61 protein-coding genes (2 of these 61 only partly in view) are annotated in these 54,645 nt (G+C 70.8%); 45 read left to right on the top strand and 16 right to left on the bottom strand.

Annotation, left to right across the window (positions count from 1 at the left end):
* The 21 genes from HCT63_RS07875 to HCT63_RS07775 all read left to right on the top strand — a co-directional run.
* On the top strand, positions 1–250 hold the final stretch of the coding sequence (locus HCT63_RS07875) for a metalloregulator ArsR/SmtB family transcription factor (protein WP_208322337.1). Its footprint begins 455 nt before the window's first position; only the last 250 of its 705 coding nucleotides appear in the window; its start codon lies beyond the left edge, outside the window; it ends in the stop codon at positions 248–250.
* Entirely contained in the window at positions 247–1,701 is a 1,455-nt protein-coding gene (gene sufB, locus HCT63_RS07870; RefSeq protein ID WP_167002964.1) for a Fe-S cluster assembly protein SufB, read from the top strand. Before HCT63_RS07875 ends, sufB begins: the two co-directional genes overlap by 4 nt.
* A gap of 71 nt (positions 1,702–1,772) precedes the next feature.
* Complete coding sequence (sufD, locus tag HCT63_RS07865; RefSeq protein WP_167004791.1) at positions 1,773–2,909, top strand: Fe-S cluster assembly protein SufD; 1,137 nt, start codon at positions 1,773–1,775, stop codon at positions 2,907–2,909.
* A gap of 3 nt (positions 2,910–2,912) precedes the next feature.
* On the top strand, positions 2,913–3,239 hold the full coding sequence (locus tag HCT63_RS07860) for a non-heme iron oxygenase ferredoxin subunit (protein ID WP_167002962.1): 327 nt from the start codon (positions 2,913–2,915) through the stop codon (positions 3,237–3,239).
* A 29-nt stretch (positions 3,240–3,268) separates the two neighbouring features.
* Positions 3,269–4,027, top strand: coding sequence for a Fe-S cluster assembly ATPase SufC (gene sufC, locus HCT63_RS07855; protein ID WP_167002960.1), 759 nt, complete (start codon positions 3,269–3,271; stop codon positions 4,025–4,027).
* Positions 4,027–5,286: a cysteine desulfurase gene (locus tag HCT63_RS07850; protein WP_167002958.1), complete on the top strand. Its 1,260-nt coding sequence runs from the start codon at positions 4,027–4,029 to the stop codon at positions 5,284–5,286. Before sufC ends, HCT63_RS07850 begins: the two co-directional genes overlap by 1 nt.
* A 5-nt stretch (positions 5,287–5,291) precedes the next feature.
* Entirely contained in the window at positions 5,292–5,747 is a 456-nt protein-coding gene (gene sufU, locus HCT63_RS07845; protein WP_167002956.1) for a Fe-S cluster assembly sulfur transfer protein SufU, read from the top strand.
* Entirely contained in the window at positions 5,744–6,121 is a 378-nt protein-coding gene (locus tag HCT63_RS07840) for a metal-sulfur cluster assembly factor (protein WP_167002954.1), read from the top strand. The genes sufU and HCT63_RS07840 overlap by 4 nt, the downstream gene beginning before the upstream one ends.
* Positions 6,122–6,156: 35 nt before the next feature.
* Complete coding sequence (locus HCT63_RS07835) at positions 6,157–6,732, top strand: acVLRF1 family peptidyl-tRNA hydrolase (RefSeq protein ID WP_167002952.1); 576 nt, start codon at positions 6,157–6,159, stop codon at positions 6,730–6,732.
* A gap of 79 nt (positions 6,733–6,811) precedes the next feature.
* Positions 6,812–7,348: a hypothetical protein gene (locus HCT63_RS07830; RefSeq protein ID WP_167002950.1), complete on the top strand. Its 537-nt coding sequence runs from the start codon at positions 6,812–6,814 to the stop codon at positions 7,346–7,348.
* The gene (locus HCT63_RS07825; protein ID WP_167002948.1) at positions 7,342–8,217 is read left to right on the top strand and encodes a hypothetical protein; all 876 of its coding nucleotides are present in this window, start codon (positions 7,342–7,344) and stop codon (positions 8,215–8,217) included. Before HCT63_RS07830 ends, HCT63_RS07825 begins: the two co-directional genes overlap by 7 nt.
* A 139-nt stretch (positions 8,218–8,356) precedes the next feature.
* Positions 8,357–9,118 (top strand): SAF domain-containing protein, encoded by a 762-nt coding sequence (locus tag HCT63_RS07820; RefSeq protein WP_167002946.1) that lies wholly within the window; start codon positions 8,357–8,359, stop codon positions 9,116–9,118.
* On the top strand, positions 9,115–9,900 hold the full coding sequence (locus HCT63_RS07815) for a hypothetical protein (protein ID WP_167002944.1): 786 nt from the start codon (positions 9,115–9,117) through the stop codon (positions 9,898–9,900). The genes HCT63_RS07820 and HCT63_RS07815 overlap by 4 nt, the downstream gene beginning before the upstream one ends.
* Positions 9,900–11,207 carry an ATPase, T2SS/T4P/T4SS family gene (locus tag HCT63_RS07810; RefSeq protein WP_167002942.1) on the top strand — a complete coding sequence of 436 codons (1,308 nt, stop codon included), beginning with the start codon at positions 9,900–9,902 and terminating at the stop codon, positions 11,205–11,207. Before HCT63_RS07815 ends, HCT63_RS07810 begins: the two co-directional genes overlap by 1 nt.
* Positions 11,207–12,073, top strand: a complete 867-nt coding sequence (locus HCT63_RS07805; protein WP_167002940.1) for a type II secretion system F family protein — start codon at positions 11,207–11,209, stop codon at positions 12,071–12,073. Before HCT63_RS07810 ends, HCT63_RS07805 begins: the two co-directional genes overlap by 1 nt.
* Entirely contained in the window at positions 12,070–12,984 is a 915-nt protein-coding gene (locus HCT63_RS07800; protein ID WP_167002938.1) for a type II secretion system F family protein, read from the top strand. Before HCT63_RS07805 ends, HCT63_RS07800 begins: the two co-directional genes overlap by 4 nt.
* 28 nt (positions 12,985–13,012) lie before the next feature.
* Positions 13,013–13,222 carry a hypothetical protein gene (locus HCT63_RS07795; RefSeq protein ID WP_167002936.1) on the top strand — a complete coding sequence of 70 codons (210 nt, stop codon included), beginning with the start codon at positions 13,013–13,015 and terminating at the stop codon, positions 13,220–13,222.
* Between the two features lie 7 nt (positions 13,223–13,229).
* On the top strand, positions 13,230–13,649 hold the full coding sequence (locus HCT63_RS07790; protein ID WP_167002934.1) for a TadE family protein: 420 nt from the start codon (positions 13,230–13,232) through the stop codon (positions 13,647–13,649).
* The gene (locus HCT63_RS07785) at positions 13,646–14,086 is read left to right on the top strand and encodes a TadE/TadG family type IV pilus assembly protein (RefSeq protein WP_243842941.1); all 441 of its coding nucleotides are present in this window, start codon (positions 13,646–13,648) and stop codon (positions 14,084–14,086) included. The genes HCT63_RS07790 and HCT63_RS07785 overlap by 4 nt, the downstream gene beginning before the upstream one ends.
* Positions 14,083–14,538 carry a pilus assembly protein TadG-related protein gene (locus HCT63_RS07780; RefSeq protein WP_167002932.1) on the top strand — a complete coding sequence of 152 codons (456 nt, stop codon included), beginning with the start codon at positions 14,083–14,085 and terminating at the stop codon, positions 14,536–14,538. Before HCT63_RS07785 ends, HCT63_RS07780 begins: the two co-directional genes overlap by 4 nt.
* A 45-nt stretch (positions 14,539–14,583) precedes the next feature.
* Positions 14,584–17,313 (top strand): hypothetical protein, encoded by a 2,730-nt coding sequence (locus HCT63_RS07775; protein ID WP_167002930.1) that lies wholly within the window; start codon positions 14,584–14,586, stop codon positions 17,311–17,313.
* 199 nt (positions 17,314–17,512) lie between these two features.
* Here HCT63_RS07775 and HCT63_RS07770 read toward each other — a convergent pair whose 3' ends face one another.
* Positions 17,513–22,000 carry an FtsK/SpoIIIE domain-containing protein gene (locus tag HCT63_RS07770; protein WP_167002928.1) on the bottom strand — a complete coding sequence of 1,496 codons (4,488 nt, stop codon included), beginning with the start codon at positions 21,998–22,000 and terminating at the stop codon, positions 17,513–17,515.
* 168 nt (positions 22,001–22,168) lie between these two features.
* Between HCT63_RS07770 and HCT63_RS07765 the strand changes: the two genes are divergently transcribed.
* From HCT63_RS07765 to HCT63_RS07745, 5 genes are all read left to right on the top strand, one after another.
* On the top strand, positions 22,169–22,465 hold the full coding sequence (locus tag HCT63_RS07765) for a WXG100 family type VII secretion target (RefSeq protein ID WP_167002926.1): 297 nt from the start codon (positions 22,169–22,171) through the stop codon (positions 22,463–22,465).
* 135 nt (positions 22,466–22,600) lie between these two features.
* The gene (locus tag HCT63_RS07760; protein WP_279587729.1) at positions 22,601–23,206 is read left to right on the top strand and encodes a peptidylprolyl isomerase; all 606 of its coding nucleotides are present in this window, start codon (positions 22,601–22,603) and stop codon (positions 23,204–23,206) included.
* Between the two features lie 97 nt (positions 23,207–23,303).
* Positions 23,304–24,905, top strand: a complete 1,602-nt coding sequence (locus HCT63_RS07755) for an ABC-F family ATP-binding cassette domain-containing protein (protein ID WP_167002924.1) — start codon at positions 23,304–23,306, stop codon at positions 24,903–24,905.
* Positions 24,906–24,940: 35 nt separating this feature from the next.
* The gene (locus tag HCT63_RS07750; protein WP_167002922.1) at positions 24,941–25,744 is read left to right on the top strand and encodes an enoyl-CoA hydratase/isomerase family protein; all 804 of its coding nucleotides are present in this window, start codon (positions 24,941–24,943) and stop codon (positions 25,742–25,744) included.
* Positions 25,741–26,499: an SDR family oxidoreductase gene (locus HCT63_RS07745; protein WP_167002920.1), complete on the top strand. Its 759-nt coding sequence runs from the start codon at positions 25,741–25,743 to the stop codon at positions 26,497–26,499. The genes HCT63_RS07750 and HCT63_RS07745 overlap by 4 nt, the downstream gene beginning before the upstream one ends.
* Here the strand turns inward: HCT63_RS07745 and HCT63_RS07740 are convergent.
* The gene (locus HCT63_RS07740) at positions 26,431–27,327 is read right to left on the bottom strand and encodes an SURF1 family protein (protein ID WP_167002918.1); all 897 of its coding nucleotides are present in this window, start codon (positions 27,325–27,327) and stop codon (positions 26,431–26,433) included. The two genes, HCT63_RS07745 and HCT63_RS07740, sit on opposite strands and share 69 nt — an antisense overlap.
* A 65-nt stretch (positions 27,328–27,392) precedes the next feature.
* Between HCT63_RS07740 and moaA the strand changes: the two genes are divergently transcribed.
* Positions 27,393–28,412, top strand: coding sequence for a GTP 3',8-cyclase MoaA (gene moaA, locus HCT63_RS07735; protein WP_167002916.1), 1,020 nt, complete (start codon positions 27,393–27,395; stop codon positions 28,410–28,412).
* A gap of 33 nt (positions 28,413–28,445) precedes the next feature.
* On the opposite strand, the gene HCT63_RS07730 is transcribed toward moaA, so the two are convergent.
* Both HCT63_RS07730 and HCT63_RS07725 read right to left on the bottom strand, forming a co-directional pair.
* Complete coding sequence (locus HCT63_RS07730; RefSeq protein ID WP_167002914.1) at positions 28,446–28,652, bottom strand: acetone carboxylase; 207 nt, start codon at positions 28,650–28,652, stop codon at positions 28,446–28,448.
* The gene (locus HCT63_RS07725; protein ID WP_167002912.1) at positions 28,649–28,990 is read right to left on the bottom strand and encodes a DUF3099 domain-containing protein; all 342 of its coding nucleotides are present in this window, start codon (positions 28,988–28,990) and stop codon (positions 28,649–28,651) included. The genes HCT63_RS07730 and HCT63_RS07725 overlap by 4 nt, the downstream gene beginning before the upstream one ends.
* Positions 28,991–29,032: 42 nt before the next feature.
* Here HCT63_RS07725 and HCT63_RS07720 point away from each other — a divergent pair, with 42 nt between their 5' ends.
* Both HCT63_RS07720 and HCT63_RS07715 read left to right on the top strand, forming a co-directional pair.
* Entirely contained in the window at positions 29,033–29,248 is a 216-nt protein-coding gene (locus HCT63_RS07720; RefSeq protein WP_167002910.1) for a dodecin, read from the top strand.
* 3 nt (positions 29,249–29,251) lie between these two features.
* Positions 29,252–29,761, top strand: a complete 510-nt coding sequence (locus tag HCT63_RS07715; protein WP_167002908.1) for a histidine phosphatase family protein — start codon at positions 29,252–29,254, stop codon at positions 29,759–29,761.
* Positions 29,762–29,831: 70 nt separating this feature from the next.
* Here HCT63_RS07715 and serB read toward each other — a convergent pair whose 3' ends face one another.
* Together serB and HCT63_RS07705 are read right to left on the bottom strand one after the other, a co-directional pair.
* Positions 29,832–31,043 carry a phosphoserine phosphatase SerB gene (gene serB / locus HCT63_RS07710; protein ID WP_167002906.1) on the bottom strand — a complete coding sequence of 404 codons (1,212 nt, stop codon included), beginning with the start codon at positions 31,041–31,043 and terminating at the stop codon, positions 29,832–29,834.
* Between the two features lie 10 nt (positions 31,044–31,053).
* The gene (locus tag HCT63_RS07705; protein ID WP_167002904.1) at positions 31,054–31,797 is read right to left on the bottom strand and encodes a hypothetical protein; all 744 of its coding nucleotides are present in this window, start codon (positions 31,795–31,797) and stop codon (positions 31,054–31,056) included.
* Positions 31,798–31,896: 99 nt separating this feature from the next.
* Between HCT63_RS07705 and HCT63_RS07700 the strand changes: the two genes are divergently transcribed.
* The 4 genes from HCT63_RS07700 (at position 31,897) to HCT63_RS07685 (ending at position 35,175) form a co-directional block, all read left to right on the top strand.
* On the top strand, positions 31,897–32,685 hold the full coding sequence (locus HCT63_RS07700) for an ABC transporter ATP-binding protein (protein ID WP_167002902.1): 789 nt from the start codon (positions 31,897–31,899) through the stop codon (positions 32,683–32,685).
* 36 nt (positions 32,686–32,721) lie between these two features.
* Positions 32,722–33,180, top strand: coding sequence for an NfeD family protein (locus HCT63_RS07695; protein WP_167002900.1), 459 nt, complete (start codon positions 32,722–32,724; stop codon positions 33,178–33,180).
* A gap of 75 nt (positions 33,181–33,255) precedes the next feature.
* On the top strand, positions 33,256–34,407 hold the full coding sequence (locus HCT63_RS07690; RefSeq protein WP_167002898.1) for an SPFH domain-containing protein: 1,152 nt from the start codon (positions 33,256–33,258) through the stop codon (positions 34,405–34,407).
* Positions 34,408–34,509: 102 nt separating this feature from the next.
* Complete coding sequence (locus HCT63_RS07685; RefSeq protein WP_167002896.1) at positions 34,510–35,175, top strand: hypothetical protein; 666 nt, start codon at positions 34,510–34,512, stop codon at positions 35,173–35,175.
* Here the strand turns inward: HCT63_RS07685 and HCT63_RS07680 are convergent.
* Entirely contained in the window at positions 35,129–35,653 is a 525-nt protein-coding gene (locus HCT63_RS07680) for a YbhB/YbcL family Raf kinase inhibitor-like protein (RefSeq protein WP_167002894.1), read from the bottom strand. The genes HCT63_RS07685 and HCT63_RS07680 overlap by 47 nt on opposite strands.
* Positions 35,654–35,723: 70 nt before the next feature.
* Between HCT63_RS07680 and HCT63_RS07675 the strand changes: the two genes are divergently transcribed.
* A complete protein-coding gene (locus HCT63_RS07675) occupies positions 35,724–36,206 on the top strand; it encodes a bifunctional precorrin-2 dehydrogenase/sirohydrochlorin ferrochelatase (RefSeq protein ID WP_167002892.1) in 483 nt (160 codons plus the stop codon).
* Complete coding sequence (locus HCT63_RS07670; RefSeq protein WP_167002890.1) at positions 36,199–37,014, top strand: RNA methyltransferase; 816 nt, start codon at positions 36,199–36,201, stop codon at positions 37,012–37,014. The genes HCT63_RS07675 and HCT63_RS07670 overlap by 8 nt, the downstream gene beginning before the upstream one ends.
* A 30-nt stretch (positions 37,015–37,044) precedes the next feature.
* Here the strand turns inward: HCT63_RS07670 and def are convergent, their stop codons facing one another.
* Positions 37,045–37,638 carry a peptide deformylase gene (def, locus tag HCT63_RS07665; RefSeq protein WP_167002888.1) on the bottom strand — a complete coding sequence of 198 codons (594 nt, stop codon included), beginning with the start codon at positions 37,636–37,638 and terminating at the stop codon, positions 37,045–37,047.
* Positions 37,639–37,862: 224 nt separating this feature from the next.
* Between def and HCT63_RS07660 the strand changes: the two genes are divergently transcribed.
* From HCT63_RS07660 to HCT63_RS07645, 4 genes are all read left to right on the top strand, one after another.
* The gene (locus HCT63_RS07660; protein WP_243842940.1) at positions 37,863–39,185 is read left to right on the top strand and encodes an acyl-CoA dehydrogenase family protein; all 1,323 of its coding nucleotides are present in this window, start codon (positions 37,863–37,865) and stop codon (positions 39,183–39,185) included.
* Between the two features lie 28 nt (positions 39,186–39,213).
* The gene (locus HCT63_RS07655; protein ID WP_167002886.1) at positions 39,214–40,422 is read left to right on the top strand and encodes an acyl-CoA dehydrogenase family protein; all 1,209 of its coding nucleotides are present in this window, start codon (positions 39,214–39,216) and stop codon (positions 40,420–40,422) included.
* A gap of 197 nt (positions 40,423–40,619) precedes the next feature.
* Positions 40,620–41,096, top strand: a complete 477-nt coding sequence (locus tag HCT63_RS07650) for a MarR family transcriptional regulator (RefSeq protein ID WP_167002884.1) — start codon at positions 40,620–40,622, stop codon at positions 41,094–41,096.
* 17 nt (positions 41,097–41,113) lie between these two features.
* Complete coding sequence (locus HCT63_RS07645; RefSeq protein ID WP_167002882.1) at positions 41,114–41,482, top strand: FKBP-type peptidyl-prolyl cis-trans isomerase; 369 nt, start codon at positions 41,114–41,116, stop codon at positions 41,480–41,482.
* 42 nt (positions 41,483–41,524) lie between these two features.
* On the opposite strand, the gene HCT63_RS20680 is transcribed toward HCT63_RS07645, so the two are convergent.
* Positions 41,525–41,776 (bottom strand): DUF427 domain-containing protein, encoded by a 252-nt coding sequence (locus HCT63_RS20680; protein ID WP_167004780.1) that lies wholly within the window; start codon positions 41,774–41,776, stop codon positions 41,525–41,527.
* On the bottom strand, positions 41,777–42,019 hold the full coding sequence (locus tag HCT63_RS07635) for a hypothetical protein (RefSeq protein ID WP_167250876.1): 243 nt from the start codon (positions 42,017–42,019) through the stop codon (positions 41,777–41,779).
* 81 nt (positions 42,020–42,100) lie between these two features.
* Here HCT63_RS07635 and HCT63_RS07630 point away from each other — a divergent pair, with 81 nt between their 5' ends.
* Both HCT63_RS07630 and HCT63_RS07625 read left to right on the top strand, forming a co-directional pair.
* Positions 42,101–42,577, top strand: coding sequence for a hypothetical protein (locus tag HCT63_RS07630; protein WP_167002877.1), 477 nt, complete (start codon positions 42,101–42,103; stop codon positions 42,575–42,577).
* A gap of 82 nt (positions 42,578–42,659) precedes the next feature.
* A complete protein-coding gene (locus tag HCT63_RS07625; protein WP_167002875.1) occupies positions 42,660–43,226 on the top strand; it encodes a dihydrofolate reductase family protein in 567 nt (188 codons plus the stop codon).
* Between the two features lie 15 nt (positions 43,227–43,241).
* On the opposite strand, the gene hrpA is transcribed toward HCT63_RS07625, so the two are convergent.
* Genes hrpA through HCT63_RS07600 form a run of 5 tightly spaced genes read right to left on the bottom strand, consistent with a single transcriptional unit; the run spans position 43,242 to position 49,830 of the window.
* Positions 43,242–47,111, bottom strand: coding sequence for an ATP-dependent RNA helicase HrpA (gene hrpA / locus HCT63_RS07620; RefSeq protein WP_167002873.1), 3,870 nt, complete (start codon positions 47,109–47,111; stop codon positions 43,242–43,244).
* Positions 47,112–47,123: 12 nt separating this feature from the next.
* The gene (locus HCT63_RS07615; protein ID WP_208322334.1) at positions 47,124–47,918 is read right to left on the bottom strand and encodes a CPBP family intramembrane glutamic endopeptidase; all 795 of its coding nucleotides are present in this window, start codon (positions 47,916–47,918) and stop codon (positions 47,124–47,126) included.
* A 5-nt stretch (positions 47,919–47,923) separates the two neighbouring features.
* Positions 47,924–48,826 (bottom strand): neutral zinc metallopeptidase, encoded by a 903-nt coding sequence (locus tag HCT63_RS07610; protein WP_167002871.1) that lies wholly within the window; start codon positions 48,824–48,826, stop codon positions 47,924–47,926.
* A 60-nt stretch (positions 48,827–48,886) separates the two neighbouring features.
* Positions 48,887–49,198: an AzlD domain-containing protein gene (locus HCT63_RS07605; protein ID WP_167002869.1), complete on the bottom strand. Its 312-nt coding sequence runs from the start codon at positions 49,196–49,198 to the stop codon at positions 48,887–48,889.
* On the bottom strand, positions 49,195–49,830 hold the full coding sequence (locus tag HCT63_RS07600; RefSeq protein ID WP_208322333.1) for an AzlC family ABC transporter permease: 636 nt from the start codon (positions 49,828–49,830) through the stop codon (positions 49,195–49,197). The genes HCT63_RS07605 and HCT63_RS07600 overlap by 4 nt, the downstream gene beginning before the upstream one ends.
* A gap of 54 nt (positions 49,831–49,884) precedes the next feature.
* Here HCT63_RS07600 and HCT63_RS07595 point away from each other — a divergent pair, with 54 nt between their 5' ends.
* The 4 genes from HCT63_RS07595 to HCT63_RS07580 all read left to right on the top strand — a co-directional run bounded on the left by HCT63_RS07595 (position 49,885) and on the right by HCT63_RS07580 (position 54,181).
* Positions 49,885–50,481: an XRE family transcriptional regulator gene (locus HCT63_RS07595; RefSeq protein ID WP_167002865.1), complete on the top strand. Its 597-nt coding sequence runs from the start codon at positions 49,885–49,887 to the stop codon at positions 50,479–50,481.
* 29 nt (positions 50,482–50,510) lie between these two features.
* The gene (locus HCT63_RS07590; RefSeq protein ID WP_243842939.1) at positions 50,511–51,785 is read left to right on the top strand and encodes a DUF445 domain-containing protein; all 1,275 of its coding nucleotides are present in this window, start codon (positions 50,511–50,513) and stop codon (positions 51,783–51,785) included.
* A gap of 99 nt (positions 51,786–51,884) precedes the next feature.
* Entirely contained in the window at positions 51,885–52,763 is an 879-nt protein-coding gene (locus HCT63_RS07585) for a MoxR family ATPase (RefSeq protein WP_167002863.1), read from the top strand.
* Positions 52,760–54,181, top strand: a complete 1,422-nt coding sequence (locus tag HCT63_RS07580) for a VWA domain-containing protein (protein ID WP_167002861.1) — start codon at positions 52,760–52,762, stop codon at positions 54,179–54,181. The genes HCT63_RS07585 and HCT63_RS07580 overlap by 4 nt, the downstream gene beginning before the upstream one ends.
* 1 nt (position 54,182) lies before the next feature.
* Here HCT63_RS07580 and HCT63_RS07575 read toward each other — a convergent pair whose 3' ends face one another.
* Positions 54,183–54,645, bottom strand: the 3' portion of a protein-coding gene (locus HCT63_RS07575; RefSeq protein WP_208322332.1) for a GrpB family protein. It continues 167 nt past the right edge of the window; the window shows 463 of its 630 coding nt (coding positions 168–630); its start codon lies beyond the right edge, outside the window — the gene reads right to left on this strand; it ends in the stop codon at positions 54,183–54,185.

The following is a 54,645-nucleotide window of genomic DNA, read 5'->3' as shown; positions in this document are numbered from 1 at the left end:
CGCCACCGTGCGGCAGGCACCCGGAGGCACCCAGGTGTGCCAGCACCACTGCCCGGTCGCCCACGTGGCGGCCGCGTTCCCCGAGCTCTGCGAAGCGGAAACGGAAGCGTTCGCCCGGATGTTGGGACATCACGTGCAGCGTCTCGCCACCATCGCCCACGGCGACGGTGTGTGCACCACGTACGTGCCCGACACTCCCGCCACGCTTTCGAGCACTGCCTTCATGACCGACGAGAGGACCACCCGATGACCACCACCCCGGACACCGGCGTCAGCGCCGTGCCCAACGCCATCGAGCAAGCCAATCCCGAGCTCGAGGGCCTCGGCCGGTACGACTTCGGCTGGGCCGATCCCGACATCGCGGGAGCGAGCGCCAAGCGGGGTCTCAACGAGGACGTCGTCCGCGACATCTCCTCGCGCAAGGACGAGCCCCAGTGGATGCTCGACCTGCGGATGAAGGGCCTCAAGCTCTTCGGCCGCAAGCCGATGCCGACGTGGGGCGCCGACCTGGGCGGCATCGACTTCGACAACATCAAGTACTTCGTCCGCTCCACCGAGAAGCAGGCGACCTCCTGGGAGGAGCTCCCGGAGGACATCAAGAACACGTATGACCGCCTCGGCATCCCCGAGGCCGAGAAGCAGCGCCTGGTCGCCGGTGTCGCCGCGCAGTACGAGTCCGAGGTTGTCTACCACCAGATCCGCGAGGACCTGGAGGAGCAGGGCGTCATCTTCCTCGACACCGACACGGCGCTCAAGCAGCACCCGGAGCTGTTCCAGGAGTACTTCGCGACCGTGATCCCGGTCGGCGACAACAAGTTCTCCGCGCTCAACTCGGCGGTCTGGTCGGGCGGCTCGTTCATCTACGTGCCCAAGGGGGTCCGCGTCGACATCCCGCTGCAGGCCTACTTCCGGATCAACACCGAGAACATGGGCCAGTTCGAGCGGACGCTGATCATCGTCGACGAGGACGCGTACGTCCACTACGTCGAGGGCTGCACCGCGCCGATCTACAAGACCGACTCGCTGCACTCCGCGGTCGTCGAGATCATCGTCAAGAAGGGCGGCCGCTGCCGCTACACGACGATCCAGAACTGGTCGAACAACGTCTACAACCTGGTCACCAAGCGCGCCACCTGCGAGGAGGGCGCCCAGATGGAGTGGGTCGACGGCAACATCGGCTCCAAGGTGACCATGAAGTACCCGGCGATCTACCTGATGGGCGAGCACGCCCGCGGCGAGACGCTGTCGCTGGCCTTCGCCGGCGAGGGCCAGCACCAGGACTCCGGCGCCAAGATGGTCCACGCCGCGCCGCACACGTCGAGCTCGATCATCTCCAAGTCGGTCGCGCGCGGCGGTGGCCGTGCGTCGTACCGTGGCCTGCTCCAGGTCCAGGAGGGCGCCGAGCACTCCGCCTCCACCGTCAAGTGCGACGCGCTGCTCGTCGACGACATCAGCCGCTCCGACACCTACCCGTACGTCGACGTCCGTGAGGACGACGTGTCGCTCGGCCACGAGGCCACGGTCTCCAAGGTCAGCGACGACCAGCTCTTCTACCTGATGAGCCGCGGGATGGAGGAGGACGAGGCGATGGCGATGATCGTGCGTGGCTTCGTCGAGCCCATCGCGCGCGAGCTCCCGATGGAGTACGCGCTCGAGCTCAACCGTCTGATCGAACTGCAAATGGAAGGTGCCGTCGGGTGACCGCCCCCACCACTACTACAACGTCTGCTGGCCCTCTCGCCGGCCCGGTCGAGACCAGGGTCGTCAGCCACCTGCACCCGGAGGGGTCGTTCGACCCTGCCGACCACGAGGTGCCCAGGGGGCTCGAGGAGATCTGGCGCTTCACCCCGCTGAAGCGCCTGCGTGACCTCCACAAGGACGCGCCGCTGGACGGCCACGACTACGAGGTCTCGATCGACGCCGCGCCCGAGGTGCGGGCTGAGTCGGTCGACATCGACGACCCCGTACGCGGCTCGTCGACGTACAAGCCCGTCGACCGGATCTCGGCGCGCGCCTGGGAGGCGTCGGACCGTCTGTTCAAGGTGACCGTCCCCGCCGAGGCCGTCGCGTCGCAGCCCACCTGGGTCACGTTCCGCGGTACGGGCTCGGAGAAGGCGGGCGCCGGCCACGTCGTCATCACGGCCGAGGCGTTCTCGAAGGCCACGGTCGTCATCGACTACGTCGGCTCGGCGACCTGGGCCGAGAACGTCGAGATCGTCCTCGGCGACGGCGCCCAGCTGACTGTCGTCGCAGTCCAGGACTGGGACGACGACGCCGTGCACGTGTCGCACCACCACGCGCACGTCGGCCGCGACGCGAGCCTCAAGCACGTGCTCGTCAGCTTCGGCGGCGACCTCGTGCGCATCAACGCGTCGGTCGAGTACGCCGGCACCGGCGGTGACGTCGAGATGCTCGGCCTCTACTTCGCCGACGCCGGTCAGCACCTCGAGCACCGCCTCTTCGTCGACCACAACAACCCCAAGGGGCGCAGCAAGGTCGAGTACAAGGGCGCGCTCCAGGGCAAGGACGCCCACACCGTGTGGATCGGCGACGTGCTGATCCGCAAGGAGGGCGTCGGCATCGACACGTACGAGAGCAACGACAACCTCGTCCTCACCGACGGGGCACGTGCCGACTCGGTGCCGAACCTGGAGATCGAGACCGGCGAGATCGAGGGCGCAGGTCACGCGTCGACGACCGGCCGGTTCGACGACCTGCACCTGTTCTACCTGCAGAGCCGCGGCATCCCGGAGGTTGAGGCGCGCCGCCTCGTCGTGCACGGCTTCTTCAACGACGTGATCCGCCGTACCGGCGTCCCGGAGATCCAGGACCGTCTGCTGCAGACCGTCGAGGCCGAGCTCGCCAAGCACGTCGGTGTCGCCGACGTGGTGGCGGCCACGGAGGCCTGAGCCATGAGCGGGTTCGCGTACGCGGCACAGTTCGCCGACGTCCCTGACGGGGGAGTGCTGGCGGTCGAGGTCGAGGGCCTCGACGTCGCGCTCGTCCGTTGCGGCGAGGAGGTCTTCGCCGTCCGTGACGAGTGCTCGCACGCGGCGGTGCCGCTGTCGGAGGGCGACGTGGAGGACTGCACCCTCGAGTGCTGGCTCCACGGCTCGCGCTTCGACGTCCGCACCGGCGAGGTCCTCAACCTGCCGGCGACCGAGCCAGTGCCGGTCTATCCCTGCAAGGTCACCGAGGACGCGACCGTCCTCGTCGACGTGACCAGCCCCAGCATCTGATCCTCAAGAAATTTACGGAGTCACCACACATGTCCACTCTCGAGATCCACGACCTGCACGTCTCGGTGGCCACCGAGGACGGCGCCAAGGAGATCCTCAAGGGCGTCGACCTGACCGTGAAGTCGGGCGAGACGCACGCGATCATGGGCCCGAACGGCTCGGGCAAGTCCACGCTCGCCTACTCCATCGCCGGCCACCCCAAGTACAAGATCACCTCCGGCTCGGTGGCCCTCGACGGCCTCGACATCCTCGACATGACCGTCGACGAGCGTGCCCGTGCGGGCCTGTTCCTCGCCATGCAGTACCCGGTCGAGATCCCGGGCGTCTCGGTCGCAAACTTCCTGCGCGCCGCCAAGACCGCCCTCGATGGCGAGGCGCCGTCGCTGCGCAGCTGGGTCAAGGACGTCAACGGTGTCCTGGAGCGCATGACGCTGGACAAGACCTTCAGCCAGCGCTCGGTCAACGAGGGCTTCTCCGGCGGCGAGAAGAAGCGCCACGAGATCGCCCAGCTCGAGCTGCTCAACCCGAAGTTCGCGATCCTCGACGAGACCGACTCCGGGCTCGACATCGACGCACTGCGCATCGTGTCCGAGGGCGTCAACCGCTTCTCGGCGCAGGGTGATCGCGGCGTGCTGCTGATCACGCACTACACGCGCATCCTCCGCTACATCAAGCCGGACTTCGTGCACGTGTTCGTCAACGGCAAGGTCGCCGAGAGCGGCGGTGCGGGGCTGGCCGAGGAGCTCGAGGCCAACGGCTACGACAAGTACACCAAGGCCGCAGCCTGATGAGTGCCGCCGGCGGTTACGACGTCGAGAAGGTTCGAGAGGACTTCCCGATCCTGAGCCGCACCATGGCCGGAGACCGCCCGCTGGTCTACCTCGACAGCGCGAACACGTCGCAGAAGCCGACCGCGGTCATCGAGACGATCGCCGAGCACTACCGCCGGCACAACGCCAACGTCGCGCGCGCCATGCACCAGCTCGGCGCCGAGGCCACCGAGGCGTTCGAGGGCGCGCGCGACAAGGTCGCCGCGTTCGTCCATGCTCCGTCGCGTGACGAGATCGTGTTCACCAAGAACGCGTCCGAGGCGCTCAACCTGGTCGCCAACGCCTATCGCAACGCCGTGGGCGACCTCGAGATCCGTCCGGGTGACGAGATCGTGACGACCGAGCTCGAGCACCACTCCAACATCGTCCCGTGGCAGCTGCTCGCGCAGCGTACGGGCGCGACGTTGCGGTGGTTCGGTCTGACCGACGAGGGCCGGCTCGACCTGTCGAACCTCGACGAGCTCGTCAATGAGCGCACGCGGATCGTCACGGTCGCGTGGGTGTCCAACATGCTGGGGTCGGTCAGCCCGCTCGACGCGATCATCGCGCGGGCGCACGCTGTCGGCGCGATCGTCGTGGTCGACGCCTCGCAGGCCGTGCCGCAGATGCCGGTGGACTTCTCTGCGCTCGGTGCCGATGTCGTGGTCTTCACCGGTCACAAGATGGTGGGCCCGACCGGGATCGGCGTGCTCTGGGGGCGCAAGGCGCTGCTCGAAGAGCTCCCGCCGTTCCTCGGGGGCGGCGAGATGATCGAGACCGTGACGATGGAGCGCTCGACGTACGCGCCGCCGCCGGCGAAGTTCGAGGCCGGCACGCCGCCGATCGTCCAGGCGATCGGGCTCGGCGCTGCCGCCGACTACCTCACGGCGCTCGGCATGGACAACGTCGCGGCTCACGAGCGGGAGATCACCGCGTACGCCCTCAAGCGGCTCGGTGAGGTCGACGGTCTCACCATCGTGGGGCCGAGCGAGGCAGTCGAGCGCGGGGGAGCGGTGAGCTTCACCCTCGACGGCGTCCACCCGCACGACGTGTCGCAGCTGCTCGACTCGTACGGCATCGCCGTGCGCGCCGGCCACCACTGCGCGAAGCCGGCGCACCAGCGCTTCGGGGTGCAGTCGACGACGCGCGCGTCGTTCTACCTCTACACGACGCCGGCGGAGATCGACGCGCTCGTCGAGGGAATCGAACGCACCCAAAAGTACTTCAAGGTGGTGTGACGAGCGTGGATGTCGACTCCCTGTATCAAGAGATCATCCTGGACCACTACAAGAAGCCTCACGGTGCGGGTCTGCGTGACCCGTACGAGGCCGAGGTCCACCACGTCAACCCGACGTGCGGCGACGAGATCACGCTGCGGGTGCACCTCGAGGGCGACAGGGTCGCCGACGTGTCGTACGACGCTGAGGGCTGCTCGATCAGCCAGGCGTCCGCGTCGGTGCTCAACGACCTCGTCGTCGGCAAGTCGGTGACCGAAGGCATGGCGCTGCTGGACGAGTTCCAGACCCTCATGCAGGGGCGCGGACAGGTCGAGCCCGACGAGGACGTGCTCGAGGACGGCATCGCGTTTGCCGGGGTGGCGCAGTTCCCCGCCCGGGTGAAGTGTGCGCTGCTGTCGTGGATGGCGTGGAAGGACGCGACGGCCCAGGCCGTCGCCAACGAGAGCGAGGAAGGCCGATGAGCGAGACTGCACCGGACCAGACCACGGACGACCTCCCCGAGGTTGACCTGAGGCCGGCGGGAAGCGTCACGACGGCTGAGGATGTCAACGAGGCGATGAAGGACGTCGTCGATCCCGAGCTCGGGATCAACGTCGTCGACCTGGGGCTCGTCTACGAGGTCGAGGTCGACCCCGCCAACAACGCGACGATCGACATGACGCTCACTTCGGCGGCGTGCCCGCTGACCGACGTCATCGAGGACCAGACGCGTCAGGCGCTCGAGGGCATCGTCAACGACTTCCGGATCAACTGGGTCTGGATGCCGCCGTGGGGTCCCGACAAGATCACCGACGACGGCCGCGAGATGCTGCGCGCCCTCGGGTTCAACGTCTGAGGTGGTCTCGACTGGCTCGACCGGCGGGGTGTCCGGTGGTTGAGCCTGTCGAAACCCGGACCGTCCTCGTCCCGCACGAGCGGCTCCCTGGCTGGGTGGAGCGCTTCTCCGCCCGGCACGGGGAGCCGTTGGTCGTGCGTGAGGGTTCCCGCGCGATCCTGCACGCACCCGACGGCGCCGAGGCCTCGTACGAGGACGTGGACCCGCCGGCCGACTTCGGGATCGTCCTCGTCCGCCGCGGCGGCTATGCGATCGGTCGCGTCGAGGGTGGTGTCCTCGTTGCCCACAAGACGGGCACCCGGTACGTCCAGGGGAAGACGAAGGCCGGCGGCTGGAGCCAGCAGCGCTACGCCCGCCGCAGGGCCAACCAGGCCGACGCGCTCGCCGACGCCGCCTCCGAGGTCGTGGCGCGTCTTCTTCCCGATGCCGGACAGGTGTTCGGCGGCGGCGACAAGGCGCTGGTCGCTCAGGTGCTGGCGGCGCGTGAGGCAGGCCGGGAGCTGACGCTCGAGCCGCGGTGGCTGGACGTGAAGGAGCCTCGGCTCGTGGCCCTGCAGGCCGCGGTCACCGGCGCGCGGGCGTACGAGGTTCGGCTGAACCCGCTGGCGTGACCGACGCCCCGCCAGCAGTCTCCTGCCGACGCGGTGAGGGGGAGTTCGGCGTGGACCGCGCTACCACTATCTTGTTGGCGTGACTTCCCCCGTACGCGTGGGCAGGCGCCTGTCCGCCGCCGCCTGCGTCGTCCTCCTCGCGCTCTCGGTCAGCGCGTGCTCCTCCGACGAGGCGCCGGCGAGCCCGTCCTCGGCAACACCGACGGCGACCGCGACCACGGCCGACGAGAGTGCCGCGGTGTCGGCGGCCGTCACCCGCTACTGGAACGCGTTCATCGTGTCCCAGACCGAGCCGTCGAACGATCCCGCGCTGTTCGAAGGGATCGCCAAGGGCGCGTTCGTGGAACGCAACCTGACGACCGCCGGCGACTACAAGGAACGCGGCTTCCGGCGGGTGGGGCGCCCGGTGATCGGCGAGCCCGAGGTCGCGATGAAGAAGAGCGGCGCGCGAGCGGTCGTCTGCTGGGACGAGAGCGGGTGGGGCGCGGAGCAGGACGGCGAGGCGGTCTCGCCGCCGCCCACGACGCCGGTCTCGATCGCGATGACGTTGAAGAGGGACACCGAGGGCTGGTACGTCGTCGGCGTCGAGCGAAGGGGTGAGCGGGGCGCATGCTGAGGCACGTGGTGAGGATGGGGGCGCGGCTTGCCGTGGCGACCGCGACGATCGGCGCCGTCCTGATGGCGGCTCCAGCGGCGCAGGCCGACCCGGAGTGCGACTGGGTGGCCGGAGACGACGGCGTCCTGGTTTGTGTCGACCCCGGGACCCCGGGCGGGCCCGGCGACGACGGGGGGAACGACGGGGGCGACGACATCGTCGAGCCTCAATGCGATCTCTCCGGTTCGCTCTACAACGACTACTGCGACGGCGACGCGCGCTGCTTCCGCAACGATCCGGCCGCGCTCCAGGAGCCCGAGGACAACGGGCTCGATCCGTCTGAGAAGCCCGACCCGGATGCTCACGCCATCTACTGGGAGTGCGAGCGTCCCGACGGCACGACGTACGAGCGCTACTTCTGGTCGGGCGCCGAGCCCACCCCTCCGCCGCTCGGCGAGCGCGCGCGGCGTGCGATCGCCCGGATCCCGCTCCCCGACTTCACCCCGACCTTCAACCCGCCTGGCCGGACGTTCGTCAGCCTCGACACGTGGTGGTGGGCAGCGGGGGCCACCCGCAGGGCGATCAGTGGCGAGGCCCTCGGCGTCGTCGCCGTCGCGCGGCCCGACCACATGGAGGTCGACCCGGGTGACAGCACCGGAGCGAAGCGGTGCCCCTTCAGGGTCAGGCGGTCGGATGCGTGCGTCCACGCGTACGCCAAGTCGTCCCTCGGCGGGACGTTCACCGCTCGGATGCGGTTGGTCTACACACTGGAGTTCCGTCTCGGGAACCAAGTGCGTGACATCCCAGGTGCGCCGTCACAGCTGGAGACCGAGTGGGCGAACCAGACGATCCCGGTACGGGAGTCGCAGGCAATCGTCGCGCCCCACTGACCCGTCCACGAGGCGACCAGAGATTTCTTGTGTGACCCGCGTTGCACCTAGACTGCTCTGGTCCACGTCAACGATCTCGGGACCGTCGTCGCTCCCGTACGCCTGACCCCGGCAGCCCATCACGAGGAGACACTGCGTCATGGCGGAGTCCACCCGAACTTCTGGCGTGTCCGTCCACGACCGGCAGCGAGAGCGTGCCGCGCGAGGCGTCCGCACCCGCCAGTCGCTCGCCGCGGCGAAGTCCGACCGTCCCGCCCCGCCGCGCCGCCGCCGTCCGGCCATGGCCGCGCTCGCTGTGCTGCTGATCGTCGGTGGGGCCGCACTGGCCGGACTTCTCGCGGTCAACCTCGACAGCCGCACCTCCGTGATCGTCGTCAAGCAGGACGTGCCGGCCGGCACGGAGATCACGACCGATCTCCTCAGCACGTCCATGGTCGCGAGCGAAGGCCTCAAGATCGTCCCCGAGGACCAGGTGTCCGAGGTGCTCGGCACGTACGCGCGAGTGCCGATCAGCGAGGGGCAGCTCCTCGACACCACGATGCTCACCACCGGTGAGGTGCTGGCCGACGACACCGCCCGGGTCGGCGTCCAGCTCGTGGGCGGGCGGGCCCCGACCGACCTGCGCTCGGGCGACGAGGTCCGTCTGATCCGCCTCGCCGAAGGCGCAGGTGGCGAGCCCACTCCGCTGGCGACGGCGATCGTGCTGCGCACGTCGACGGCCGAGTCCGGTGGCCTCGTCGACGGAGGTTCGGGTGGCGGCGGTGCGACCTTGATGGTGCCGTCCCGTGCGGCCGACGACGTCGTCGACGCCTCTGCCGGCGAGCGCCTCGGCATCGCACTGATCCGCCGCGGCGTTGCGGTCGACGAGGCCGACCTGTCGGTCCTCGGAGGACCACGATGACGCTCGTCGCCTTCGCCTCGGCCAAGGGATCGCCCGGGGTGACCCAGACGGTCACCGGCCTCGCGAGCGTGTGGCCCGCTGCGCCCGTCGTGGCCGAGCTCGACCCGGTCGGGGGTGACCTCGCCTTCCGGCAGCGCCGCGAGGACGGGGTGCCGCTCGACCGCGAGACCGGGCTCCTCTCGTATGCCGTCGCCGTACGCGGTGGGCGGGCGTCGGCCCTCGCCGATCACCTCCAGCCCACCGACGAGGGCATCGACGCCCTCGTTGGCGTGAGTGCTCCCGGGCAGGTCCAGGGCCTCGGTCTCGCCTGGCCGCACGTGGCTGCCGGTCTGCTGGCAGAGGCGCGCCCCGTGCTCGCCGACTGCGGCCGACTGACGCCCGGGTCCCCGATCGCGCCGGTCGTCGAGCAATCTTCTGCGCTCGTGCTCGTCGCGAGGTCCGACGTCTCCGCGCTCGCCCACCTGCGCGAGCGCCTGCTGTGGCTGCGCGAGCCTCTGCGGATCGGCGGCGTCGACGGCGTTCCGACGGGGGTGCTGCTCGTGGGCGACCCCCGCGACAAGCGCGCGCGTGACGACCTCGCCCGGCTGCTCGCCTCCGCCGGGGTTCCTGTGCCGGTGCTGGGCACCGTCGCGTACGACCCCAAGGTGGTCCAGAACCTGCGCACCTCCTCCGAGCGTGCTGTACGACGCACCCTGTGGCACCGCTCGCTCGTGGACGTCGTGCCCGAGGTCCACGCGCTCGTGGCGTCTCGTGTGCCGTTCTGGTCCGAGGAGGTCGTCTGATGGACCAGCTCGTGCTGAGGCGTCTGCGCGGCGAGGTCGCCGATGCGGTCTCGCGCCAGCGTCGCGAGGACGCCGACTCGGGCCTGCCGCCGATGACCAGCGAGGACGAGCGCCAGTACGCGCGCGCCGTCATCGCGCGGGTGCTCGAGACCCATGCGCGGTCCGAGATCTCCGCCGGCCGTACCCCGCCGGACACGACCGAGGAGGCCGAGCTCGCCGACGGCATCCACGCCGCTCTGTACGGCGTCGGGCGCCTCCAGCCGCTGCTCGACGACCCGGACGTCGAGAACATCGACATCAACGGCTACGACAGCGTCTTCGTGGGCTACGCCGACGGCGAGGAGCGGATGCTCCCGCCTGTCGCCGACTCGGACGACGAGCTGGTCGAGCTCGTCCAGGTGCTGGCTGCCCACTCCGGGCTGACGAGCCGCCCGTTCGACACCGCCAACCCCCAGCTCGACCTGCGGCTGCCCGACGGCAGCCGCCTGTCGGCCGTCATGGGGGTCACGCAGCGGCCGTCGCTGTCGATCCGCCGCGCGCGCCTGTCACGGGTGTCGCTGGACATGCTGGTCGAGAACGAGACGATGTCTCCCGACCTCGCGAGCTTCCTGTCCGCGGCGGTGGCCGCGCGCAAGAACATCATGATCGCGGGGGCGACCAACGCCGGCAAGACGACGCTGCTGCGCGCGCTGGCCAACGAGATCCCCGCCCACGAGCGGCTGATCACGGTGGAGCGCGCGCTCGAGCTCGGGCTCGACAAGTACCCCGACCTCCACCCCAACGTCGTCGCCTTCGAGGAGCGCCTGCCCAACTCCGAGGGCCGCGGCTACATCGGTATGGCCGACCTCGTACGCCGGTCGCTGCGCATGAACCCGAGCCGCGTCATCGTCGGCGAGGTGCTCGGTGACGAGATCGTCACGATGCTCAACGCGATGAGCCAGGGCAACGACGGCTCGCTCTCGACGATCCACGCCAACTCGTCGATCGAGGTCTTCAACCGCATCTGCACGTACGCGATCCAGTCGGCCGAGCGTCTGCCGGCCGAGGCGGCGATGATGCTCATCGCGGGCGCGATCGACTTCGTCGTGTTCGTGAAGCGACGCAACGACTACGCGACCGGTGGCGGGCTGCGCCGTGTCGTGACGTCGGTCCGCGAGGTCAACGGTGTCGACGGCCGCGTGCTGTCCAGCGAGGTCTTCGCCCTCGGGCGCGACGGGCACGCAGTGCCGGCGGCCGCGGTCAGCTGCATCGACGAGCTCGAGACGGCTGGCTACGTGCCGGGCGTCTACCAGTCTCAGGGGGTGTGATGGCCAGCCAGACGATCATGCTGGTGGTCCTGCTCGGGGCCGTCGTCGGCGCGGGCATCCTCCTGCTCGTCTGGTCACTCACCCCGCAGGAGCCGTCGGGGGTGGCGACCTCGTCGACCCTCCTCACACGCGTGAAGCGCTTCGGTGCCCGGCTGCCGATCGCGCTCGGCGTCGCCCTCGCGCTGCTGGTGCTCACCCGGTGGCCGGTGCTGGCGGCCGCGGGTGCGGCGCTCGTCGTCCTCGCGCCCTACCTCGTCGGGGGAGCGAGCAGCGAGAAGATCGCCATCGCCCGGCTCGACGGCCTGGCCGCGTGGACCGAGTCGTTGCGCGACACGATCGCCGGCGCGGTCGGCCTCGAGCAGGCGATCCCCGCGACCGCGTACGCAGCATCTCCCGCGATCTCGCCGCAGCTCATCGACCTCTCCGACCGGTTGCGCATGCGCACGCCGCTCCCGACGGCGCTCCAGCAGTTTGCGGACGACCTCGACGACAGCAGCGCGGACATGGTGATCGCCGCGCTGATGCTCAACTCGCGCCTGCGCGGACCTGGGCTTCGAGAGGTGCTCACCTCGCTGGCGGAGTCTGCGCGCGAGGAGCTGGAGATGCGTCGCCGGGTGGTCGCCGGCCGCGCCAGCACCCGACGGAGCGTCCAGATCGTCATCGGTATCACCGTCCTGTTCGTCGTCGGGCTCGCGGTGTTCAACCGCGAGTACGTCGCCCCGTACGGCAGCCCGGTCGGCCAGATGGTCCTGCTGATCGTGCTCGGTTTCTTCGCGCTCGGGTTCGTCTGGATGCGGCGTCTCTCCGTGTTCGAGATCCCCGAGCGCTTCTTGCTCACGTCGAGCTCGTCGGGGGATCGCCGATGATCCTCGTTCTGCTCGCAGGCGGCCTCGTCGGCGTCGGCATCCTCGCACTGGTCCGGATGTACGACACAGGCTCCGGCACCGCTGCCGCCGAGCTGGCGCACCTCGATGCGATGAGCCAGCGCTCGCGCGTCCGGACGTCGCTGACGGCCGACCGGCGCCACCAGGCGGAGTCCGCTCGCGTCCGCAAGCTCGGGTCGTCCGTGTCGACGTTCCTCGAGTCGCGCGGCTGGAGCGTCCCGATCAAGGTTCGCGCCGATCTGGCGGTGATGGGGCGCTCGGTCGAGACCCATCTCGGCATGACGGTGCTCGCTGCAGTCGCGGGCTTCTTCGCGCCGGTGATCATCATGATCCCTGCCTCGATGTTCTTCAGTGTCAGCTGGACGATCCCTGTCTGGCTCGCCGTCTTCGGCGCGGTCGGTGGCGCCGTCCTGACGAGCGCGCAGCTCGCGACCGAGGCCGCCGACCGTCGGCGCGACTTCCGCCACGTCGTCAGCGCCTACCTCGATCTCGTCTCGATGAATCTCGCGGGCGGACGCGGTGTCCCCGAGGCGCTGGCGACCGCCGCCGAGCTGAGCGACGGCTGGGCGATGGTCCGGATCCGCGACACGATCGAGTCCTCGCGCCTTCAGGGTGTCACCCCCTGGAACGCGCTCGGCGACCTCGGCACCGAGATGGCCATCGAGGAGCTGCGCGACCTGGCGGCGGCCCTCGCCCTCGTCGCCGAGGACGGTGCGCAGGTGCGCGAGTCGCTTTCGGCGCGTGCGGCGTCCATGCGCCAGCGCGAGCTCGCCGACGCCGAGAGCCGTGCGGCCGAGCGGTCGCAGTCCATGCTCGTCGCTCAACTGCTGCTGTGCGTAGGCTTCCTGCTCTTCCTCATCTATCCTGCCGTGGCCGAGCTCCTCGGCATGTGACCTGTCCCTTCAACCTTCTGGAGTTCCCATGATCAACCCGCTGAGCCCACTGGGGTATCTCCTCACCATCCTGGACGTGCGTTGGCGCAAGGCACGCTCCGAGGAGGGCGCCTCGGCCGTCGAGTGGGTGGTGATCGCGGCCGTCGTGGTCGGCATCTGTATCGCGGTCGGAGGGATCCTCAAGGGAGCCCTCGAGGGCCAGGCGGACAAAATCGGCGACCAGATCGAGAACCCGTAAGACCGTGATGACCGATCGCGTACGACGGTGGCGCAGGCGACTGCGCCACCGCGATGAGGAGGGCTACTCCAGCATCGAGCTGGTCATGTACATGCCCCTGCTCATGATCGCGATCATCCTCACGGTCCAGGCCGCCTTCATCTATCTGGGCAACCAGGCGGTCTCCGCTGCGGCGCGTGAAGCATCCCGTACGGCACGCATCACCGCCGACCCGGCCGCTGCGGAGGCTCGCGGCCGTGCGTACGCCGCCAACCTCGGCGGTGGCATGATCTCCGACGTCAATGTCGCGGTGACACCCGTCGGGGGCGACCAGATGCGTACGGTCGTCTCCGCCGATGCTGTCCGGCTGCTCCCGTTCATCGGCGCGGTCCGTGTCACCGAAGAGGTGCAGGGCCCCATCGAGCAGTTCGTGGAGGATGCGCCGTGAGAGCACTGCGGCGTCCGCGGAGGCGGCTCATGGGCCGCGGCTCGGGGGAGGAGCGGGGGTCGATGTCGGTCGAGGTCGTCTTCTTCGTGCCGATCCTCGTGATGTTCACCCTCCTTGTCGTGGCGGGAGGGCGTTACGTCGCGGTCAAGGGCGACATCGAGGCCGCGGCACGCGACGCCGCGCGGGCCGCGTCGTTCGCCCGTACCGCCGACGAGGCCCGTACCGCCGCAGCCACCGTCGCGACGGCGGCGCTCGGCAGCACCGGCAGCTGCCGGGTCTCCGGCATCGGCGGCAACTTCTCCGCCGGCGGCATCGTCGAGGTGGACATGCGCTGCGAGGTGTCGAACCGCGGCCTCGGCCTCATCGGCCTCGGCGGCACCCAGACCCTGACCGCGAGCGGAGCAGCGCCGATCGACACCTACCGGAGGTACGGATGACCCGCGCGCTCACAGCGTGGCGCGACCGGACTCTGCGCCGCGCGTCCGGCGACGAGCGCGGTGCGGCGGCCGTCTTCGTCCTCGGCATGTCGGTCGTCCTCCTGGTGTGTGCCGGACTCGCGATCGACGGCGGCCTCGCCATCAACGCGCGCATGCGGGCCGCAGACGACGCTGAGCAGGCGGCCCGGATCGCCGCCGACTCGATCAACATCGAGCAGCTGCGCGCCGACGGCACGCTCGTCATCGACCAGCAGCTCGCCGGGACGCGCGCCGCCGGCTACCTGGCACGTCGCGGCTACGGCGCAGGGCAGTTCACCGTACGGGTCAACGCCGGCTCGGTCGACGTCGACGTGCGCGACTCCACCGACACGGCGTTCCTCGGGCTGGTGGGCATCCGTCGGTTCGACGTCAACGCCACCGCCCGCGCCGTCCCCGAGACCGAACCACAGTGATGCGATCATGAGCGACGACCGACCGTGCTGCCAGCAGGGGGAGCGATGACGAGGACCACATCTCGTGCGAAGGACGACCGCGCCGGTGACCCGACCCGGTTCGCCGAGGCGCGGATGCCCCCACGGCAGAGCCGCCGGCCGCTAGAGGTTCTCGGAGCAGTCGCTGCCCTCGGCCTGCTGCTGGTCGGCCTTCCCGTCGCGCTCGTGCTGCTCTCCGGCCCTCCGCCGATCCCGACGAGCCTGCCATCGCTGACCGATGCGGCCCGTCAGCTCAGCATGGACGATCTCCTCACGGTGCTCGTGGCCGTCGTGTGGCTCGCCTGGGTGTGGTTCGTGGTGTGCGTCGTCGTCGAGGCCGTCGCAGCGCGCCGCGGTGGACTTGCCCGCACGGTGCCGCTCGCTGGCCCGCTCCAGCATCTCGCCCGCGTCCTCATCGGTGTGCTCCTGATGTCGGGCATCGTCGCGGGGCCCGCCCAGGCTGCGACCTCCGCCGCCGACCACGTGTCGCCGTCGACCCGCGTGGTCATGGTGGACTCCTCGCTCCAGCAGACCTCGGTGGTCGCTGGCGTCGATCAAGCCGGCGCTGCCAGCCAGGCCGACCGTGAGCACAGCCCGCTCGTCGGCAAGAAGGTCTACACCGTCAAGGCGCCGAAGGCCGGCTACCACGACAACCTGTGGGACATCGCCGAGCGCCATCTCGGCGACGGTCGTCGCTATCAGGAGATCTACCACCTCAACAAGGACCGCGAGCAGCCCGACGGCGGTCAGGTCGAGCTCGCGCGGCTGATCCATCCGGGCTGGGAGCTCGTGATGCCCGAGGACGCCGTCGGAGTCGAGCGCGTCGCCGCGCCGGCCCCCGCGCCCGTCGAGGCACCACCGATGCCGATGGACACCCCTGCCCCGGTCGACGACGCTGCGGAGACCGGTGGGGCAGAGGGCGGCGCGGACGGTGCCGGCGGCGCCGTCGAGACCGCTTCCGTCTTCAGCGACTCCGTGCGCTCGTACGGCGGCATCGGTCTGCTCGCTGCCGGAGTCCTCGGCGCTCTGGCGCTGCAGCGTCGGCGCCAGCGTGGCACCCGTGCGAGCGATGACGCGCGTGCCGTCGAGGCCCACCTGCGTGTCTCGGCCACGACCGACCGGGTCCGCCGCCTCGACCACGCGCTGCGCACGCTGACCGCGACATGCCGTACGGAGGGTGCCGTGCCACCCCCTGCCTATGCGGCGTTCGTCGACGACGAGTCGGTCGAGCTGATGCTGGCGCCCGCGCAGCCCAAGCCCTTCACGGGCTGGGAGGCGGTCGACGACGGCGCTCGCTGGCGCTCGACGGCCGATCCTCGGGGTTCGGTCCCCGCAGAGAGCGCCCCGTACCCGGGCCTGGTCGGGCTCGGAGTCGACGGCGAGGGACGGGACGTGCTCATCGACCTCGAGGCCGCCGGCGGTGTCGTCTCGCTCGTCGGCGACGTCGTGACCGCCGAGCAGGTCGCTGCGGCGATGGCGCTCCAGGCCGCGACCGCACCCTGGGCCGACGCCGTACGCGTCAGCATCTCCGACCTGCCGGACGAGATTGCGACGCTGGTCGAGGGCCGGGTCCGTGTGACAGACCTTGCTCAGGAGATCGGCGAGGTCGAGCAGTTCTACGCCGGGCGTACGGACGACGTCCTCACCGGCCGGATGCGTCGCCGTGGGCTCTTCTCGCACCTCGTGGTCGCGGGGCGCGTCCCTGACGCGTCGATCGCCGAGCGCCTCGGTGCACTGGTCGGCGGCGGGCGGCGGACGTTGTCGATCGTCGTGGTGGGGGAGCATCGTGACTCGCGCTGGCAGCTGCACGTCGACGAGAATGGGACCCTGAGCGCCCCACAGCTCGGGCTGACCGTGGACGCCAACCGAGTGACGGCGGCCCAGGTGTCGGCCGTCGCGGAGCTCTTCGAGGCGTCGCGGACCGCGGACCGGCCCGACGACGGTCTCCGCATCCGGGTCAGTGCACCTGAGGTCACCCACGACGACGCGGCCTGGGCGACGGCGCAGCGCCGCATCGGCGTGCTGGGGCGTCTTGCTGTCCAGGGCGCCGGTCAGATCGCGGCCGACCGTCGTCCGCTCGCCGAAGAGATGGTCGTCCACCTCGCGCTTCACCGCGAGGGCGTCCACCCGACCGTCCTCGCCGCCGCGCTGTGGCCGCGAGGCGTCACTGCCGACGTCCGCGACTCCGCCGTCGAGCGGGCCCGAGGCTGGCTGGGCTCGGACGTCGACGGCTCTCACCTGCTCCAGGAGACCGCCGACGGCCGACTGCGCCTCGCCGACTCAGTCGTCTGCGACTGGGATTGTGCACGCACCCTCTTCCTGCGGTCGCGGACGGTCTCGAGCGAGCGCGAAGAGGTCGAGATGCTGCGGCGCGGGCTCCAGCTCGTCCGGGGCGAGGCGTTCTCCGGGACGCCGCAGGGCCGGTTCGCCTGGGTGTCCGAGGATGACCTGCCACGCGAGATCGCACGGGTGGTCGTGGACGCGGCTGACCGGCTTGCGACGCTGCTCGGCGAGGACGACCCGAGCGGGGCGTCCGACGCAGCGGCGGCAGGTCTGCGGGCCTGGCCGACCGAGCAGCGGCTGTGGCGCGCGATGGTCCGCTCGCGTCACGCGATGAGCGGCGTCGCGGGCGTCATGCAGACGGTCGAGGCGATGATCGCGCGCATGGACGGCGTCCCGCTCGAGGCGGAGACAGAGGCGTTGCTCGACGAGCTCATGCCGACCGGCTCCGGCGGGACGCTGGCCGGCGCGAACTGACTCCGGCGCCCGTTCGGCAGTGCGCCAGCGTCCACGTCCGCACGGTGTCATGGCCCTCCTGCGGGACCTGGACCGTACGGAGGACGCCGTCCGCCGAGGGTGGCTGCTCGCCGTCGGTGAGTGGGCGTCCACGGCCAGCCCGCGTCGGCGGGTAGGCGCCCAAGGCCCGGCCCGCGTGCGTGCCCCGCGCCTGCGGGCTTCAGGGAGTTGCCTGCGGGACCTGGACCGTACGGAGGACGCCGTCGCCGAGGTTGGCCATGACGCGCCCGGGCGTCGTGGGTGCGCCCATCGAGCTGCGCGGGATCCGGACACCGATGAGCTCGCCGTCGGTGACGCTCGATGCGGCAAGGAGGAGTCCCTGGCGGCCCTTCATGTCGACCTGCCACCCGCTGAACCCGCTCGCAACCGCGTCCGAGTCACCGCCGAGCACGATCGCGCGCCCACGGTCACCGCCGGTCCGCAGGACGGACTTGAGGTAGTCCTTCGCGTCGACGTCCTTGAGCAGCTCGCCGTCATCGACGATCAGCACGACCGGTCCGTCGCCCTCGTCCATGAGCAGCTGGAGCTCGTCGGTCCGCAGGTCGGCGTCGGTGAGCACGGCGCGAACGCCCGCGCGTCCGGCCAGGTCGCGCAGCGGCGACGGCCGAGGAGCCGCGACGACAACCTCCGCGCCGCCGCGCAGCAGCGACTCGGCGACCGAGAGCAGCGCGGTGGAACGCCCGCTGCGTGCCGGACCGGCGATGATCGCCGCCGGGGTACGGGCGAGGTCCAGGCCGAGGGCGGTGAGCTCGTCGCCGCCCACGCCGATCAGGCCCCACGGCATCGGCGCGAACGGCTCGGCCCGCAGGTCCCACGCCTCGTCGAAGCCGATCCGGGTCGGGAGCACGTCGACGCGGAACGGACGTGCCGCACGGGGGACGTCCGACCAACGCTCACGCGACCACGCGCCGACCGCCCGCAGCGCGGCCGCCTGGGCTTGTCCGCCGGGCTCGCCGTCGAGCAATGCGAACTGGAGCTCGAGGCCGCTTTCGGAGCGGAAGCCGCGACCCTCGGGGATCTCCTCGGGCATCTTGCGCGGCTGCAGGCCGAGCAGCGAGTAGTCGGCGCGATCGGGCAGGCGCAGGCTGATCTTGTCTTCGAATAGCGAGCCGAGCCGGACGTTCACGAGCTGACGGTCGCCGGTCACGATGAGGTGGATGCCGACCGAGGCACCCTCGCGGAGGAACGTCTGCACCTGGTCGAGAGGCGTACCGCCGTCGAGCTCGGCGAGCGATCCGAGGAACCCCTCCCACCGGTCGAGCATGACGACGACGTGCGGCAGCCGCTCGTCCGGTGCGACCGACGACCGCTGCTCGGTGAGGTCGGCGAACCCGCCCTCGGCCAGCACCTCCTGGCGGCGCGCGAGCTCGGCGCGCAGCCGCGTGAACAGGCGCGTCGCACGATCGGTCTGGGTCCGCTGCACCACGGCCCCGCAGTGCGGGAGGTCGGCGAGCGGGAGGAGGGCACCGTTGCCGCAGTCGAGCCCGTACAGGTGGACGTCGGCGGGGCTCACCAGCGAGGCGATCGCGGCGGCCATGGTGCGCAGGGCCTGCGACCGCCCGCTGCGCGGGCCGCCGACGATCGCGAGGTGCGAGAACGAGGCGAAGTCGATGACGGCCGGACGCTGGTCCTGCTCGGCAGGGTGGTCCTCGCGGGCGTACGGGATGGGCGGCAGCGCGGGCGAGGTTGCTGCGCGGCTCGCGCCCAGGAGGTCGGACAACCGCACGTCGGTCGCTAGTGAGGGCAGCCACGGGCTGTGCTGGCGCTCCAGCCCCAGCTGGTCGTTGGCCGTACGGATGGCCTCGACGAGCACCGTGAGATCGGTGATCTCGGCGTCGTCGGTCACCGCGACCTTCGGTCGCAGCGGGATCGGCTGCGCGAGGTCTGCGAGCCCGAGAGAGCTGACCCACGGGACGCTCGCGGTGTTGACGGTGCCCGGACGCCGACCACCGACGCGACCGGACTGGAACGGCACGAGCGAGTTGGCGCCGAGCCTGACGTACGCGCGGCCGGGCGTGGCCTTGGAGATGCTCCCGGCCTCCGGGGCGTCGATGACGTCGCTGCTCTCGGAGCCGTCGGTGACGCGCAGCGCGATCCGCAGGTTCGTGTTGGCACGGATCTCGGGCGAGACGACGCCGGACGGTCGCTGCGTGGCGAGGATCAGGTGGATCCCGAGCGAGCGGCCACGCTGCGCGATGTTGACCAGGCCGGTGACGAAGTCGGGCAGCTCGCGGGCGAGCGAGGCGAACTCGTCGATGACGATGAGCAGTCGGGGCATCGCCGCCAGCTCGGGGCGCTTGACCTGGAGGTCGACGTAGTCCTCGATGTCCTTCGCACCGGCGGCGGCGAGGATGTGCTCGCGCCGGGTGAGCTCGGCACCGAGCGAGATGAGCGCCCGCTCGACGAGGTGCGTGTCGAGGTCGGTGACCATCCCGACCGTGTGGGGGAGGTCGACGCAGTCCTTGAAGGCGGCACCACCCTTGTAGTCGACCAGCACGAACGTCATGCCGTCGGGACGGTTCGCGACGGCGAGTGACGCGACGATCGTCTGGAGGAGCTCCGACTTGCCGGCACCGGTCGTACCGGCGACGAGACCGTGCGGCCCGTCCTTGCGCATGTCGATGGCGAACGGGCCGTCGAGGGACACCCCGACCACGGCCTCCGTCGAGCGTGGGCTGACCGCCCAGCGAGCACGGACGAGGTCCGGGGTCGGAGGCTCGATGGACATCACCTCCGTGAGGCGGCAGGCCGCGGGAAGGACGGAGTCGTCGTCGCCGCCGGAGATGTCGCGCAGCGGTGCGAGCGCCCGCGCGACGCGGTGCAGCCAGCGGTGGCCGACGACGTCGGGCATGATCGCGTCGACCATCGTCACCCGCTGCTGGCGGAGGGCGAGGCCGTGTGGAGCTTGGAGCACGACCGCGGTGGCCTCCTCCGGGAGGAGGCGCTCGTCGGCGTCGAGGCACAGCGCATAGATGCCGACCGACGGTCCTTGCTTGAGCAGGGCGACGACACCGGGCAGGCTGCGCAGGCGGCGTGCCCCGTCGATGACGACGACGATGTCGGGTGCGTCGAGCTTCTTGCCCGAGCCGCCCTTGCGCATCGCGGCCTGCCGGGCGGCGAGAGCCGCCGAGAGCTCGGCGATACGGCGTGCGCAGGTCTCCGTGTCGTTGCCGATCGTGACGACGGTGTCCTGGCCGAACTGCGGGCGCGCGTGGGGGAGCCAGCGGACCCACTCCCACGACGCTGCGCCCTGCGCGTCGGTGAGGACGTACACCTGGGTGTCGCGCGGGCTCTGAAGGACAGCGAGCTGCGCGACGGCCCAGCTCGCCACCTGGCGAGGGATGTCGTCGCGGCCGGCGATGCCGACGACGCCGCGTTCGCGCAGCGAGACGGCGATGGGGACGTCGTAGGCCGTACGGAACGTGGTGCGGCGGTGCTCGAGCTGTTCAGGATCCTCGACGGTCACCTCGGACGGCAGGTCGCCGACGCCCAGTCGTACGGTCAGGTAGTCGGGGTCGGTGGTCCGGCGCTCCCACAGCCGGGCTCGTGGGCCGTTGGCGACGAGCATCGTCAACGCCGGGTCGGGAGCCTCGAGGCGGCGGGCGAGCCGCTCGTCGACGACCGCCTGCTCGATGTCGGCCTCGGTGCTGGTCTTGCGCTCGCGGTACTCGGCGAGCTTGCGCCGGTATGACTGCTTGCCCTGCTTGCGGGACTGCACCCACGACGCGAGCATCATCAGCGGCGAGAAGATCGCCATCGTGAGCATGTACCAGCGCTGGGTCATCACGGCGAGGCCGACGCCGAGGAACACCGGTGCCAGCATGACCATCCAGGGCAGCCCCGGCTTCGCGTCCTCGCTCGGCGGGCTCGGGAGCCGGAACGTCGTCGGCCGCTCGGGTGGCAGCAGACGCGGCGGGCGGTTGTAGTCGAGCCAGCCGGCCTCTGCGCTGTCGTCGAGTGCGGCGTCGGGACCGGTGACCTCCTCGAGCTCGAGGATCACGCTGCCCAGGACCAGCTGGGCGCCGATCGCCCACGCTGTCGCCTCCGTAGTCACCGGCTCGCGTTCGAGCGTCAGGGCTTCACGGCCCGAGGCGACGGTCTCCGCGAGCACGTCCGAGGCGCCGTCGGCCGCCCGTACGGTCACTGCCCCGCTCATGTCGACGTCGAGGGTCACGCACAACGGCGGGATGCGGGGATCGGGCAGGCAGATCGTGCAGCCACGCTCCGAGCCGACGGTGGCCGTGCCGAACGAGAGACGGTGCACGGCGCCTGCGCCCGGCCCCGTGACGACCCGGACCTCCGCCAGACCATCGGGCTCGTCCAGCTGCAGCGCACTCGGGCTGTCGACGGTGAGGAGGGCGCCGTGCTTCAGACCGGACTCGGCGACCGGGACCTGGGTGTCGACGCTCTCGCCGCGGTAGTAGACCGTCGGAGCGGGTGGTGTCGACACCGTCGCGCCGAGCGCGCGGCCGTCGCGGTGCGCGGCCAGCGAGATGACGTCGGCCGTGTCGGGAGCCGGCATCGCGACGGGGGAGTGGCCGAGCAGATGACGGAGCACCTCGCCGGTCGGGGTGGCGTCGTCGGCCTCGACGACGACGTCTCGCCACGAGCCCGTCGCGGGGTTGGACACGGTGACCTCGACACGCATGCGCGCAAGGATAGTTGCGCCGTGGTTCGGCCCGATCGGAGCGGGTTCGTGGTTGCCGGGCTGACCCTCGCCGCGTCTAGAGTGCTTGCGGACCATATACCTCGGTTCGGTCCGGTGGCCTTCGACAGCGGCGGTCGCGGATCACCCACACGACGAGAGGAACGCAGCATGGCGAACATGAACGTCACCTACGCCGAGATGGAGTCGGCGGCGACAAAGCTCACCGACGGGCAGACGGAGATCGAGGGCACCCTCTCGAAGCTCAAGTCGCTCGTCGACCAGCTCGTCTCCGACGGCTACGTCACGGACAAGTCCTCCAAGGCATTCAACGAGTCCTACGAGGAGTTCAACACCGGCGTCAAGCAGACCATCGAGGGTCTGACCGGCATGAGCCAGTACCTCACGAAGGCCGCCGAGGCGCTCGCGCAGACCGACGAGCAGCTCGCCAGCGCGCTCAAGGGCTGACCAGCTCACCGACGTCACACCCGCGCGAGCCGACGTTCGACCACCGAACGCCGGCTCGCGCCGTGCTGTGCGGTGCCGTTCCGTCGAGACCGGCACGGTACGGTGCCTACGACCTCCTGGAGAAAGGGCCCTCTCGTGCGCATGCGGTGGATCGCCTCGATGGCGGCGGTGTTGCTCCTCGTGACCGGCTGCGGCGGCGACGACGAGGACGCGGGTGCGTCCGTCTCGGCCGCGCAGGCCACGATCACGACCAACCACGGTGACATCACCGTGACGCTCTTCCCTGACGAGGCACCTGAGACCGTCGCGAACTTCGTCGGTCTCGCGACCGGCGACAAGGAGTGGACCGACCCGGAGTCGGGCGACAAGAAGGACGAGCCGCTCTACGACGACACCGTCTTCCACCGTGTGATCCCTGGCTTCATGATCCAGGGCGGCGACCCGCTCGGCACGGGCATGGGCGGTCCCGGCTACGAGTTCGAGGACGAGATCGTCGACAGCCTCACGTTCGATCGCCCCTATCTGCTGGCGATGGCCAACGCGGGCCCGGACACCAACGGCTCCCAGTTCTTCATCACGACGGCCGAGACCCCGCACCTCGACGGACTGCACACGATCTTCGGCGAGGTCGCCGACGACGCGAGCAAGGCGGTCGTCGACGAGATCTCCGCGGTGCAGACCGGTGAGATGGATGCGCCCGTCGAGCCCGTGGTGATCGAGTCCGTCGTCGTGGCCGACTGACCCGACTCCGTACACTGGCTGGTGGCCGAGATCTCGGCCTCCGGAGGCGTCGACGTCTCCTTCTCCCTTTCTCCCACCTCCCAGGAGTAGCTCCGCCATGATCAGCGTCCACGACCTCGAGCTGCGCGTGGGCGCACGCGTCCTCATGTCGGGGGCGACGTTCCAGGTCGCCGACGGCGACAAGGTCGGTCTGGTGGGGCGCAACGGAGCGGGCAAGACCACGCTCACGAAGATCCTCGCCGGCGAGGGCACTGACCCGACCGCGGGGACGATCACCCGCCGCGGGACCATCGGCTACCTCCCGCAGGACCCGCGCACCGGCGACCCTGAGCAGAGCGCCCGCGACCGGATCCTGTCCGCGCGCGGCCTCGACGAGGTCTACCGGGCACTGCGGCGTTCGGAGATCGAGATGGGCTCCGACGACGACGCGATCCGCGACAAGGCGATGAGGCGCTACGCGCGCGCCGACGCCGAGCTGCACGCCGGAGGCGGGTACGCCGCGGCGTCCGAGGCCGCCACGATCGCCGCCAGCCTGGGGCTGCCCGACCGGATCCTCGAGCAGCCCCTGAAGACGCTCTCGGGCGGCCAGCGGCGCCGGATCGAGCTGGCACGCATCCTTTTCCTCGGTGCCGACACGCTCCTTCTCGACGAGCCGACCAACCACCTCGACGCCGACTCGATCGTGTGGCTGCGCAACTTCCTCATGTCGTACAGGGGCGGTGTCGTCATCATCAGCCACGACGTCGTGCTCCTCGAGGACGTCGTCACCAAGGTTTTCCACCTCGACGCGAACCGTGCCGAGATCGACGTCTACAACATGGGGTGGCGCAAGTACCTCGAGCAGCGTGAGACCGACGAGCGCCGCCGCAAGCGCGAGCGCTCCAACGCCGAGCGCAAGGCGTCGACCCTGATGGCGCAGGCCGACAAGATGCGGGCCAAGGCCACGAAGGCGACCGCTGCCCAGAACATGGCGCGCCGTGCCGAGAAGATGCTGGCCGGGCTCGAGGGTGAGCGTGCGGCCGACCGGGTCGCCAAGATCGACTTCCCGACCCCGGCGCCGGTCGGCAAGACGCCGCTGATGGCCGAAGGCCTGTCCAAGTCGTACGGGTCGCTGGAGATCTTCACCGACGTGGACCTCGCGATCGACCGCGGCAGCCGCGTCGTGATCCTCGGGCTCAACGGCGCCGGCAAGACGACGCTGCTGCGCATCCTCGGCGGCCTCGACGCGTCCGACACCGGCGAGATCCGTCCTGGTCACGGGCTCAAGCTGGGCTACTACGCGCAGGAGCACGAGACGCTCGACCTGGAACGCTCGGTCCTCGAGAACATGCAGTCGGCCGCGCCCTCGCTGACCGACACGCAGGCGCGCAGCGTGCTCGGCGCCTTCCTCTTCAGCGGCGACGATGCGCACAAGCCGTCACGGGTCCTCTCCGGCGGCGAAAAGACCCGCCTGGCGTTGGCGACGCTGATCGTCTCCCAGGCGAACGTCCTCCTGCTCGACGAGCCCACCAACAACCTCGACCCTGCGTCGCGCGAGGAGGTGCTGGGGGCGATCCGTTCGTACCAAGGCGCGATCGTGCTCGTCACCCACGACGAGGGTGCGGTCGAGGCGCTCCAGCCCGACCGCGTGCTCATCCTCCCCGACGGCGTCGAGGACCTCTGGACCGCCGACTACCAGGAGCTCATCAGCCTCGCCTGAGGCCCCGACGCACCTCGCTCGATAGCCTCACCCTCATGAGCTATCCCTCTTCCGAGTCGCTTGGTGCCGCCGGGCTCGACGTCGCCGTCGACGGTCCCGTCCTCACCGTCACCCTGAACCGCCCTGATGTCCGCAACGCCCAGACGCCAGCCATGTGGCGCGCGCTCGCCGCGGTCGGTGCCGCGGTCGGCGACGACGTCAGGGTGGTCGTCGTGCGCGGGGGCGGCGCGTCGTTCTCCGCAGGTCTCGACCGCGCGATGCTGAGCCCGCAGGGCATCGAGGGCGAGCGTGGCTTCCCCGAGATGGCCGCGGGCAGCGTGGAGGAGTTCGACGCCACGGTCGCCTCGTACCAGGAGGGCTTCACCTGGTTGCGCGACCCACGGTTCGTCTCCGTGGCCGTCGTCCAGGGCCATGCGGTCGGTGCCGGGTTCCAGCTGGCGCTCGCCTGCGACCTGCGGATCGTCGCCGACGACGCCCAGTTCTGCATGAAGGAGCCCGCGCTCGGGCTCGTCCCCGATCTCACCGGCACCAAGCCGCTCGTGGAGGCCGTCGGGTACGCCCGTGCGCTGGAGATCTGCGCGACCGCCCGGTGGGTGCCTGCCGAGGAGGCCACGCGCCTCGGGATCGCGCTGGAGACCGTACCCCTCGCTGAGCTCGACACCCGGCTCGCTGACCTCGTCGCAGCCCTCACCGCAGCCCCGCACGGAGCGGTGAGCGCCACGAAGGCGCTGCTGCAGTCGGCAGGCAGTCTCGACCTCGCGGCCCAGGCGAAGGCCGAGCGCCGCGCGCAGCACGGCCGGTTCCGGGCCGTTCTCGCGGCCGCAGGGGGAGCCCGATGAGCCTCGGACTGGAGGGACGAGCGTACGTCCTCACCGGCGCGAGCCGTGGGCTCGGGCTTGCCAGCGCGCAGTGCCTCGTCGACCAGGGGGCGTCGGTGGTGGTCACCGGGCGCGATGCCGACGCCGTCGAGGTCGCGGTCGCCCAGCTGGGGGCGGAGCGGGCGACCGGCGTGGTCGCGGACAACGCCGATCCCGGTACGCCCGCCGAGGTGCTGCGCGCGGTGACGGAGCGCTACGGCCGCTTCGACGGCCTGCTGGTCAGCGTCGGTGGTCCGCCGGGCGGCACGCTCGCCGACGTGACGGACGACCAGTGGCGCGGCGCGTTCGAGTCGGTCTTCCTGGGCGCGGTGAGGCTCGTCCGCGAGCTGGCTCCCGCCCTCGGCGACGGCGGAGCGATCGCCCTCGTGCTCTCGTCGTCGGTACGGACACCGATCGGCGGCCTGTCGATCAGCAACGGCCTGCGGCCAGGGCTGGCCATGCTCACGAAGGAGCTGGCTGACGAGCTCGGACCCCGGGGCGTACGGGTCAACGGGCTGCTGCCGGGCCGGATCGAGACCGACCGCGTCCGCCACCTCGACTCGCTGGCGGACGACCCTCAGGCTGCGCGTGCGGCCTCGGAGCGGTCGATCCCGCTGCGGCGGTACGGGCGTCCAGAGGAGTTCGGGGCGGCAGCAGCGTTTCTGCTGTCACCTGCGGCTTCGTACGTCACCGGAGTCATGCTCCCGGTCGACGGAGGCGCCCTCCGATCGCTGTGAGCCGGTCGTGCCCGCTCGGGCGGCGGCGGCGCGCTCCGCGGCCGCGCGGGCGGCAGGAACGCTGCGTTGGCCGGGACGGGCATGGCCCGCTTTGCGGGGACCGCGCGGGTGGGCCTCGGCCCACGCGAACCATCCGAAGCCGATGACACCGAGTGCCCCGAAGAACCACCACTGCAGGCCGTAGAAGAAGTGCGGTCCCTGGCCATACTCGGGCCCGTCGGGAAGGATGAACTCGTCGTTGGGCGGGTCCTGCTCCTCGAGAAGCAGGTAGCCGCCCTCGTACAGGGGATAGTCGAGGGCCGGTGCGACCCCGAGCGTCGAGACGGCACGCACCTGGCCTGCCTCGTCGGGCTGGGTGGCGGACAGGGGGACGTGGTCGTTGGCACGCCACCAGCCGACCACCGTGACCTCTCCGGAAGGCGGGGTGGGGACGTCGACGTCCGCGCCGGTCCGGTTCGCAGACGGGAGCCAGCCGCGCTCGACGAGGACGGCCGTGCCGTCAGCGGTACGGAGGGGAGTGACGATGTCGACTCCGGAGCCCTCGTCACGGGTCTGGTACTTGACGATGAGGTTGTTCGCGGTGTCGTACGTGCCGGTGACCGTGACCTGGCGCCACTCGTTGCTCTCGGCCTCGTCGATGTCGGAGGTCGCGACCTTCGAAGGCGCGACGGGCGTCGACTCCACGTTCTGCCGCGTGACGTCGTTGCGTGCGACCTTGTCGTCGAGGCGGCCGAACTGCCAGAACCCCAACCACGTGCAGACCCCGGCCAGCAGGACCACGAACAGCGCGAACGCGAGCCAGCGGCGGGTCAGGAGGAACCGGTACACGTCCCGACGTTACCTAACGGCTCCACACTGCCACCGACGGAGGTCTGCGTGCCTAGACTGATGTCATGACTGCCGAGACCCTCGCGCAGACCGCAGCAACGCTCGCCGACCGCCACGGTCGGGTGGCCACTGATCTGCGCGTCTCGCTCACCGACCGCTGCAACCTGCGCTGCCAGTACTGCATGCCGGCTGAGGGCTTGGACTGGATGCCGACGGAGCAGACGCTGACCGACGACGAGGTCGTCCGGCTCGTCACGATCGCGGTGGAGCGGCTCGGTGTGACCGATGTACGGTTCACGGGCGGAGAGCCCTTGCTCCGACGCGGGCTGGCGGGCATCGTCACCGCGACCAAGGCGCTCTCCCCGACGCCGACGGTGTCGCTGACCTCGAACGGTCTCGGGCTCAAGCACACCGCGGGAGCGCTGGCCGAGGCCGGGCTCGACCGGGTCAACATCAGCCTCGACACGATCCGCCCGGACACCTTCGAGCAGATCACCCGTCGTGACCGGCACGCCGACGTCGTCGCCGGGCTCGAGGCCGCCCAGGAGGCGGGGATCGCCCCGGTGAAGGTCAACGCGGTGCTGCTGCGCGGCATCAACGACGACCAGGCCCCTGAGCTGCTCGCCTGGTGCCTCGACCGGGGCTACCGTCTGCGGTTCATCGAGCAGATGCCGCTGGACGCCCAGCACGTCTGGGACCGCAGCTCGATGGTGACGGCGGACGAGATCTTCGAGAAGCTGGCCCCGTACATGACGCTGACACCGGCGAACCGAGACCGAGGCTCGGCGCCGGCCGAGGAGTTCCTCGTGGACGGTGGTCCCGCGACGGTCGGCATCATCGCCTCGGTGACGCGGCCGTTCTGCGGCGACTGCGACCGGGTCCGGCTGACGGCCGACGGGCAGGTCCGCAACTGCCTCTTCGCCCGTGAGGAGTCCGACCTGCGGGCGGCGCTGCGCGGGGGAGCATCGGACGACGAGATCGCCGACCGCTGGCGCGCCGCGATGTGGACGAAGCTTCCCGGTCACGGCATCGACGACGTCGGGTTCCTGCAGCCGAGCCGCCCGATGTCGGCCATCGGCGGCTAGCCGAGCGGCGGGCGGGACGGGCGGCGCGAACCGTCAGCCGACGTCGGAGGAGACCGGCTGGGTCTCCTTCCAGAAGCCACGGGCCGACAGGAACTGGCGCAGCGACTCCTCGTGCGCGTCGCACGCGAGCCACGTCTTGCGCCGGTCCGGCGTGTGGATCTTGGGGTTGTTCCACAGGAGCGCGTGCTTCGCGGGGTTCTCGCAGCCCTTCGCGGAGCAGGTCAGGGTCTCGTCGTTCACCGGGGTCCTGTCGTTGTGTCAGGGTCATCGGTCTCGTCGGCGGGCTTGGTCACCGGGCCGGTCGTGATCTCGCCGATCGGCTCGGGGTGGAGCACGTCGGCCTGGTCGACGGGCTTGCGGCGCGCCGTGTTCGCGAAGACGACGGCGACGTAGGGCAGGAAGAGAGCGCCGAGGATGAAGAACCACCGAGCCCATCCGTCGACCACGACGGCGAGCAGGAAGCAGATCGTACGGATCAGCATCGACACCAGGTAGCGGTTCTGGCGGTGCCTCAGCTCTTCGCTGCGGGCCACCTGCGCCGTGGTGATGCTGACACGGTCGGCATGGCGATCCTCCATCCCTCCACGGTACGCCAGTCGATCAGCGGCATGATGGGCAGTATGACGAACCGTACGTACCGCATCACCGAGATCGTGGGCACCTCGACCGAGGGCGTCTCCGACGCGATCACCAACGGCATCGAGCGGGCCTCGAAGACCCTGCGTCACCTGGACTGGTTCGAGGTGGAGGGCATTCGCGGGCACATCGAGGGAGACCGGGTCGATCACTACCAGGTCACCCTCAAGATCGGGTTCCGCCTCGAGGACGACGAGTAATCCGTGAAGCAGCTGGTCGTGGTCCGGCACGCCAAGGCCGAGGGGTCGGCGTCCACCGACCTGGCCCGGGCGCTGACGCGGCGCGGTCACGACGACGCCCGGCGCCGCGGTGAGCAGCTCACCGACTTCGTGACCGGGACCGCGCTCGCGCTCGTCTCGCCGGCGGTACGGACGCGCGAGACGTTCGACGAGGTCAACGCGTCGCTCGGCCTCGCACCGGCCCACGTGGCGTACCCCCCGAGCCTGTACGAGGCCAGCGCGCACCGGGTCCTTCAAGAGGTGCGTGCCGTCGACGGCGAGCCAAGCACGATCGTCGTCGTCGGGCACAACCCGTCGATGGGCGACCTCGTCTGGATGCTCCACGACGGGACGCACAACGGCGCGTGGAAGGCGTACGGCGACCGTGGTTTCCCGACGTCGGCCGCCGCCGTGCTGACGTACGACGGGGACTGGTTCGACATCGATCCACGGACGATGCGGCTCGAGGACTACCTCGCCCCGTCGCCCCGCTGACCCCCGGGACGTCATACGGATCGAGGGTTCCGACCCTCGATCCGTATGACGTCCCGGGAGGGGTTGCGGGTCAGGCGAGGGCGTCCGCCGCCTCGACCTCCTCGCGGGTGATGCCGAGGAGGAAGACGATCGCGTCGAGGTACGGGACGGACAACGAGGTGTCAGCGGCATCCCGTACGGCGGGCTTGGCGTTGAACGCGATCCCGAGCCCTGCGGCCTCGAGCATGTCGAGGTCGTTGGCGCCGTCGCCGATCGCGACCGTGTTGGCGAGCGAGATGCCGGAGGCGTCGGCGAACCGGCGCAGCGCCTCTGCCTTGCCCGCGCGGTCGACCACGGGCCCCGTGACGCGGCCCGTCAACTTCCCGTCGGCCACCTCCAGCGTGTTGGCCGCCCAGTAGTCGATCCCGAGGTCGGCGGCGAGCTTGTCGATGATCTGCGTGAAGCCACCGGAGACCAGCGCGAAGCGGTAGCCGAGCCGCTTGAGCGTACGGATCATCGTGCGGGCGCCGGGCGCGAGCTGGATCGCGTCGTACACCTGGTCGAGCGCGCTGGCGTCGACTCCTTCGAGGAGTGCGACCCGCTGCGCGAGCGAGTCCGCGAAGTCGAGCTCGCCGCGCATCGCCGCCGCGGTCACCTCGGCGACCTCCGCCTCGTACCCGGCGTGCGCGGCGATCATCTCGATCACCTCGCCCTGGATGAGCGTGGAGTCGACGTCCATGACGACCAGCCGCTGGGCGTGCTGGTGGATGCCGAGCGGCTGCACGGCGACGTCGACGTTCTGGCGCGCCGCCTCGAGGGCCAGCGCGCGCCGGAGCGCCTCGGGCTCGGCGCCGGAGACGTCGAGGTCGATCGCGGTCACGGGGTAGCGCGCCATCCGGACGATCCGGTCGATGTTGCCGCCGGCGGCAGCGACCTGTGCGGTGACCGCGGCGAACGCCGCCGGCAGGAGGGGGGCGCCGAGGACGGTGACGTGGCTGCGCCCGCGCCGGCGGCCCCGGTTGTCGCCCTGCCCGTACGCGAGGTCGAGCTCCATCCCGAGCTCGTCGGCCACGGCGGAGAGCGTCCGCTCGAACCCCGCGCGGTCGAGCGGGGCCGTGAGCAGCACCGCGAGGACGAGGCGTCCGCGCAGCACGATCTGCTCGACGTCGATCACCTCGACGTCGTACGCCGCGAACGCCTCGAACAGCCGCGCGGTCACACCAGCGTGGTCACGCCCCAGCAGTGTCACGGAGACGGTGGGGCCGTCGAGCGGTGCGGTCGGGGTGGGGACGGGCTCGTTCACGGCTCCGAGGTTATCGGGGCCGACCGGCGTTGCAGGCGGCGACCAGCGCGTGCCGTGCCGTTCGGGCGAGGCTGCGCAGGTGCGTACCGCGGGCGTCGACCTCCCACGCGGTGACGGCCCCGGACTCGGTCGCGGTCGCGAGGTCGGCGATGGCCAGGCAACGCTGGGCGGTGGCCGCGAGCTCCTCGGCACGTGGTGCGTAGCCCGGCGCGAGGAGCGGCTCGGTGGTGTCGCGGATACCTGAGAGCGCCTCGCGGACCTCCGGCTGCCAGCGAGCGACATCGAGGTCGAGGAGCTCGTCGGCGGTGACGGCCAGCTCGGTCCGGAGGTCGCGCGACGCTTCGGCGAGCCCTGTGCCGTGGGGGGCGGGGTTGGCCTCGTACCGGTGCCAGAAGACCCCGCTCCCGATCACCTCCGGAACCAGCCCGATGCCCGTGCCGTCGACCATCACCGCCTCGCCCGCGTCGGTCGCCGCGGCCGTGAACGCCGCCGGCCCCGCGAGACCGTACGGGTCGCCGGGCTCGGGGAGGGCAAGGCTCGCCCCGGTCGCTCCGGCGCGGCGCAGCGCACCCCAGGCGAGCAGGAGCGGCTCGGGTGGCGGAGGGTCGGCGGGCGCGCCGCTGGGCGTGCCGAGGACATGGTGCGCCGCGTCGTCTGCGCGGACGGCGTCGACGGCGGTCTCGAGCGGTGCGGCACCCGCGAGCCAGGCGTTGAACCAGCAGACCCAGCGTGCGGAACGGGACAACGTGGGCACGACGACGAGCCTAGGACGTCGAGGGACAACCCGCGTCAGGCGGTCGCCCTTGGGGTGCCGTAGGTTGGGGGCGCCCACCCCAACGTGCAGGAGTAGTGCATGGCGCCCGTGCTCGAGCTCGCCGACGTCACCGTACGACGCGGCACCCACACTTTGCTCGACGACGTCAGCTGGACCGTGAGCGAGGGAGAACGCTGGGTCCTCCTCGGACCCAACGGCGCTGGCAAGACCACGTTGATGCAGCTCGCGTCGACCCAGATGCATCCGAGCGAAGGGACGGTGACCGTCCTCGGGGAGATCCTCGGCGCGGTCGACGTCTTCGAGCTGCGGCCGCGCATCGGCTACACGAGCGCCGCCGTCGCCGAGCGCATCCCCAAGTCCGAGCGGGTCCTCGACGTCGTTATCACCGCTTCGTACGGGGTGACAGGCCGGTGGCGCGAGGAGTACGAGGAGTTCGACGAGGCGCGCGCACTGCTGATCCTGCGGCTGATGGGGGTCGAGCGACTCGTCGACCGGACCTTCGGCACGCTCAGCGAGGGCGAGCGCAAGCGCGTCCTGATCTCGCGCGCGCTGATGACCGATCCTGAGCTGCTGCTCCTCGACGAGCCGGCCGCGGGTCTCGACCTCGGTGGCCGCGAGGATCTCGTCTCCAACCTCGGCAAGCTCGCGCGTGACCCCGAGGCGCCGGTGCTCGTGCTGGTCTCGCACCACGTGGAGGAGGTCCCCCCGGGCTTCACCCACGTGCTGATGCTGCGTGACGGCAAGGTCACCGCCAAGGGGGCGATCGCCGAGACCCTCACCGCCCAGAACCTCGCGATCACGTTCCACATGCCGCTGATCCTCGAGGAGCGCGACGGTCGTTACGCGGCACGTCGCGCGCCACGCTGACCTCGTACGCCCCTCGCGTCCCCTAGAGTCGCCGTCATGAACGGCTTCTGGGAGTGGCTCGGGGACAACGCCTGGGCGGGCTGGCTCGGGCTAGGGCTGCTGCTCGCGACCGCTGAGCTGCTGAGCCTCGACCTCGTGCTCCTCATGCTCGCGGTCGGTGCGTTCGCCGGTGCGGGCACGGCGGCGCTGGGAGCATCGGTGGCGGTGAGCGCGGTCATCGCGATCGCGGTCTCGCTCGCGATGCTGCTGCTCGCGCGTCCGTCGATGGTCAAACGGCTGCACACCGGCCCGGACCTCAAGACCGGGACGAAGGCGCTTGTCGGCGCGTCCGGGGTCGCGCTGAGCACCGTCGACGCGACGCAGGGGCAGGTCAAGCTCGGGGGAGAGACGTGGTCGGCGCGTGCGTTCGACCCAGGCGTGACGATCGAGGAAGGCACCCGCGTCGCGGTGTTCGAGATCGACGGCGCGACCGCGGTGGTGTACCCGGAGGAGTGACCCGGGAGCGGGTTCGGGAATGGGCGGGTCGTGCGCTAGTGTCCGGGGCATCGTCTCCGAAGCTCGAGGAGCCCCATGGCCGTCCTGATCATCCTGGTCCTTCTCGCGATCGCCGTCGTCGTCGTCCTCGCCAAGTCGATCCAGATCGTCCCGCAGGCACGTGCGGGGATCGTCGAGCGCTTCGGCAAGTACAAGACGACGCTCAACGCGGGCCTCAACGTCATCACCCCGTTCGTCGACAAGGTCTCGTTCAAGATCGACCTTCGCGAGCAGGTCGTGTCGTTCCCGCCGCAGCCGGTGATCACCGAGGACAACCTGGTCGTCTCGATCGACACCGTCATCTACTTCCAGGTGACCAACCCGATCGCCGCCACGTACGAGATCTCCAACTACATCCAGGCGATCGAGCAGCTGACGATGACGACGCTGCGCAACATCATCGGCGGCATGACGCTCGAGCAGACGCTCACCAGCCGCGACGAGATCAACACCAAGCTGCGCGGGGTGCTCGACGAGGCCACCGGCAAGTGGGGCATCCGCGTCAACCGTGTCGAGCTCAAGGGTGTCGACCCGCCGCCGTCCATCAAGGACTCGATGGAGAAGCAGATGCGCGCCGACCGCGACAAGCGCGCCGCGATCCTTCAGGCCGAGGGCAGCCGTCAGGCCGCGATCCTCACCGCCGAGGGCGAGAAGCAGTCGCAGATCCTTCGGGCCGAGGGTGACCGCGAGGCCCAGATCCTCAGCGCCCAGGCCAAGCGCGAGTCGCAGATCCTCACCGCGCAGGGCGAGGCGCAGGCGATCTCGACCGTCTTCCAGGCGATCCACGACGGCCAGCCCGACCAGTCGCTGCTGGCCTACCAATACCTCCAGATGCTCCCTGAGATCGCTCAGGGCGACGCCAACAAGCTCTGGATCATCCCGAGCGAGGTCGGCGACGCCCTCAAGGGCCTCGGTGCCGCGGTCGGCCAGATCCCGGCGATGTCCGAGGGTCCGCGCAGGCGTGTCTCGTACGACGAGGCGCCGGCGGCCGAGATCGTGGAGCCCGACCTGAGTGCGGCGCACCGCGCGGTGGACGAGGCGCTGGAGGCCGCCAAGGCGGCCGCGACCCCCGAGGTCCAGCGCGCGGTGCCGCCGGCTCAGGAGCAGCGCGCCGGCGAGGAGCCCGTCGAGGCGTGGGAGGACGACACCACCGAGATCTGGGAAGAGCCCCCGGGCTCACAGGGCTGACGCCCGACCCGTTCGAGATCGGGTGGCAGCGCAGTGGCGCTGCCGCCAGATCGGGCGCACACTGAGGAAAAGGTCAGAACAGCCCCTCCTCAGGAGGTCGCCATGCGGTCTAGCAGCGTCCCCGAGCTCGTCCCTGTGCTCTCACCGGGCAAGCACCGGAACCCCCGCAAGGGGGCATGCTTCATGGAGTTCGCGTCGTATCTCGCCGGCGAGAAGTGGAGCGACCAGCCGGCGTGTACGCACCCCCTGCTGGCCGGGCTCGCTCGCCTGGTCAACGACAACGTCACCGACGACACCCGCGTCACGATGGTGGAGCTCGTGCCACGCGTCGTCGGTCTCAACAGTCCCGATCCGCGCCTCCACGCCGCGATCTGCATCCGCGCGGCCACGATCGCGCTCCCGCTGTCGCCCCGTGCCCATCAGCGGGCGCTGGCCGTCGGGCTCCTCGCCTGCGAGCGCTACCTGGAGGAGACGGAGACGTCGCTTCCCGAGGAGTTCGCGCCGCTGATCGGCGAGGCTTTCGCGCAGGCGCCCAGCGCCGAGCAGTGGGCGCGAGGCTTCCGCCGGGGCCTGACGACGCACCCGAAGCACTTCGCCCGTCGCGCGGCTCCCCGGATCGTGCTCAACAGCGTCGATGGCGTCGTACGCTCGGTGAGCACCGACTCCGACTCCGTGCTGCGCCGGATGCTCGCCGAGGCCATCGCCGACTGCGAGCGTCTGATCAGTGCTGATACGTCCCGAGAAGTGTCGCCCGTGCCAGCGTCTTGAACGCGAGGTTGAACGAGACCACGGCGGGCGTCGCGTTCTCGTCGACGCCCAGCTGCTCCTGACCGACTGCATGCACGACGAAGTAGTAGCGGTGCGGCCGGTCGCCCTCGGGCGGCGCCGCCCCCGCGAAGTCTGCCGTGCCGAAGTCGTTGCGGACGTGGAACGCTCCTGCCGGCACGATGCCGCCGGAGCCGGCGCCCGACTCGAGTGAGCGGATGTGCCCGGGGATGTCGACGAGGACCCAGTGCCAGAAACCCGACGGGGTGGGTGCGTCCGGGTCGAAACAGGTGACGACGAAGCTCTTCGTGGTCTCGGGGAACCCCTCCCACGACAGCTGGGGAGACCGGTTGCCGGCCGCGTACACCTGCGCCTCCTTCAGCGCGTCGCCGTCGCTCAGCTCCGTACTCGTGAGGGTGAAGGACGGGACCGGGGGGAGGAAGTCGTACGGGTTCGGTGTCACCGGACGGTCGAGGCTCATCGCATCTCCTTGGGTCGTGCGGGCTTGTCCGCCGACGCTATCGGGTGAGGCGCCTCGATAACATCGGGGAGTGAACCACGGACCCGGACTCACCCATCCGCCGTACCCCTCAGGCCTCGTTCTCGCGGGGCGCCGTGTCGTCATCGTCGGCGGGGGGCACGTCGCGGCGCGCCGGCTGCCGGCGTTCCTCGAGGCGGGTGCCGCGCTGACCGTGGTGTCGCCCGAGGTGGACCCGCTCATCCGCGAGGCCGCCGACCGCGGCGACGTCGCGCTCGTGGAGCGCGCGTACGAGCCGGGCGACCTGGCGGGAGCCTGGTACGCGATGGCGTCGACGGACCGGCCCGCGGTCAATGCCGCCGTGCTGGAGGAGGCCGACGCCGCCCGCGTGTTCTGCGTCCGTGCCGACGATGCCCCGTTGGGGACGGCATGGACGCCTGCGGTCGGGCACGTCGACGAGACGACGGTCGCCGTCCTGTCCAACCGCGACCCCGCCCGTTCGGCGCGGACCCGAGACCGGCTCGTCGCCGCACTGCGTGACGAAAACGATGGCTGACATCGTCGAGGTCGCCGACCCGTCCGACCCGAGGCTGCGCGACTACGTGGACCTGCGCGACGTGCAGCTGCGCAAGCTCCTGGAGTCCGAGCGCGGCGTGTTCATCGCCGAGGGCGAGAAGGTCGTCCGCCGTGCGCTCGAGTCGGGGCACCAGGCACGGTCGTTCCTCATGGCGCCGCGCTGGCTGGAGACCCTGTCCGACGTGCTCGAGACGGCCGACGCCCCGGTGTACGTGATGAGCGAGAAGGCGATCGAGGGGGTGACCGGCTTCCATGTGCACCGCGGTGCGCTGGCGAGCCTCGACAGGCGCCCGGTCGCGTCGGTGGAGGAGGTGCTCGCCGGGGCGCGCCGCGTCGTCGTGGCCGAGGACCTCGTCGACCACACGAACATCGGGGCCGTCTTCCGCAGCGCGGCTGCGCTCGGCTTCGACGCCGTGGTCCTCTCGCCGCGCTGCGCCGACCCGCTCTATCGGCGGGCGATCAAGGTCTCGATGGGGTCGGTGTTCTGGCTTCCGTACGCGCGGGTCGACGACTGGTACGGCTTTCCGACGCTGCTGCGCGAGCACGGGTGGACGAGCCTGGCGATGACGCTGGCCGACGATGCCCGCGACCTGCGGGAGGTGGCCGCGGCTGGAGCGGGGGACAAGATCGCGCTGATGGTCGGCTCGGAGGGCGACGGCCTGTCACCGCACTGGACCCGCAGCGCGGACGTGCGCGTGACCGTCCCGATGGCGGCCGGGATCGACTCGCTCAACGTCGCCGCGGCGACCGCCGTCGCCTGCTGGGCGCTGGGCCCGTCGGGCGACTAGGGGGCTCGATCCGCCAGCGGGGGACGGGCGTCAGAGGTCGTGCGCGCTGCTCACCCGGGCCACGGCGGGCCACGCGGCCGGGTAGTCCTCGGCGATCGCCTCGGCCTGCTTGTAGAGCTTCTTGCGGGCCCGCGACGGCACCCGGTCTCCGAAGACGGTGCCCATGAGGTGGTCGGTTTCGTGCTGCAGGCAGCGTGCGAGCGTGCCGCCCTCGCCGACGTACGTCACGGGAGCACCGGTGTGGTCGGTGCCGTCGACCTGCGACCAGTCGGGACGCGCGCAGTAGGTGTAGGCGCCCGGCAGTGACAGGCAGCCCTCTTCGCTGTCGTCGAGGTTGCGGTCACCCGTCTCGGGGAGGGTCAGCACCGGGTTGCAGACCACGCCGACGACGCGCTTGCCGGCCCCGTCGGTGCAGTCGAACACGAAGACCTGGAGGTCCACCCCGATCTGGTTGGCGGCCAGGCCTGCGCCCTCGGCCGCGTACATCGTGGCGAACATGTCCGCGACGAGCGTCTCGAGGGCCTCGTCGTACTCCGTCACCGGCTGCAGCTTGTGGTGCATCACGGGCTCACCCCACCGGGTGATCGGGCGTACGGTGCCACCGGAGGGCAAGGTCACGGACAACGGGGGCTCCTTCACGGCGTTCGACGGCCTGGGGGCACTGACCTGGGAAGGGTATCCGACCCTACGGAGCAGGGTGTCCGCCCACCTTCCCCACCATGTCACTCAGGTGATGTGACATCGCAATGGTCACGTTCTCGCGTCGATGGTGGGCCGAGGTGCGCAAGCGTGCAACTCGCAGTTACAGTAGGGGTACGTCCTACCCTTATGACCCACCAGGAGACGCTGTGACAGCGCACTCGACGCGCCGAGACCCGATGAGCAAGGGGCTCGCCGTCCTCAACCGGATCGCCTCACTTCCCGTCCTCGACCGGCTCAACCTCCGGGGACCGTCAGAGCAGGTGGTCTACCACGGTGCGCGCGTCGGCTTCCGTACGGCGGCCGCCGTCAGCCGCGGGTTCACCCGGGCTCCCGGCAAGGGCGCCCCGGTACGCCCTACGGCGGCGCAGGGGAGCGGCGTCTTCGACCTGACGCCCACCGAGGACCAGCAGATGATGGTCGGCCTGGTCGACCAGTTCGCGCGCGAGGTGGTCCGGCCGTCGGTCGAGAAGGCCGAGGCCGCCAACGAGACCCCGAGCGACGTCACCGCCCACGCGAGCGAGCTCGGCCTCACCCTCATGGGACTCCCCGAGGACCTCGGCGGCCTGGCCGCCGAGCGCTCCGCGACGACCGGCGCCCTCGTCGCCGAGGCGCTGGGCAAGGGCGACATGGGCATCGGCGCCTCGCTGCTGGCGCCAGGCGCCGTGGCCACCGCGATCGGCCTGTGGGGCGACTCCGCGCAGCAGGCGACGTACCTTCCGGCCTTCACCGGTGCCGACGTCCCGGCCGCCGCGCTCGCGGTCGCCGAGCCGTGCGCGCTGTTCGACCCGATGACGCTGCGCACCACCGCCCGCAAGGTGCCGGGCGGTTTCGTGCTCGATGGCGTGAAGTCGGGAGTCATCCGTGGCGCCGCCGCCGAGCTGTTCGTGGTCGCCGCGCGGCTCGACGACGGCCGGCACGGCCTGTTCGTCCTCGAGTCCAGCACACCCGGCCTGGTCATCGAGACGGATCCGTCGATGGGGCTTCGCGCCGCGTCGCTGTCACGTCTCGTGCTGGACGGAGTCGCGGTCGGTCCGGAGGCTCTGCTCGCGGAGAGCGTCGACGGCTACGCCGACTCGGTGCGCCTCGCCCGTATCGCCTGGAGCGGTCTGGCCCTCGGCACGATGCGTGCGGTCCTGGACTACGTCACCCCGTACGTCAAGGAGCGCAAGGCCTTCGGTGAGCCCGTCGCGCACCGTCAGGGCGTCGCCTTCATGGTCGCCGACATGGCGATCGAGCTCGAGGGTGCGCGGTTGACGACGCTGCGCGCTGCCTCGCGCGCCGATCTCGGCAAGCCCTTCGCCCGCGAGGCCGCGCTCTCGCGACGCCTCTGCGCGGAGTACGGCATGAAGATCGGCACCGATGGCGTCCAGCTCCTCGGTGGGCACGGGTTCACCAAGGAGCACCCGGTCGAGCGCTGGTACAGGGACCTGCGGGCCGTCGGCGTGATGGAGGGCGGCCTCCTCGTCTGAGGAGACCGCAGAACAGGAAGAACAGCAGATGATCAATCTCGAGACGCCGAAGAAGTTCCGTACCTTCGTGGAGCAGGCCCACCGGGTCGCGACGGAGTTCCTTCGTGCCAACTCGCGCAAGTACGACCTCGCCGAGCACGCGTACCCCAAGGAGCTCGACATCCTCGCGGCGATCGTCGACGGCATGGGTGACTCCGGAGCGGGACAGGGGGCCGGCGCCACAGGGGTGCGCCGATCCAGCGACAAGGGCGAGGGCGTCCGCAACGGATCCAACATGTCGTCCGTGCTGTCGGTGGCCGAGACCTGCTGGGGCGACGTGGGCCTGACGCTGTCGATGCCGCGACAGGGTCTCGGCAACTCCGCGATCGCTTCGGTCGCGACCGATGAGCAGCTCGAGCGCTTCAAGGGCATGTGGGCGTCGATGGCGATCACCGAGCCCGGCTGCGGCTCCGACTCCGCGGCGATCACGACCACGGCCGTCAAGGATGGCGACGCGTACATCCTGAACGGCGAGAAGATCTTCGTGACGTCGGGCGAGCGGAGCGACGCCGTCGTGGTGTGGGCGACGCTCGACAAGACGCTCGGCCGGGCGGCGATCAAGTCGTTCGTGGTCCCGAAGTCGCTGCCCGGCATCACTGTCGAGCGGCTCGAGCACAAGCTCGGCATCAAGGCGTCCGACACGGCGACGATCGTGCTCGCCAACTGCCGGGTGCCCGCCGAGAACCTTCTCGGCGACCCGGAGGTCAACGTCGACAAGGGGTTCGCGGGGGTCATGCAGACCTTCGACAACACGCGCCCGCTCGTCGCGGCGATGGCGGTGGGCTGCGCACGCGCGGCACTCGACCGTACGCGCGAGATCCTCGAGGACGCCGGTGTCGTCGTCGACTACGACCGGCCGGCGCTGACGCAGTCGGCGGCCGCCGCCACGTTCTTGCGGATGGAGGCCGACTGGGAGGCCGCCCACCTCCTGACGCTCGAGGCGGCGTGGATGGCGGACAACCGCATGCCCAACTCGCTCGAGGCCTCGATGGCCAAGGCGAAGGCCGGCCGTGTCGGCAACCAGATCACGCTGACGTGCGTCGAACTGGTCGGCACGCTCGGCTACGGCGAGGACGAGCTCCTCGAGAAGTGGGCGCGCGACTCCAAGATCCTCGACATCTTCGAGGGCACCCAGCAGATCCAGCAGCTCATCGTCGCGCGCCGCGTGCTCGGCCTCAGCTCGGCCGAGCTGCGGTAGGCGCTCCTCGAACGCCCCCAGCCCCGGCCGTATCCCCCGCGCCGGGGCTGGGGTGCGCCCGGAGTCGTGCAGATCGGCCGGGGTCGTGACATCGGCGATCTGATCGGCTCCTTCCTGGCTAGTCTTGCCTTGACCGCGAGGGCGGCCCGCGTCGGACCGCCGTGGGTGCCCTCCCGCATCGAACCGGAGCTGTCGCCATGACCACGCCCTCCCAGGTGCCGTTCGACCTGACGCACGACGTCGAGTACGAGGTGACCAGGCTGCTGCGCCGCTCCCGCTTGCGTGGCCTCGGGACGATCGCGCAGATCCACCCTGAGCTCGACTTCGCCTCATACATGCTGCTCGTCGCGATCACCGACACCCGCTCGCCTGTCGCAGGGGGCATCCGCGGCTCCGACCTCGCTGACGCGGTCGGCGTGCACAAGTCGACCGTCAGTCGCGGCATCGCCCAGCTCGAGCGGCTCGGTCTCGTGGAGCGCGTGCCCGACCCGACGGACGGACGTGCCCGTCTCATCTCGCTGACGCCGGTCGCCGCGGAGCGGATCGCCGCCGTGCAGGCCGCACGCCGCGCGACGCTCGCCCGGGCCATCGAGGACTGGGACGAGCACGACCTCGATGTGCTCGCCGGGCTCCTCGGCCGCCTCAACACCGCGCTGGAGCGACCTGCCGACTGAGATGGGAGGCTAGGAGCATGAGCAATCTCGAGAAGCCAGTCATCGAGTTCCCCGAGGGCGACGAGCCCGAGGACCTCGACATCCTCGACATCGCCGTGGGCACCGGAGCCGAGGCGAAGCCCGGCGACTACGTGACGGTGCACTACGTCGGTGTGAAGTTCCGTGACGGTGCCGAGTTCGACGCCTCGTGGAACCGTGGCGAGTCCATCCGTTTCCCGCTGCAGGGCCTCATCCAGGGCTGGCAGGAGGGGATCCCCGGCATGAAGGTCGGCGGACGGCGCCAGCTGACGATCCCGCCGCACAAGGCGTACGGGCCCGCCGGTGGCGGCCACCCGCTGTCCGGTGAGCCGCTGATCTTCGTCATCGACCTGCTCGGCGTCGGCTGAGCCGCGTCGACAGACCTGGTCGGGCGTCCGCGCGGCGCCCGATCAGGACCACGGCGTGACCGGCCGTTCCTGCGGCTCACCGTCGACGACGCGGTCGACGCGCTCGCCGAAGAACGCCAGCATCCCCGCGACGGGGAGCACGTCGTGGCGTGGGTCGCGGTACGTCCACGCGATGTTGCGGTGGCGCGAGCCGCTGCCCTCGTACGACCAGTACGACGCCGTGCCCTTAAAGGCGCAGACCGACGTGCGGTCGGACGGGACGAGCCGGTCGCGACGGACGTCTTCCCACGGCAGCTAGTAGCGGACGGGCAGCCAGGTCTCGAGCAGCATCACCGACCTCCGGCTGTCGGCGAGCACGTCGCCGTCGAGCGAGATCTCGACGTGGCGACCGCTGCTGAGACAGTCGATGCGCGAGAAGGGGTCGTGAGGATGCCCGACCATCTCGTGCTCCTCCTCGAGCCACGTGTCGAACGCGTCCCAGTCGAGCACGACGTAGGCCTTCAGGTCCGTCATGGTCGTGGTGATCGCCTCACGCATCCAGGTGGCCATCCTCCAGTGTGCGCCCGTGTGGCGGCGGGGGGCGCAGAAGATGCGGACCTCGCCGGTACGGTAGAGGTGATGAGCACCTTCTCGGGACGTTCTGCGCGACGTGCTGCGTTGTCTGCGGGCAGCGCGCTCGTTGTGCTGCTCGCGGTCTCGGCCTGCTCCGGAGGGGGCGACGAGCCCGCGCCTGCGGCAGAGACGTCCGCACCCGCCACGTTGAGCAGCCTCGGCGCGCTCGACGGCCTCACGATGATCGACACGTCGTGGGAGAGCTTCCGTACGGCGAAGGTCACCGCAGTCACCGGCCGACCTGACACGCGCGCGGTCGACGTTACCTACGAGGCGAGCGACGCCACCTGCGAGAAGTTCGCCGGATTCGCCGAGGACCGTACCGACGACGAGCTCCAGGTGACGATCGTCATCGGCCGGGACGACGGCTGCGAGCCCGGTGCGCCGGTGGCGGCGACGACGTCGCTCCCGCTCACGGAGCCTCTCGGGACCGTGAAGCCGGTGGCCTCGCCGTACTCCGTGGAGCCGATCGAGATCGGCTAGGTTCCCCTCACGCCGTGCGATGAGTTTGCGCTCCGCCATCGGTCATGCCTGTGTCCCGCAGTCTGCTGAGAGGAACCCCTTGATGTCGCGACCCCGCCTGCTCTATTCGATGAATGTCTCGGTGGACGGCTTCATCACCGACCGCGCCGGCGAACCCGGCTGGGCGGCCCCGGTCGACGAGGTGTTCCTCTTCCACCTCGAGCAGGTCCGCGAGCTCGGCGCCTACCTGCTGGGCCGCAGGTTGTACGAGTCGATGGTGGTGTGGGAGACCGACCCGGCGATGCGCGCCACCGAGTCCATGGCAGCTTTCTCCGACGCCTGGTCCGCCCTCCCGAAGGTCGTCTTCAGCCGTACGCTCGACCGCGTTGAGGGCAACGCCCGGCTCGCCAAGGGGTCGGTGGCCGAGGAGGTCACCGCGGCGCTGGCCGCGACCGACAAGAACGTCTCGATCGGTGGTGCGGATCTGGCCGCGCAGGCGATCGAGCTCGGACTCCTGGATGAGCTGCGCATCGTCCGCCACCCGGTCGTCGTCGGGGGCGGCACGCCATACCTGCTGCCGGTCACCGAGATCGTGCCGCTGGAGCTGCTCGAGACCCGGACGTTCGGCGCGCAGGTCGTCTACGAGCGCTACGGGCGGGTCGACGACTGACGGCGCGGCCGACGCTCAGCCCGAGATCGCGTCGATGAGCTTCGTGACGCGCTTGGCTGAGACCGTCGTCGCGGTGCGCAGGCGCTGCGCGAACAGGCTCACGCGCAGCTCCTCCAGCGCCCACCGCGCCGCGAGGACCGCGTCGGACTGCCGCTCGATGTCGGGCAGCGTCTCGACGACCTCGTAGAAGCGGGCCTCCAGTTCCTGCACGGTGTGCCGCTTGTCGATCTCGCTGCGGTCGTCCGCGTGCTGCAGCCGGAAGGCGGCAGCACGCACGTAGCGGGGGAGGTGGCGCAGCTGCTCGAGGCCGGTGTCCGGCACGAACCCGTCGTAGACCAGCCACGACATCTGCACCTCGATGTCCTTCACGATCTCCGGCTTGGCCGTACGGAACTGGTCGAGGTCGCCGCGCAGCGATCCGAGGTCGGCGATCGTGCGCTCGACCTCGCGCGCGACTGCGAGCGTCTGGGCGTACCCCTCTGAGCGCACCTGCTCGCGCAGCAGCGCGAAGGTCTCGCCGTCGCGGACCACCGCACGCCCGGTGACGGCGTCGATGCCGGCCAGGACGCAGTCGGCCATGAGCAACGACGTCGACCGGTACGGGGCACCGGCCAGGACGAGCAGCGCGCGGGTGCCGAGGTCCTTCGAGACCTGCGCGGCGGGGGAGCTGGTGTTGAGCGCCAGCAGCCGGCGTACGCCCGCTCGCATCGCGATCTCGGCGTGCTGGGCGGACGCGAACACGCGGAGGTCGACGTGGGTGACGCGGTCGACGAGGGCCGGGTAGGCCGTGACCTCGTGGCCGCGGCTGGTCGACGTGACCTCCGAGGGGATGGTGCCGAGGTCCCAGTTGAGGATGCCGTCGCGCTCGATGCTGCTCGACGCGGCGGCGATCGTGGCGCCGAGCCTGGGCCGCAGCTCCTTGCGGAGACTGTCGAGGTCCTTGCCGCGGGCGACCTCGGCCTCCCCGTCGAGCACGCGGAAGGTCACACGCAGGTGCTGGGGCAGCGCCGCAAGGTCGAAGGTCTCCGGCTTCACGTGGTCACCGGTCAGCGCCCGGATGCCGGCCGACATCGCCTCGGCGACCGGCAGCGACGTGTCGAGAGGCAGCGCCATCAGACGGCGCGCGACGTCCGGCGCCGGCACGAGCTGACGTCGGACCTGTTTGGGCAGCCCGCGCAGCAGGGCCGTGACGAGCTCTTGGCGATAGCCCGGGACACCCCAGAGGAAGGAGGTCTCGTCGAGGTCGGCAAGGCGTTCCAGCGGCACGTCGACGGTCACCCCGTCGATCTCGCTGTCGGGCTCGAACGCGTACGACAGCGGCAGCGCGAGGCCGGCCGACTCCCACGTCGTCGGATAGGCGTCGAGCGCGACCGCGTCGGCATCGTCTCGTACGAGGTCGTCCGGGGTCAGGTCGAGCAGGTCGGGCTGGCGACGGCGGGCCTGCTTCCACCACGAGTCGAAGTGGCGCACCGAGACGACGTCCGGCCCGACCCGCTCGTCGTAGAACGCGAACACGGCCTCGTCGTCCACCCGGATGTCGCGCCGGCGGACGCGGTCCTCGATGCCTTCGATCTCGGCGAGCACCTCGGCGTTGTGCGCCCAGAACGCATGGTGCGTGCTCCACTCGCCCTGCACGAGCGCGTGTCGGATGAACAGCTCACGTGCGATGGCGACGTCGACCTTCCCGTACGAGACGAGGCGGTCCGCGACCACGGGCACCCCGTACAGGGTGACGCGCTCGTGCGCCATGACGGCGCCGCGGCGTCGGGACCAGTGCGGCTCGGAGTACGACCGCTTGAGGAGGTGGGCACCCTCCTGCTCGATCCAGGCCGGCTCGACCTTCGCGACCGTACGGGCGAACAGGCGCGAGGTCTCGACGAGCTCGGCGGCGACGACCCACTGCGGTGGTTTCTTGGCGAGTCCGGAGCCGGGGAAGATCGCGAAGCGGGCGTTGCGCGCGCCGAGGAAGTCGCGGGTGTCACCCTCGCGCAGGCCGATGTGGGAGAGCAGCCCGGCCAGTGCGGCCTGGTGCACACGGTCGGGGTCGGCGGGCGTGCTGTTGAGGTCCAGGCCCATGTCACGGCACTGGTCGCGCAGCATCGCGTGGACGTCCTGCCACTCGCGGATGCGCAGGAAGTGCAGGTACTCGTCGCGCACCATCCGCCGGAACGCGTTGCCCGAGAGCTCGCGACGCTGCTCGCGGAGGTAGTTCCAGAGGTTGAGGTAGGCGAGGAAGTCCGATGTCGGGTCGGTGAAGCGGGCGTGCTTCGCGTCGGCCTGCTGCTGCGCCTCGAGCGGGCGCTCGCGCGGGTCCTGGATCGACAGCGCCGAGACGATGATGAGCATCTCGCGCAGCGCCCCGTACGACGACGCGGCGACGAGCATCCGGGCGAGGCGGGGGTCGAGCGGGAACGCGGCGATCCGGCGGCCAGTCTCGGTGAGCGACGAGCGCATGCCCCTTGCACCCTCGGTGAGCGCGCCGAGCTCCTCGAGGAGGCCCACGCCGTCGCGCACCGAGCGCTGGTCCGGCGGGTCGAGGAACGGAAACTCCTCGACGGGGCCGAGGTCGAGCGAGGCCATCTGGAGGAGCACGGCGGCGAGGTTCGTCCGGAGGATCTCCGGGTCGGTGAACTCGGGACGCCCCTCGTAGTCCTCCTCGGAGTAGAGACGGATGCAGATCCCGTCCGACGTACGGCCGCAGCGGCCGGCGCGCTGGTTGGCGCTGGCCTGCGAGACGGGCTCGATCGGGAGCCGCTGCACCTTGAGCCGCTGGCTGTAGCGGGAGATGCGAGCGGTGCCGGGGTCGACGACGTACCGGATCCCCGGCACGGTCAGCGAGGTCTCGGCGACGTTGGTGGCGAGGACGATCCGGCGACCGGTGTGCGGCTCGAAGACCTTGTGCTGCTCGGCCGCCGACAACCGGCCGTACAGGGGGAGGACTTCGGTGCGTCTCAGCTTGCGGTCGCGCAGCATGTCGGCGGCGTCGCGGATCTCGCGCTCGCCGGAGAGGAAGACCAGCACGTCGCCGTCGGACTCACGGCCGAGCTCGTCGACAGCGTCGCCGATCGCGCCGAGGACGTCGCCGTCCTCTCGCTCGGCGAGCGGGCGGTAGCGGACCTCGACCGGGTAGGTCCGCCCGCTGACCTCGATGATCGGGGCGGGGTTGCCGTCGGCATCCGCGAAGTGCGCGGCGAAGCGTTCCGGGTCGATGGTCGCCGAGGTGATGACGACCTTGAGGTCCGGGCGGCGGGGGAGGAGACGCTGGAGGTAGCCGAGGAGGAAGTCGATCGTGAGCGACCGCTCGTGCGCCTCGTCGACGATCACCGTGTCGTAGCGCAGGAGCAGCGGGTCGTCGTGGATCTCGGCCAGCAGGACGCCGTCGGTCATCACCCGGACGAGCGTGTCGCGGCTGGAGCGGTCGTCGAAGCGCACCGCGTAGCCGACCTGCTCGCCGAGGGTCGACTTCGTCTCCTCCGCGATGCGGGCGGCGACGCTGCGGGCGGCGATGCGACGCGGCTGCGTGTGGGCGATCGTGCCGCGGATGCCCCGCCCGAGGGAGAGCAGGATCTTGGGCAGCTGCGTCGTCTTGCCCGACCCGGTCTCGCCGGCGACCACGACGACCTGGTGCGCCGCGATCGCGTCGGCGATGTCGTCGCGGCGCTCGGTGACGGGCAGCTCGGCGGGATACTCCAGGACCGGCACCGACGCCGCACGGGAGGCGACGCGGCGCTCGGCGGCGTCGATCTCCTTCTCGAGCACGGCGAGCTCGTGGGCGCGGCGGCCGGCGTCGCGCTGGGACGCCGCACGGTCGAGGCGTCGCCTCAGCCGCCGCTCGTCGCGCAGCGTCACCTCGCGCAGCCGCGTGCGCAGCTCGCCGACGGTCATTCCGAGAACCCCTTAGGGAAGGTTGAGCGCGTCCTTGAACAGGGCGTACCCGACGAACGCGACGATGTCGAGGACCGCATGCGCCACGACCAGCGGGACGACGCGCCCTGTCCGCTGGTACCAGTACCCGAACACGATACCCATCGCCGCGTTGCCGATCGCCGGGCCGATCCCCTGATAGAGGTGGTACGAGGCGCGGACCGCCGCGCTGGTCGCGAGGACGGCCCAGCGGTTCCAGCCGAGCTGGGTCAGTCGCCACATCAGGTAGGCGACGACGATGACCTCCTCGAGGACGGAGTTCATCAGGGCCGACGCGATGAGGACGGGCACGCGCCACCAGTGGTCGTCGAGCGCGCTGGGGACGATCGTCGCGGTGATGCCGAGCGCGTGACCCACGAAGTAGAGGGCGAGACCGGGGATGCCGATGAGGGCCGCGAGGCCGACGCCCCAGCCCACGTCGCCGCCCTTCGAGCCGCGGCCGATGCCGAGCACGCGGCGCGGGCGGTCGCCCGACCGTACGAGCAGGTAGAGCACGAGCGCGACCGGCATCAGCGCGAACCCGATCCCGAGCACCTGGTAGGTGAGGTCGAGCCACGGGCGGTCGCTCCGCGAGGCGTTGAGCGTCGCCGTCTGGTCCGCCAGCGGGCCCCGGGTCAGCTTGGCGACCAGCGACACCAGCGCGTACACGCCCGACTGGAGCAGCGAGAGCAGCAGGACGATCCAGACCTCGGCGCTCAGCAGTCGCCGCTGCGGCGCGGCGACGGGTTCGGGTGCCGGGACGAGGGGGCCGGGGAAGTCGGGGGCCACGGCGCTCAGAGCGTACGGGCGGAGAGGGTGTCGCAGGCGTTGAGGTTGCCCGCCTCGTAACCGGTCGTGAACCAGCGCTGCCGCTGCTCGGCGGAGCCGTGCGTCCAGCTCTCGGGGTTGACCTGGCCGGTCGCCGACTCCTGGATACGGTCGTCGCCGACCGCGGCCGCGGCCGAGAGCGCGGATGCGATGTCGGCCTCGGTGAGCGGCTGGATCAGCGTGGTGCCGTCCTCGTCCTGGGTGTTCGCGGCGTGGTGCGCCCAGACGCCGGCGAGGCAGTCGGCCATCAGCTCGACCCGTACGGCGCCCGAGGTCGGACCCTGACGGTCCTGCTGGGCGTGTTGGAGGACGCCCAGAATGTTCTGGACGTGGTGGCCGTACTCGTGCGCGACCACGTACATCTGCGCGAGGGCTCCGCCGTCGGCGCCGAACCGGGTCGTCAGGTCGTCGAAGAACGCGGCGTCGATGTAGATCTGCTCGTCCGTCGGGCAGTAGAACGGGCCGACCGCATTGCTGGCCGTCCCGCACGGTGACTGGGTCTGGCCGGAGTAGAGGACGGTGTAGGAGTCGCGGTACTGACGGTTGGCATCGGCGGGGAGCGCGTCGCGCCAGTAGTCCTGGACACTGTTGACCGTGCCGATCACGCGGCAGGTGACGTCGCGGTTCGCGTCGGCGCCGGTCTGGCACTGCGAGAAGTCGACGTCGCTCGCACCCGCCTGCTGGACCTGCGAGGTGTCGAAGGCGCTCGTGCCGCCGCCGCCCTGCTCGAACGGGTTGACGCCGAGCAGGAGGCCGATGATGACGAGGATGATCGACCCGGCACCGCCGCCGAGGAGCACGCCGCCCCGGCTGGAGCCGCCGCTGCGGACCTGGCTGGTGTCGAGGTTGGCGCCTTCGTTGAACGTCATGGTCGGATTCTAGGGCGATCGCGTCCCGTCGCCGTCGAGCCGCCCGGCATCGGCTCCGCGTCACCATGCACGCACGAGCGCCGTCGTCAGCGCCGCGACGAGGACGACCACCACGAGCGACGCGCGGGCGACGGCGGCGACCACGCCGGCCGCCACGCCGACCGGTCGCGCGAGGTCTGCGGGTGCCGCGCCGTCGTAGAACGTGGACGTCACCGCCACCGCCACGAGCAGCACCGCCACCGCGCGGTCGACGACCTGCTCCATCTCGTCGGTCATCGGCGCGCGCGTCCCGGCTGCCATGCCACCGAACCGCAGCGCGTACGTCCCGAGACCGAGGACCGCGACCGCGAGCGCGAACGAGCCGGCGCTCATCGCATCCTCGCCAGGGGAACCACCGCAAGACCCAGCAGCGCCAGCACGGGGGCGAGCCCGGGAGGGAGGTGGGGGAGCCCGACGAGAGCGAGGGTCCCTCCGACCGCGGTCGCTGCGAGGGTGGCACGCTCGCGCAGCGCGGGCAGCACCAGCGCCGCGATCACCGCAGGGAAGACAGCGTCGAGCCCCCAGTCGCTCGGGTCGGGGACCACCTGCCCGACACCGACGCCGATCCCGGCACCGAGCGGCCACGCGAGGGCGATGCCGATCCCGCAGGCCCAGAACGCCCGGCGCCCCTCGCGTGGCGTGTCCTGAGCGGTGGCGAGAGCCACTGTCTCGTCGTTGACGAGGTGCGCGCCGAGGAGTCGTCCCCTTCCCGGTCGAAGGAGCGGGCCCGCCGCCATGCCGTACGCGGCGGTGCGGAGGTTGACGAGGAGTGCAGCCCCCGCGGCGATCGCCGGGGCGGCGCCGAGCGCGACGAGCGCGACGAACAGCAGCTCCGAAGACGCGCCGAGCACGAGGACCGCGAGGGCGATCACCTGCCAGAGCGGAAAGCCCGCGGCCGCTGCGGTGACCCCGTACGAGACGCCGACGAGCATGACCGTCACGCAGATCGGGAGGACGGCTTGCATGGTTGAGCGATCGAGTGTTCGCCAGAACGAACGCATGCCGCTAGTCTTGACTCCATGAGGATCGATCGTCAAGGCGAACAGGCAATCTCGTCGAACGAACGGCAACAGGATCTCCGTGCGGTCGTGGCGCAGGCGCTCCGCCGTGAGCGGGCCGCCGCCGGTGTCAGTCTGTCGAAGCTGGCCCAGCAGGCGGGCGTGGCGAAGTCGACCCTCTCGCAGCTCGAGTCGGGAAGCACCATCCCGAGCGTGGAGACGATCTGGGCCCTGAGCACGGCGCTCGGCATCCCGTTCTCCCGCCTGGTCGACACGGAGGCGGCCCACGTCGAGGTCGTCCGGGCGGGCGACGGGCCCCGCGTCGCAGCGGGAGAGGCAGCGTACGCGGCGACCTTGCTGTCGGCGTCCCCGCCTCACGCCCGGCGGGACCTCTACCTCGTCACCGCAGAGCCTGGTGCGCCCCGCCGCTCGGACCCGCACCCGCGAGGAACCGTCGAGCACGTCGTCCTCAGCAGTGGGCGCGCGCTCGTCGGCCCGTCGACGGAGCCGGTCGAGCTCGGACCAGGCGACTACGTGATGTACCCCGGTGACGCGCCGCACGTCTTCGAGGCGCTCGAGGTGGGCACCACAGCCGTCGTGCTCTCGGAGCAGCGCTGACGCGAGGGCATCCCCGATAGCCTGCACCCGTGACTGACACGCGCGCTCTCGGCTTCACCGTGCCGGCATCTCTCGGAGGTTCGGACGAGCTACGCCGCCGCGGGCTGCGTCGCATGCGCACGCTGGCGACGAGCCTCCTGGTGCTTGCCGCGATCGTCTATGCCCTGACGTACGGGGAGGAGGGTGCGCTCGGCTACGTCAACGCGGGCGCCGAGGCCGCGATGGTCGGTGCGCTCGCGGACTGGTTCGCCGTGACCGCGATCTTCAAGCACCCGCTCGGCCTCCCGATCCCGCACACGGCGCTGATCCCGAAGCGCAAGGACGCCCTTGGTGCGAGCCTGCAGGAGTTCGTGTCGGACAACTTCCTCAACGAGTCCGTCGTACGCGAGCGGGTCGAGGCCGCGCGGATCAGCTTGCGGATCGGGCAGTGGGTCTCGCGCCCCGAGCACGCCCGCCGCCTCGTCGACATCGGTTCGCGGGTGCTTCGGGACGGGCTCGCGCGCATCAGCGACGACGACGTGGCAGCGATCGTCCGCGAGGTCGTCGTCCCGCGCCTCAAGGCCGAGGAGCTCAGCCCCGCCGCGGGCCAGGCGCTCGGCGAGATCGTCCGCGATGGTGCTCACCATGGGCTGGTCGACATCGGCGTCGAGGAGATGCACCGCTGGCTCCTCGAGAACCAGGAGACCGTCGAGGGGATGGTCGCCGACCGTGCTCCGTGGTGGACGCCCCAGTGGGTCGACGACAAGATCTCGACGCGTCTCTATCGCGAGGCGCTGTCGTGGGTCGACGACGTCCGCTCCGATCCCGAGCACCGCGTACGCCAGTCCCTCGACGCGTTCCTCGTGACGCTCTCCGAGGACCTGCAGCACGACCCGGCAACGATCGCGCGTGCCGAGGCCCTGAAGGAGCGTGTGCTCTCGCAGCCTCGCGTCGTCGACGTCGCGGTTGCCCTGTGGAGCGGCCTGCGCCACGCGCTGCTCGACTCGCTCGACGACTCCGCAGGCATGCTGCGCAGCCGGATGGAGACGATCCTGCGCGAGGCGGGGGAGCGGATCGCCACCGACACCGAGCTCCAGACGCGCCTCGACCGGATGCTCAGCGACACGGCGGCGTTCGTCGTCACGAACTACGGCGACGAGATCGCCACGGTGATCTCCGAGACCGTCAACCGGTGGGACGGGCGCGAGGCGTCGCGCAAGATCGAGCTGCACGTCGGTCGCGACCTGCAGTTCATCCGGATCAACGGCACCGTCGTCGGCGCACTGGCCGGCGTCGCCATCCACGCCCTCTCGCACCTCCTCTGACCGTCCCGTCTCCGATTCGGGCACTTCCGCACGCGATCGAAGGCCCTCTCGGTGGTGAACTGCCCGAATCGCGGACGAGAGGCCCCGTAGGCTGGGCGCGTGAGTGAGAGATTCGCCTCCGTCGAGGACGTGACCGAGCGCTTGGCAGAGTCGGGCTACCTCGCGTCGCCGTCCGTCGCGACCACCGTGTTCCTGGCCGACCGGCTCGACAAGCCACTGCTCGTCGAAGGGCCAGCGGGAGTCGGCAAGACCGAGCTCGCACGTGCCGTCGCGCAAGCCACCGGAGCCGACCTCGTACGCCTGCAGTGCTACGAGGGCGTGGACGAGGCGCGGGCCCTGTACGAGTGGAACCACGCCAAGCAGCTCCTGCGGATCACCGCCGGCCGCGGCGAGACGTGGGACGAGACGCGCGACGACATCTTCACGGACGAGTTCCTGCTCGCGCGGCCGCTGCTCCAGGCGATCCGCTCCGCGCTCCCGAGCACGCTGCTCATCGACGAGGTCGACAAGGCCGACCTCGAGATCGAGGGCCTCCTGCTGGAGGTTCTGAGCGATTACGCGATCACCGTCCCCGAGCTCGGGACGCTCACCGCGCACCATGCGCCGTTCACGGTGCTGACCTCCAACGCGACCCGCGAGCTCAGCGAGGCGCTGCGGCGACGCTGCCTGTTCCTGCACATCGACTTCCCGGAGCCCGAGCTCGAGGAGCGCATCGTCCGCAGCCGCGTGCCCGGGGTCGATGACGTCTTGTCGGCCTCGCTCGTCCGCGTCGTCAACGCCCTGCGCCGCATCGACCTGCGCAAGGCGCCGTCGGTCTCGGAGAGCATCGACTGGGCCCGTACGCTCCTCGCGCTCGGCGCCGACACCCTCGACGAGGCGATCGTGGGCGATACCCTCGGCGTCCTGCTCAAGCACACCGACGACATCGCCCGCGCCCGCAAGCACCTGCAGCTCGACGAGGCGGACGCGCGACGATGAGCGGGGGGTCTCGACAGGCTCGACCGGCGGGGGAGGCTCGACCGGCGGCGGGTGACAGCCTTCCCGCGCGGCTGGTCGCGATGGTCGAGTCGCTGCGCGGCCACGGCCTCGTGGTCGGCACCAGCGAGACCGTCGACGCCGCCCGCGCGATGCAGGTCCTCTCGCTCGCCGACCGCGACCTGCTGCGCGAAGGCCTGGCGGCCTCGCTGATCCGTCGTACGGGGCAGCGTCGGGTGTTCGACGCGGTCTTCGACGTCTACTTCCCCGTGGGCGTCGGTGCGCGCGAGAGCGAGGGCGAGCGCGCGCGGCCCGACACGGTCGAGACCTTGCGAGACGCCCTCGTCGACGCCTTGGCGAGGGGCAGCAGCGACGCCCTCGATCAGGTCGCCGCCTCGGCAGTCGAGGCGCTCGCGCAGGTCCAGGGCGGCGACGGCCCGGGGATGGCCGGGTCCGGCTGGTCCGCGCGCCAGACCCTCGAGCAGCTCCGACCGCAGACCACGATCGTCCGCGCCCTGGCCGCCCGTGGCAGCAGCGAAGGGTTCGTCGAGCGCCTCGACCGGGACGAGATCCGCCGCGACGTCGACCGGTTCCGCACGCTCGTCCAGACCGAGGCGACCCGACGCACGGCGGAGGTCCGCGGCCGCGAGCGCGTCGCGAAGTACGCCGTACGGCCGGACGCGGAGCAGGTCGAGTTCCTCTCCGCCAACCGCCAGCAGGTCCTCGAGCTGCGTCGTACGGTCCAGCCGCTCGCCCGGCGCCTCGCCACCCGCCTGTCGGCGCGCCGCCGTCGCCGCAACCGTGGCCAGGTCGACATCCGACGGACGCTGCGCCGCTCGATGTCGTACGGGGGAGTGCCGCTCAAGCCGGCGTACGAGCACCGGCGCAAGGCGCGCCCCGAGCTCGTCCTGCTCTGTGACGTGTCGGGATCGGTCGCCGGGTTCGCCGGGTTCACCATGCTGCTGGTGCAGGCGTTGCGCGACCAGTTCAGCAAGGTGCGCGTCTTCGCGTTCGTCAACCACACCGACGAGGTCACCGAGCTGGTCACCTCCGGCGAGGCAGACCCGGCCGCGCTCGCCGAGCGCGTGATGGCGAACGCCAACGTCGCACCGTGGCACCCGTCGAGCGACTACGGCCGGTCGCTGCGCTCGTTCGTCAGCCGGTACGGCGCCGCGCTCGGACCCCGTACGAGCGTGCTGATCCTCGGCGACGGGCGCAGCAACCACCTCGACCCCGACCTCGACGCGCTGCGCGAGATCACCGCCCGCGCGCGGCGGACCTTCTGGCTCAACCCCGAGCACGAGAGCCGCTGGGGGCTCGGCGACTCGGTGGCGCCGGCGTACGCGCAGATCGTCGACATGCACGAGTGCCGCACGGTCGACCAGCTCTCGGGCGTGGTCTCGCGGCTGCTGCCGGTCTGAGTCAGGCGTCGATCGGCCGCGGGTCGTGCGGGTGCTCCGAGTCCGCCGCGAACGCCCGCTCATAGATCGCGTAGATCAGCGCCGCCTTCGCCGCGTTGTACGCCGTCACCGTCGCGAAGTCCTGGTGTGCGAGCGCCGACTTGAGAGCCCCGTACGCCTCGCGGTCGGCCACGTCGCCGCGCAGCCGGTCACGGAAGAGCAGGTGCCTGTGTGTCTCACGCGAGTCGGGCCCGAACACGTGGAGGTTGACCATGGGCACGTCGAGGCGCAGCATCCGGTGCTGTTCCCACTCCGGCTCGCGAATCCGCAGCACGAAGCCCGCCCGCTCGAGCGCCGGTACGTACGACGTCTCGTCCGCCGGATCGGCGACGACCAGATCGATGTCGATGACCGGTTTGGCGGCGAGTCCGGGGACCGCGGTCGACCCGACGTGCGCGAGCGCGACCACCCCGTCGCCGACGGTG

Origin of the sequence: Mumia sp. ZJ430, from assembly GCF_011751845.1 — a bacterium.
In the GTDB taxonomy this organism is placed as follows: domain Bacteria; phylum Actinomycetota; class Actinomycetes; order Propionibacteriales; family Nocardioidaceae; genus Mumia.
This window is presented reverse-complemented; position numbering and strand designations above follow the sequence as displayed.

Excerpts from the sequence above, each read along its gene's own strand:
- sufB (WP_167002964.1), top strand. The coding sequence starts at position 247 with ATGACCACCACCCCGGACACCGGCGTCAGCGCCGTGCCCAACGCCATC.
- HCT63_RS07860 (WP_167002962.1), top strand. The coding sequence starts at position 2,913 with ATGAGCGGGTTCGCGTACGCGGCACAGTTCGCCGACGTCCCTGACGGG.
- sufC (WP_167002960.1), top strand. The coding sequence starts at position 3,269 with ATGTCCACTCTCGAGATCCACGACCTGCACGTCTCGGTGGCCACCGAG.
- HCT63_RS07850 (WP_167002958.1), top strand. The coding sequence starts at position 4,027 with ATGAGTGCCGCCGGCGGTTACGACGTCGAGAAGGTTCGAGAGGACTTC.
- HCT63_RS07840 (WP_167002954.1), top strand. The coding sequence starts at position 5,744 with ATGAGCGAGACTGCACCGGACCAGACCACGGACGACCTCCCCGAGGTT.
- HCT63_RS07825 (WP_167002948.1), top strand. The coding sequence starts at position 7,342 with ATGCTGAGGCACGTGGTGAGGATGGGGGCGCGGCTTGCCGTGGCGACC.
- HCT63_RS07820 (WP_167002946.1), top strand. The coding sequence starts at position 8,357 with ATGGCGGAGTCCACCCGAACTTCTGGCGTGTCCGTCCACGACCGGCAG.
- HCT63_RS07815 (WP_167002944.1), top strand. The coding sequence starts at position 9,115 with ATGACGCTCGTCGCCTTCGCCTCGGCCAAGGGATCGCCCGGGGTGACC.
- HCT63_RS07810 (WP_167002942.1), top strand. The coding sequence starts at position 9,900 with ATGGACCAGCTCGTGCTGAGGCGTCTGCGCGGCGAGGTCGCCGATGCG.
- HCT63_RS07805 (WP_167002940.1), top strand. The coding sequence starts at position 11,207 with ATGGCCAGCCAGACGATCATGCTGGTGGTCCTGCTCGGGGCCGTCGTC.
- HCT63_RS07800 (WP_167002938.1), top strand. The coding sequence starts at position 12,070 with ATGATCCTCGTTCTGCTCGCAGGCGGCCTCGTCGGCGTCGGCATCCTC.
- HCT63_RS07795 (WP_167002936.1), top strand. The coding sequence starts at position 13,013 with ATGATCAACCCGCTGAGCCCACTGGGGTATCTCCTCACCATCCTGGAC.
- HCT63_RS07790 (WP_167002934.1), top strand. The coding sequence starts at position 13,230 with ATGACCGATCGCGTACGACGGTGGCGCAGGCGACTGCGCCACCGCGAT.
- HCT63_RS07780 (WP_167002932.1), top strand. The coding sequence starts at position 14,083 with ATGACCCGCGCGCTCACAGCGTGGCGCGACCGGACTCTGCGCCGCGCG.
- HCT63_RS07775 (WP_167002930.1), top strand. The coding sequence starts at position 14,584 with ATGACGAGGACCACATCTCGTGCGAAGGACGACCGCGCCGGTGACCCG.
- HCT63_RS07770 (WP_167002928.1), bottom strand. The coding sequence starts at position 22,000 with ATGCGTGTCGAGGTCACCGTGTCCAACCCCGCGACGGGCTCGTGGCGA.
- HCT63_RS07765 (WP_167002926.1), top strand. The coding sequence starts at position 22,169 with ATGGCGAACATGAACGTCACCTACGCCGAGATGGAGTCGGCGGCGACA.
- HCT63_RS07755 (WP_167002924.1), top strand. The coding sequence starts at position 23,304 with ATGATCAGCGTCCACGACCTCGAGCTGCGCGTGGGCGCACGCGTCCTC.
- HCT63_RS07750 (WP_167002922.1), top strand. The coding sequence starts at position 24,941 with ATGAGCTATCCCTCTTCCGAGTCGCTTGGTGCCGCCGGGCTCGACGTC.
- HCT63_RS07745 (WP_167002920.1), top strand. The coding sequence starts at position 25,741 with ATGAGCCTCGGACTGGAGGGACGAGCGTACGTCCTCACCGGCGCGAGC.
- moaA (WP_167002916.1), top strand. The coding sequence starts at position 27,393 with ATGACTGCCGAGACCCTCGCGCAGACCGCAGCAACGCTCGCCGACCGC.
- HCT63_RS07725 (WP_167002912.1), bottom strand. The coding sequence starts at position 28,990 with ATGGAGGATCGCCATGCCGACCGTGTCAGCATCACCACGGCGCAGGTG.
- HCT63_RS07720 (WP_167002910.1), top strand. The coding sequence starts at position 29,033 with ATGACGAACCGTACGTACCGCATCACCGAGATCGTGGGCACCTCGACC.
- HCT63_RS07700 (WP_167002902.1), top strand. The coding sequence starts at position 31,897 with ATGGCGCCCGTGCTCGAGCTCGCCGACGTCACCGTACGACGCGGCACC.
- HCT63_RS07695 (WP_167002900.1), top strand. The coding sequence starts at position 32,722 with ATGAACGGCTTCTGGGAGTGGCTCGGGGACAACGCCTGGGCGGGCTGG.
- HCT63_RS07690 (WP_167002898.1), top strand. The coding sequence starts at position 33,256 with ATGGCCGTCCTGATCATCCTGGTCCTTCTCGCGATCGCCGTCGTCGTC.
- HCT63_RS07685 (WP_167002896.1), top strand. The coding sequence starts at position 34,510 with ATGCGGTCTAGCAGCGTCCCCGAGCTCGTCCCTGTGCTCTCACCGGGC.
- HCT63_RS07680 (WP_167002894.1), bottom strand. The coding sequence starts at position 35,653 with ATGAGCCTCGACCGTCCGGTGACACCGAACCCGTACGACTTCCTCCCC.
- HCT63_RS07670 (WP_167002890.1), top strand. The coding sequence starts at position 36,199 with ATGGCTGACATCGTCGAGGTCGCCGACCCGTCCGACCCGAGGCTGCGC.
- HCT63_RS07655 (WP_167002886.1), top strand. The coding sequence starts at position 39,214 with ATGATCAATCTCGAGACGCCGAAGAAGTTCCGTACCTTCGTGGAGCAG.
- HCT63_RS07650 (WP_167002884.1), top strand. The coding sequence starts at position 40,620 with ATGACCACGCCCTCCCAGGTGCCGTTCGACCTGACGCACGACGTCGAG.
- HCT63_RS07645 (WP_167002882.1), top strand. The coding sequence starts at position 41,114 with ATGAGCAATCTCGAGAAGCCAGTCATCGAGTTCCCCGAGGGCGACGAG.
- HCT63_RS07635 (WP_167250876.1), bottom strand. The coding sequence starts at position 42,019 with ATGCGTGAGGCGATCACCACGACCATGACGGACCTGAAGGCCTACGTC.
- HCT63_RS07630 (WP_167002877.1), top strand. The coding sequence starts at position 42,101 with ATGAGCACCTTCTCGGGACGTTCTGCGCGACGTGCTGCGTTGTCTGCG.
- HCT63_RS07625 (WP_167002875.1), top strand. The coding sequence starts at position 42,660 with ATGTCGCGACCCCGCCTGCTCTATTCGATGAATGTCTCGGTGGACGGC.
- hrpA (WP_167002873.1), bottom strand. The coding sequence starts at position 47,111 with ATGACCGTCGGCGAGCTGCGCACGCGGCTGCGCGAGGTGACGCTGCGC.
- HCT63_RS07610 (WP_167002871.1), bottom strand. The coding sequence starts at position 48,826 with ATGACGTTCAACGAAGGCGCCAACCTCGACACCAGCCAGGTCCGCAGC.
- HCT63_RS07605 (WP_167002869.1), bottom strand. The coding sequence starts at position 49,198 with ATGAGCGCCGGCTCGTTCGCGCTCGCGGTCGCGGTCCTCGGTCTCGGG.
- HCT63_RS07600 (WP_208322333.1), bottom strand. The coding sequence starts at position 49,830 with ATGCAAGCCGTCCTCCCGATCTGCGTGACGGTCATGCTCGTCGGCGTC.
- HCT63_RS07595 (WP_167002865.1), top strand. The coding sequence starts at position 49,885 with ATGAGGATCGATCGTCAAGGCGAACAGGCAATCTCGTCGAACGAACGG.
- HCT63_RS07580 (WP_167002861.1), top strand. The coding sequence starts at position 52,760 with ATGAGCGGGGGGTCTCGACAGGCTCGACCGGCGGGGGAGGCTCGACCG.